Raw genomic sequence first — 56,615 nt, 5'->3', positions numbered from 1 at the left:
TCCCGCACGGTGAGGGTGCGGGCGTCCTTGTCGATGTCGATCCGGACGTGCAGATCCGACACGTCGGCGTCGAGCGAATCGTCCCGCAGCTTCTCGAGGCGCAGCTTGTCCAGTGCGTCGGATGCGTTGGAGACGAGCTCCCGCAAGAAGACATCCTTGTTCGAGTAGATCGAGTGGATCATCAGCTGCAACAGCTGACGGGCCTCTACCTGAAACTCAAACGTTGTGGCCGACATGTTCGCGAATACCTCACAGGTCCGGTCAGGGAGAACTGGTGGCAGCCACTGTAAAACACCACGTCAGGGCGGTGACGGGGGATGCGGGAGCGGTGGCTGGATCCGTACCGTGAGTCTGGGGGTGTCTGGGGGCAGGACAGCCCCGGCAGTCGTCTCTGTCGGGGCTCCTTGGAAAACCCCGGCCCCGCTCTTCGTCCCCACTTGGTTGTGGGCTTGGCCAGGGGGCGGGTCCGTCCGATAGCCGTCAGGTTCGAGAGGCGTCGCGGACTTTGTCCGGGGTGGCCGTAGGCCATCGCGGGGTGGCGCTCGAAGAGCCCCTTGACCGGCTGTGGCGCTCCCGCACCCTCCGGAGGCCGGCGGGCGGACCCGCTTCTGTGACCGAGCGCTCTGGTCGGCCCGACTGGTCAACCAGAGCGCCCAAAGGAAATGCTGGTCGGCGCGGTTCGCCGGAGGCGGGGCACCGCCCCCGGCGTCCGGTCAGCGGGTGGCGAGGAACTCGAGCGTGTCGATCACGCGGTTCGAGAAGCCCCACTCGTTGTCGTACCACGCGACGACCTTGACGTGGCGGCCGTCGACGCGGGTGAGGGCCGAGTCGAAGATCGACGAGGCGGGATTGCCCACGATGTCGGAAGAGACGAGCGGGTCGTCCGAGTACTCGAGGATGCCGGCGAGCGGCCCCTCCGCTGCGGCGCGGTACGCCGCCAGCACGTCGTCGCGCGTCACGTCGCGGGCGACGGTCGTGTTGAGTTCGACGATCGAGCCCACCGGCACCGGTACGCGGATCGAGTCGCCCGACAGCTTGCCGTCGAGGTCCGGCAGCACCAGGCCGATCGCCTTGGCGGCGCCGGTCGTGGTCGGCACGATGTTGACGCCGGCGGCCCGGGCGCGACGGGCGTCGCGGTGCGGACCGTCCTGCAGGTTCTGCTCCTGCGTGTAGGCGTGCACCGTCGTCATGAACCCGTGCTCGATACCGGCGAGTTCGTCGAGGACCGCGGCCAGCGGCGCGAGCGCGTTGGTGGTGCAGGAGGCGTTCGAGACGATCGTGTGCACGGCCGGGTCGTAGGCGTCGGTGTTGACCCCGAACGCGAGCGTGACGTCGGCGCCGTCCGACGGCGCGCTGACGAGTACCTTCCTCGCGCCCGCGTCGAGGTGGGCGCGGGTGGCCTTGGCCGAGGTGAAGCGGCCGGTGGCTTCCAGGACGATGTCGACGCCGAGTTCGGCCCACGGCAGCTGCGCCGGTTCGCGCTCGGCCAGCACCGTGATCCGACGGCCGTCGACGACGAGGGCGTCCCCGTCGACGGTCACCGGGCGCCCGAGCCGGCCGGCCGTGCTGTCGTAGGCGAGCAGCCGGGCGAGAGTGGCGGGCTCCGTCAGGTCGTTGACGGCGACGATCTCGAGGGCGCTGTCGCGCTCCAGCAGTGCGCGCAGCACATTGCGCCCGATGCGGCCGAATCCGTTGATGGCGATGCGAGTCATGAGTGAGGTCCCTTCCCTTCGCCACCAGGGTCGCCCGCGGCTCACGCCGCTGACAGTGGCGGGATCGCCATGGTTCAAAAGGATCCCGCCACGCGGTGCCGGGCGGGTTACTCGCCCCGGGTGAAGGTGCGCCGGTACTCGCTCGGCGTGGTGCCGAGGATGCGCTGGAAGTGCAGGCGCAGGTTCGCGCCGGTGCCGAGCCCGACGTCGGCGGCGACCTGTTCGACGCTGCGCTGCGAGCGCTCGAGCAGTTCGCGGGCCAGGTCGATGCGGGCGCGCATCACCCACTGCATCGGCGTGTAGCCGGTCTCCTCGACGAAGCGCCGGGAGAACGTGCGCGGCGAGACCTCGGCCTGCCGCGCCAGTGTGTCGAGGGTGAGGGGCTCGCCGAGCCGGTGCAGCGCCCACTCGCGGGTGGCGGCGAACCGCTCGCCGAGCGGCTCGGGGACGCCGCGCGGCACGTACTGGGCCTGGCCGCCGCTGCGGTAGGGGGCGGCGACCAGACGCCGGGCCGCGTGGTTGGACGCGGCCACTCCGAGGTCGCCGCGCAGGATGTGCAGGCACAGGTCGATGCCGGAGGCGGCGCCGGCCGAGGTGAGCACGCTGCCCTCGTCGACGAACAGCACGTTCTCGTCGACCTGGACGAGCGGATGTCTGGCTATGAGTGCCCGCGTGTAGTGCCAGTGCGTCGTGGCGCGCCTGCCGTCGAGCAGGCCCGTGGCGGCGAGCGCGAAGGCGCCCGTCGAGATGGCGGCGAGCCGTGCGCCCCGGTCGTGGGCGGCGATCAGTGCGTCGACGACGGCCTGCGGCGGGTCGTCGCGGTCCGGGAACCGGTAACCGGGGACGAAGACGATGTCGGCCCACGCAAGCGCGTCGAGGCCGTGGGCGACGTAGTACGCGAGGCCGTCGCCGCCGGTCACGAGACCGGGTGCCGCCCCGCACACCCGCACCTCGTACGGCATGCTCGCGCGGGTCGTGAAAACCTGCGCGGGAATTCCGACATCGAGCGGCTTCGCGCCCTCGAGCACAAGGACGGCGACGCGATGCAGGTGGGAGGCTGGCACAGGAAGAGGTTACGTGGGGCGTGACTTCGGTACGCCCGCTGCGCGGACCGGGCGGACGACACACCGGCCGGCCGGGCTGTCTTCCGCATTGCCGCAGATGCCGCAGATGCCGCCGAGATTTTCCGCGACCTGAAGAACCCCCGGGCCGCATGCGGCAGGGCCGTGACCCCGGGGCCGCCCGCAACCTCATTGCATGAGGCGAGGCAGGATCCTCAACCGGTGAGCGTCACGCACGGCAGGCCGACGCTGGTTCCTCCGCGAAAGCCTTCCGCACACAGTCGGGTACCTGCCGGGAAGTGGCGCTGGGGGTAGGCCTGGTCGCGGTACGTCCGGAACGCGGCGACGTTCTCGGCCTTGGCGCGGGCGCTCCAGCCATTGGTGGTCCATACCCGCGCCGTGATCTGGTGGGGCTGGTTGGTGTTGGTGACCGACACCTCCACCCTGCCCAGGTACGTCCCGTGGTCGTACGTCTCGATGCAGACGGAGTGGTTGCACCACTTGCCCGCGGCTGCGGCCGGCGGGCCGGCGACGAAGACACCGCCGAACGCGGCAGCGAGCGTGGCGATCCCTGTGACGATCTTTCGGAAGGTAGTCATACCCGCAACAACGATCACCCCGGGCCCTTGTCACTCGCAGCCGCCGGTGGTCCGCACCGGTGAACGCGCCTGCGGTGCCGGCGAGTCAGAGGAGTTGAGCGCCCGAGCGGCGTTCTCCCGCCGTTCGCCTTCGTCGACGTCGAGAAGCATTTCGACTCGTCGGTAGTCTGAGTCCTCATGACACGTGCTTGGATCCTGCCGGTGCTGCTTGTGCTCTGCGGCTCAGCCGTCGCGATGGGACTGATCTTCACGGGGAGCCCCGGCGCGGCTGTGGCACTCCTGGTGGCGTTTGTGGTGATCGCAGGCGTGAACTCGCCGCTGATTTTCCCGAGGTCGGTCGGGGCGCTCGAGGCGCAACGCCGCAGCGCGGTCGACGGCCGGCCGGTCGTTTTCTGGCGTTCGGGCTGCAAGTACTGTCTGCGACTGCGCATCCGGTTGGGGCGTAGCGCCCGTCGGTTGCATTGGGTCGACATCTGGCATGACCCGGCTGGAGCGGCAGCGGTGAGAGCGGTCAACGGCGGCAGCGAGACCGTGCCGACTGTCTTCGTGGCGGGCCGGCCGCACGTCAACCCCGACCCTGAATGGGTGCGCGAACAGCTCTCCCCTTCCGCTTGATCGGGAGCGATGCCATGTAGTGATGCCGTGAAGCGATGCCATGTCGGGCAGGGGCCCGCAGGCCCCGAAAGGCCGTCAGCCGGCGGCGTTTGCCGTGGTGGTGCCGTCCGGCCGAGTCCTGTCCGGCGGATCAGCCGGTGCCGTCAGCGGCCGCTCGGTCCGCCCCAGCCCCGTTCGAGCAGGGCGAAGATCTCGTCCATGGCGCGGTACGGGTCGGGGTGGCGGCGGGCGACGAGGGGGGCGTCCAGGGCGAAGCGGGCCAGGGCGGCGCAGGCGGGGTCGTCCTCGGGGGCGCCGGTCTCCTCGGCGATGGCCCGGGCCAGGGCCGTTTCGTGACGCATCCACATCCGGTGGGCGTACTCGCGCAGTGCCGGCGTCTCGTCCACCATGCGGCTGAACTCCGCCAGCCGCGGCCCTGCGGGCTGCTCGCCGGGTGGGTGGGGGATCGGGGTGTGCGGGCTCAGCATCAGGGTGTGCGGGCCCACCGTCGTGATCAGGTGCTCCCGCAGGGCCCGCGGGACGGAGACGCCGGGCGCGCGGTCGCGCACGGCGGCGACGAGGGCCGCCTCGATGTCCTGGTCCAGGTCGAAGAGCAGGGCCTCCTTGCACGGGAAGTGCTTGAACAACGTGGTCACCGACACGTCGGCGGCGTCCGCCACGTCCTTCACGCCGACCTGGTCGTAGCCGCGGTCGAGGATGAGCTCCAGGGCGGCGTCGGCCAGGGCCTTGCGGGTCTGGGCCTTCTTGCGCTCGCGGCGTCCGGTCGGTGCGTTCACCGGCACACCATATCCCGCGAACGGCCCCTCAGGTTGAGTCGGGCAAAAAGTTAAGTCGTTGCACTTTTGTAGTGGGCGTGCTTTCGTGAGAGTGCCGCATCCGGCACGTATCTCGTGTCCTCCTGCCGTCGAAAGGGTCTTTCGTGAACGCCACTTCCGCTCGCGTCGCCGTCGTCGGGGCCGGCCCCGGCGGGCTGATATGCGCCCGCATCCTGCAACTGCACGGCTGGTCCGTCACCGTCTTCGAGCGCGAGGCGTCCCCTGCCGCGCGCACGCAGGGCGGCACGCTCGACATCCACACCACCACCGGCCAACGGGCGCTGCGCGAGGCCGGGTTGCTCGACCGGTTCCACGAGCTGGCCCGGCCCGAGGGGGAGGTGTGGCGGCGGCTCGACCCCTTCACCGCCGAGGTCCTGGAGGTCGACCGGCCCGCCGACGGCCACGCGGGCCGGCCGGAGATCGACCGCGGGCAGTTGCGCGGGCTGCTGCTCGACTCCCTCGCGACCGGAACCGTCCGCTGGGGGCGTCCGGTCAGCCGCGTCGTCCCCCACGGCGACGGCACGCACCGGCTGCTGTTCGAGGACGGCACGGGGGAGGACTTCGACCTGGCCGTCGGCGCCGACGGCGCCTGGTCGCGCGTCCGTCCGGCGCTGTCCGACGCCATGCCGCGCTATACGGGCGTCACCCTGGTCGGGACCGGATTCCATGACTCCGACACCCGTCATCCGGCGTTCGCCCGGCTGGTCGGCGACGGCAGCATGTCCGCCCGGTCCGGCCACAGGGGGCTGACGGCCCAGCGCAACAGCGGCGGTCACCTCGACGCCGCCGCCATGTTCCGTGCCCCGGAGGACTGGTACGTCACCGCCGGCCTCGACTTCGACGACACCGCCGCCGTACGCGCCCACCTGCTGGGCATGTACGACGACTGGCACGACAGCCTGCTGTACCTGCTGCGGGCCGGTGACAGCGGATTCGTCAACCGGCCCCTGTACGCCCTGCCCGTACCCCATGCCTGGGACCACGTGCCCGGCCTGACACTGGTGGGCGACGCCGCCCACCTGATGCCGCCGCTCGGCGTCGGCGCCAACCTCGCCCTCCTCGACGGCGCCGAACTCGCCCTGGCCCTCGTCGCGCACCCGGACGCCGACGCCGCGGTACGGGCCTACGAGGAGGTCATGCTGCCGCGCGCGGCGGACCTGGCCGCACGCACAGCGCAGGGTCTCAGCCACTTGCTGCCGCCGGAGGGGGATCCCGAGCCCGTCCCGGGGGCAGGGCGCCCCGGTCAGCCGCGGGCCTGAACACGTTCGGTCATCGCGGGGGCCGGACGCCTGATCGCGGCCGATGTTCGATGAACCGAGCTCACTCCGTATTGCGGAAGTGCTTGCAGAGGGAGGGGGGTTGCGGATACCGAGCCGGTCGGCGAGGGCGCGCACCGTGAGTTCGCCGCGGCCGGGCTCCTCGGTCGGGCAGCCCCCGTGCAGCGCGGTGAGCGCCCGCCGCACACGCGCCGAGGCAAACCTCGGGTGCCATCGTGGCGTTCGATCCGTCACCTTCCGTCGCTGCCGGTGGTCTCCTGGGCCTGTCGCGTCGCGGGCCGGAGTGTCCGGTGCCGCTTGGGTGTTGGGGAGGAGCCAGGAAAGCCGCGGTCGGTGATCGGACGTGTACGGAGGCCCGTGGCCGCGGCTGCGGCGGGCATGCGCGCCTTCGTGGGCATGACCGCGCTCGCCCCGGCCTCCACGCAGCCCGGGCCGCCGCTCCGGCGGCCTGCCGGTGGCCCGTCGCACGGCGGAATCCACGCTCACGACGCTCCGGCCGGTTCTCCTCTCCGCGTCGGCGCGGACGGCCCGAAGGATCCGGTCCCCATGTGCCGCTCCCGCCGACACCCCGACGAGACTCCATGCCGGTCATAGTCGCGCCGGTCCCGATAGCCACCCGGAGCCGTCGGGCAGGCATCCGGCGCGTGAGGACGAATGTCGCGGTGCGCGTGGGTGCCGCTTTCGCCGGGGCCCTGCCCGCCGTCGTGTTGCGGATCATGGGGGTCGAGCCGGGAGCCGTGGGCGGGATCGCCGTGTTCGGGGTCGGGGTGCTGGCCGCCGCGTTGTTGCTGATGTGGGCGGCCGAGACCGCGCGGGCGGACATCGCCGGGCCGCTGGCGCTCGCGCTGCTGGCGTTCATCGCGGTGCTGCCGGAGTACGCCGTCGACCTGTACTTCGCGTACACCGCCGGGAGCCGGCCCGAGTACGCGGCCTATGCCGCGGCCAACATGACCGGCGCCAACCGGATGCTCGTCGGGGTCGGGTGGCCGCTTGTCGCGGTCGCGGCGTGGGCCGCCGCGCGGCGCAAGGGCGTCAGCCCCGGGATCGGGCTGCGGGAGCACCGGCGCATCGACGTCGCCTTCCTCGGCGTCGCCGCGCTCGTGGCCTTCGTCATGCCCGCGACGCGGGAGATCGCCTGGTGGCTCGCGGTCGTGCTCATCGGCTGGTACGCGTACTACCTCTTCCGCGTCGGGCGGTGCAGCGAGACCGACGAGGAGGAGCTGGTCGGCGTCCCGGCCCGGCTGGCGCGGCTTCCGGCCGGGCCGCGGAGGGCGACGACCGTGTTCGGCTTCGTCGCCGCGGCCGGAGTGGTGTTCGCCTGCGCCGAGCCGTTCGCCACGGCGCTGGTCGACGCCGGGGCGACCCTCGGCGTCGACCGCTTCCTGCTGGTGCAGTGGCTCGCGCCGCTCGCCTCCGAGGCGCCCGAACTGATCGTCGCGGTCGTGTTCGCCTGGCGGCTGCGCGGCGACGACGGGCTCGGCGCCCTGCTGTCGAGCAAGGTCAACCAGTGGACGCTGCTGATCGGCAGCCTTCCCCTGGCGTATCTCGCGGGCGGCGGGGACGCGTCGCTGCCGCTGGTGGAGCGGCAGGTGGACGAGGTGCTGCTGACGGCGGCCCAGACCGTACTGGCCGTCGTGCTCCTCCTCGACCTGCGGTTCCTGCTGTGGAAGGCGGGACTGCTCCTGGTGCTGTTCGCCGTGCAGTTCGTGCTGCCGGGGGTCGGCGCCCGGATCGTCCTCAGCTGGGTCTATCTCGGGCTGGCCCTGATCCTGTCGGTACCTCGCCTGCGTGAACTCCGGCCCTCCGCCCGGGCCCTCGCCGGGAGGATCGAGGGCGACCCGCATTGACGGGTCTCACCCCGCCCCCAGCCGGAACGCCGCGTGCAGCGCCCGTACCGCGTCGTGCAGCCGCCCGGCCCGGCAGAGCACCGAAATGCGGCTCTCCGCCGTCGAGATGGCGGTGATGTTCACGCCCGCGGCCGACAGCGCCTCGCAGCAGCGGGCGATGACCCCGGCCTGGACGCGCATGCCGGTGCCGACCAGGGACACCTTGCCGACGGCCGCGTCGTAGCGCAGCTCGCCGAAGCCGAGGTCCGCTCGGTGCGCGCGCAGCGCGGCCAGCGCGGCGGGCCCGTCGTCCTGCGGCAGGACGAGGGTGAGGTCGCCGCTCCGCCCGGGCCGGCGGACGGTCTGCTGGACGGCCGTGTCGACGTCCACCCCGGCGTCGGCCAGGACGCGGAAGAGCGCGGCGGCGGCGCCCGGGCCGTCGGGGACGCCGGAGACGGTGAGTTCGGCGCCGGACAGGTCGTGGGCGACGGCGGTGACCGCCGGCCGGCCCATGGCGGACGGCCGGTCGCCCGCGCCGTTGACCACCGTCCCCGGCCCGCTGCCGTGCGCCGGGCGGACATGCACGGTCACGCCGTAGCGGCGGGCGCACTCGACGCTGCGCGGCGCCAGCACCTTGGCACCGCCGGCCGCCATCTCCTCCATGGTCTCGTAGGAGAGCCGGCCGAGGAGGCGGGCGTCGGGGACGATCCGCGGGTCGGCGGTGAACACCCCGTCCACGTCGGTGTAGATCTCGCAGACGTCGGCCTTGAGCGCCGCCGCGAGCGCGATGGCGGTGGTGTCGGAACCGCCGCGGCCCAGCGTGGTGACGTCCTCGGTCTCGCGGTTGAGCCCCTGGAAACCGGCCACCAGCACCACCGACCCGCGGTCCAGGGCCCGGCGCACCCGGTGCGGCGACACCTCGGTGATCAGGGCCCGGCCGTGGGCGGCGGTGGTGAACACCCCCGCCTGGTCGCCGGAGAGGGAGTACGCCTCGGTGCCGAGCGCGTCGATCGCCATCGCGGTCAGGGCGTTGGAGATGCGCTCCCCGGCGGTGAGGAGCATGTCCACCTCGCGGCGCGGGGGGACGGGGCTCAGATGGCCGGCCAGTTCGAGCAGCTCGTCGGTGGTGTCGCCCATGGCGGAGACGACGACCACGATGTCGTGGCCGTCCCGGCGGGCGGCGACGACCCGTTCGGCGACGCGCCGGATCCGCTCGGTGTCCCGCACCGAGGAGCCGCCGTACTTCTGGACGATGAGAGCCATCGGGACACCCCGTACCCGCTACGGCCGGTGCGCCGTGACGGCCGCGACGGCGGCGAGGAGGATCGTGCAGGCCGTGTCGGCCACCTCCGCGGTCACGTTGAGCGGCGGCAGGAGGCGGACGACGCAGTCGTCCCGCCCGCCCCGTTCGAGCATCAGGCCGTGGCGCAGCGCCTCGGTCTGGACGGCGGCGGCGAGCGCGGAGGCGGGCCGGCCGGTGCCGGGGTCGGCCAGCTCGACGCCCCACATCAGGCCCCGGCCGCGGACCTCGCGCACCCACGGCTCGTCGGCCAGCCCGTCGAGGCGCGTGCGGATCTGCTCGCCGCGGCGGCGGACGTTGCCGAGGACGTCCTCCTCGCGCACGATCCGGACCGCCTCGGCGCCCGCGGCGAAGGCGAGTTGGTTGCCGCGGAAGGTACCGATGTGGGTGCCGGGGGCCCAGGTGTCGAGGGTGGCGTCGTAGAGGATGACGGCGACGGGGAGGCCCATGCCGCTCAGCGCCTTGGAGGCGACGATGACGTCGGGCTCGATGCCGTACTGCTCGAACGCGTACCAGGTGCCCGTGCGCCCGCAGCCGGTCTGCACCTCGTCGACGACCAGCGGGACGCCCAGCGAGCGCGTCAACTCGCGCACCCGGCGGGCGAAGCCGATATCGGCCGGGACGACGCCGCCCTCGCCCTGGACCAGTTCCATCAGCACGGCGGCGGGCAGCGGGACGCCGCCGTTGCTGTCGCGCAGGGAACGTTCGAGGTAGGCGGCGCAGTCGGTGTCGCAGCCGTCGGAGCAGAACGGGAAGAAGTGGACGCCGGGCATGATGTTGCGGACGGCCTGCTTGGGGGCGAGGAGACCGCTGAGGGCCATGGTGGCGTGGGTGCTGCCGTGGAACCCGCCCTGGAAGGAGACGACGTCGCCGCGGCCGGTGGCCACCTTGCAGAGCTTGACGGCGGCCTCCACGGCGTTCGCCCCGGTCGGACCGCAGAAGTGCAGCTTCATCCGGTCCCGCAGCCCCGGCGGCAGCATCGACAACTGGGCCTGGACGAACGCCTCCTTGGCCGGGGTGGGGAAGTCCAGGCCATGGGTGAGGTGCCCGAGCTGCTCGGTGACGACCCGGACCAGCGCGGGGTGGTTGTGGCCCAGGGACAGCACGCCGGCGCCGCCGAGGAAGTCGATGAACACGTTCCCGTCCACGTCCCGGACGAAGCTGCCGCACCCCTCGGCCAGGGCGATCGGCAGACTGCGCGGGTAGGTGCGGGCGTTGGACTCCCACCGGCCCTGCCGGGCGAGGTACTCGGCCGAGACGGGACCGGGCAGCGGTCCGGTGACGCGGGGACCGGACCAGGTCTCGGGGTGGACGAGCGATGTCATGGGCATCTCCGGGGCATCGACGGGCTTGTGGGTCAGCGGGGACGGGACGGGATGCCGCGCCAGCGGGTCCGGTCGGGCAGCCGCTCGCCCTTCATGACCAGCGAGAGGGCGTCGACCCCGGCCCCGGCGCCGACCCGGGCGTCGTAGAGGACGACCGAGCGCATGCCCACCGAGGCACCGGCCCCGACGCGGACCCGGGACATCTTCATCACCCGGTCCTCGAACAGATGCGTCTGCAGGGAGGTGAACTCCCCGACCGCCGCGTCGTCCCCGACATCCACGAGGTCGAACTCGGTGAGGTACGTGGTGTTCAGCCACACCCGGCGGCCGATCCGGGCGCCGAACAGCCGCAGGACGGGGGCCGCCCACGGCGAGCCGGTCAGCAGGTTGACGAAGGCCGGCACGACGAGGTTCTCGTACAGGCCGGTGATCAGTTCCGTGCGCCGCACCCACACGCTCCACAGCGGCTCCGTGCGCGGCCGGTAGCGGCCGACGACCAGCCACTTGAGCACGACCGCGGCCAGCGTCACGGCCAGCGCCGCGCCCAGCCCCAGGGCCGGGCCCAGCAGGAACAGCGCCACCGGCGGGCCGGCGGCGGCCAGTTGCGCCGCGGCCCACACGGCGCCCAGGACGCCGAGCGCGCCGAGCGTGGCGGGCAGGGTCACCCGGAAGTACTCGATCGCCAGCCGCGCGGCGATCAGACCGGGGGTGGGCTCGTAGGTGAGCCGCGCGGGGAACTTCCGGCTCTCCTCGCGCCGGGGCAGGAAGATCGCGGGCGAGCCCAGCCAGGTCGTCTCGGGATCGACGGGCCGCTCCGGGGCCACCGAGTGGACGCCCAGCAGGCTGTTGTCGGCCATCCGGCACGAACCGGGCACCAGCGCGCCGTTGCCGACGAAGCTCATCCGCCCGACCTCGGCCGGGGCGAGGGCGACGCGGCCGCGGTGGAAGACGGCCGGGCCGACGACACCGATGTCGGCGACGAAGCTGCGCTCGCCGATGATCAGCATGTCCGGGTCGACGAAGCTGACCGTGGCCACCTCGGACCAGCGGCCGGTGCGCGCCCCCAGCGCACGCAGGAACGGCACCAGGTAGAGCGTGGAGTACAGGGCGTGGGTGACCGTCAGGCTCATGGTCAGCACGCCGTCCGCGATCCACTTGCGCAGGCCGAAGGCACCGCGCTCGCGGTGGATGCCGGCCCGGGCGGACGGCAGGACGGCCTTCTTGACGGCGAGCACCAGCAGACAGGTGGCCAGCACCACCAACGGCCCGGTCGCCAGGGTCGCCAGGGCGGCCCAGCCGAAGCCGTGCCGGGACGCCGCCCAGACCACCGCGGCAAAACCGGCCCCGGCGACGGCCAGCGGCGCGAGGACGAACAGCAGGACCCCCGCGACGTACCCGGCGAGCACGGCGGGGGACCAGGTCCGGTCGTCGGCCCGGGCGGCCATGTCCCGCAGCAGCGGCGGCGCCGCGTCGCGGCGCGCGGCGGGGGACCCCGCCCAGTGCTCGCCCGCCGGGACCGCGCCGCCGGCCGGCAGCAGCGACTGGTCGCCCAGCGAGGCTCCGTCACCGAGGCGGGCACCGGGCAGGACGACGCTGTTGGTCCCGACGTGACAGCGCGCACCCAGGCGCACCGGCCCGAGGAGCAGCCGGCCGTCCTCGACCGCGTACGGCTGGAGACGGACGCCGTAGCCGATGCTCGTGTCGTCCCCGATCTCCACCAGGGACGGCGGGCCGGCCACCGAGGACAGGTGGCAGCGGCGGCCGACCCGGGCCCCGAGCAGCCGCAGGACGGGGGCCAGCAGCGGCGAACCGGCCAGCAGGGGCAGCAGGCTGAAGGCCAGGACCTTGCCGTGCAGCCAGAACCGCAGGTACGTCACGCCCCACAGCGGATAGTGGCCCGGGCGCACCCCGGCCATCAGCAGGCGGGCGCCGAGCAGGGGCAGGACCAGCGCGCCCACCAGCAGCAGCCAGACGGCGTTGAGCAGAAGGAACGGGCCGAGCGGCAGGGCGACGAGCCGGTCCAGGAGACCGCCGGGAGCGGGCCCGCGCACGTCGGCGCCGACGGCCCGGAAGAACCGGTACAGCAGGGCGACGGCGGGCAGGCCGATCAGCAGCAGCCAGACGTACAGGCCGACGGCCTGGGCCAGTCCGCAGGCCCACACCCGCGCGGCGGAGTGCCGCAGCGGCGGCGGGGCGGGGGAGCCGGCACCGGGCTTGGCCTCCGAGGCCGCCGCTTCCGAGGCACGGGCGGCGAGGGAACGGACGGTGGGGTGCGCGTACAGATCGCCCATCGCCAGACCGCGCAGCTCGGGGTGCTGCCGCAGCCGGGACATCAGCCGGGCCGCGGTCATCGAATGGCCGCCCAGGTCGCAGAAGAAGTCGTCCTCCACGGAGACCTCGTCAGCACCGGTGATCTCCCGCCAGGCCGCGGCGAGTTGCCGCTCCAGCGGGGTCGCCGGGGCGGCACGCGGCCGGTCGCGGCGGGCCAGCGGGGGCGAGACGGGCGCGGGCAGGGCGGCGCGGTCCACCTTGTCGGCGGCCAGCAGGGGGAAGGCGGGGAGCACCTCCACGTACGCCGGGATCATGTAGGCGGGCAGCCTCCGCCGGAGCACGGAGCGCAGCCGGACGCGCAACTCCTCCTCGCCGCCGTCCAGTTGCCCGGTGAGGGTGACGTATCCGATGAGGTCCTGGGCGACACCGTCGCGTTCCAGCGGGATGACGACCGCGTTCTCGACGGCCGGGTCCTCGCGGAGCACCGCCTCGATCTCGGCCGTCTCGATCCGGTAACCACGGATCTTGACCTGGGTGTCCACCCGGCCCAGGTACTCGATCTCCCCGGCGGGGGTGAACCGTCCGCGGTCGCCGGTGCGGTAGATCCGGGGCACCTCGGCGCGGTCGTGTTCGACGGGGTTGGGCAGGAACCGCTCGGCCGTCAGCTCGGGCCGGTTGACGTAACCGATCGCCACGCCCGGGCCGCCGACACAGATCTCGCCGCTCTCGCCGTCGGCCACCGGCCGCAGTTCGTCGTCCAGCAGGTAGACGGTGTACGTGGGCAGCGGGGTGCCGATGGTGACCGGCCGGTCCGGGTCGAGCTCGGCGCAGGTCGCGGTGACCGTGGCCTCCGTCGGCCCGTACGCGTTGAGGAGCCGCCGGCCGGGCCGGGACCAGCGGCGCACCAGGTCGGGCGGGCACGCCTCGCCGCTGACGAGCAGGATCCGCAGCAGCGGCACGTCGGTGTCGAGGGTCGCCAGGAGGGTGGGGACGCAGCACAGTACGGTGACGCGCTGCTCGACGAGGAACGCGGACAGCTCGTGGCCGGCCCGGCGTCCGTCGGTGGGTCCCGCCACCAGCGTGGCGCCGCTCGTCCAGGCCGGCCAGATCTCCTCGACCGCGAAGTCGAAGGCGATCGACAGGCCCTGGTAGACGCGGTCCTCGGCGCTCACACCGTAGACGGGGGTGACCACGCGGAGGAAGTTGACGATGCCGGCGTGGGACACCGCGACGCCCTTGGGGCGGCCGGTGGTCCCCGAGGTGTAGATGACGTAGCTGACGGACGACGGGTCCACGGCCGGACACGGCCGGGCGTCCGGCCGCCGGGCCGCCTCGTCGCCGGCCGTGTCCAGCTCCAGGACCGGGCAGGGCAGGCCGGGGGGACGCAGACCCGATGTCGTCACCAGGTCGCCCAGGCCGGCGTCCTCGGCGATGAACACCAGCCGGTCGGCGGGGAACGAGGGGTCCAGCGGGACGTACGCCGCACCGGACTTGATCACGCCCAGCAGGGCCACGTACAGGTCGAGGGACCGCTCCAGCAGGATGCCCACGGCGCGCCCGGGACCCGCGCCGCGCCCGGCGAGCAGGTGCGCCAGCCGGTTGGCGTGCCGGTCGAGCTCGCGGTACGTCAGCTCCTCGCCCTCGTGGACGACGGCCACGGCGTCCGGATGGCGGTCGCAGGAGCGCTCGAAGCACTGCGCGAGGACGCGGACGCCGCACGGGGGCCGGCCGGGGCCGGAGGGCGGAGGTCCGGCCCCGGACCCGGATTCCCCGGTCCTGGCGGGTGATCTCGTGTCGGCCATGGGCTTTTCCCCGGTCGGAAGTTCAGATGCGGCTTTGCCGGCGGGCGGTGGTACGGCCGTACACGGTCCGGAGGGAAAGGCCGCGGGACGGGGCCTTTCGGGCCGGGCCGGCGGACCGGGACGCCGGATGTGAACGTGGGAAGAGTCGTGAACGTGGGAAGAGTCCTTCTCGATTCCTTCCGGGCACGCCGCCTCGTACCGCTTGTTCGTCAACTGTGCAATTTCATACGGCAGTTACGTGCTATTTGGACGGCTTGTCGAGGGGCGTCAGTACGAGCCGCACCTCCAGCTCGTGCTCGCCCGGCACCGTGCCGTGCTCCTCGACCCCGAAGGCGGCGGCGAGTTCCTCCTTGACCTGGTGCACCGGGTCGGCGGCACCGAACAGGTCGGCCGTGACCGGGCCGCCGAGGGCCGCCGGCGACGGCCCCCTGGCCGCCCGCCGGGCCTTGGTGTCGACCTCCGTGCACCAGATGACCGGCTGGCCCCCGGCCCTCGACGGGCCCGGTGGCGCCGCCTCCCGGACCGGGGCGCCGGCACCGGCGGGGAAGGCGGCGTCCAGGGCGGCGATGACCGCGTCCGCGGCCCGCTCGTCGCAGCCGGTCAGATGGACGCTGACGTGATCCGCACTTTCGGTGGCGCTGGTCACCCGGGACTCCTTTGCCGTCGTCGGCCGCTGCTGCCGCGCCGCTGTTCGGCTCGACCGTAAAGGAGCGCCGGGCGGGCGGCACGCGGGGCGCGGCCGTCCGGGGGCGGGGTGCCGCACCGAGGGCGCGGGTACCCGGTGACCTGGGGCGCATGCCCCGACTGGCCTAGCGAAGCACCGTCCGGCCCTGCCGGGAGGGGCCCTGATCCCCGATCCTGGGGACAGGGCGCCGCGTCGCCCGTGAGAGGGAGCGCTCCCGTGATCACTCGCATTCGCCTGCCGCACCGGCACCTCGCCCCGCCGGGCCGCCCCGGCCCGCCGCCCGAGCCGCCCCGCCGCCAGACCCCGCCGCCCAAACCCTCCTGGGGGCGGTGGATCCTGGCGTTCGTCCTGGTGATGTTCGTGGTCGTCCTGCTGATCTCCCGCGGCTTCCCCGGGGAGAAACGCCAGGAGGTCTCGTACTCCGACTTCGTGGCCAAGGTCAACGCCGGGCAGGTGCAGAGCGTCGACGTCGGCTCCAACGGAAGTGTGAGCGGCAAGCTCAAGAACGGCACCGAGTTCACCAGCCAGCTCCCCACCGCCCTGGGAACCGGCCAGCTCCAGCAGCAACTCCAGTCCCACAACGTCCAGATCACCGCGACGACCAGCGGCGGCGGCAGCGCCTGGCTCTCCGTCCTGCTGGCCTTCCTGCCCCTGCTGCTCCTCGGCGCCTTCTTCCTGTGGGGCGCGCGCCGCGCCGCCGGCTCGCTGACCGGCGGCATCAGCGCCATCGGCCGCTCCCGGGCGAAGATCATCGAGGCCGAGCGGCCGACCACGGGCTTCGCCGACGTCGCCGGCTACGACGGCGTCAAACAGGAGATCGGCGAGGTCGTCGACTTCCTGCGCAGCCCCGAACGGTACGCGCGGGCCGGGGCCAAGGGGCCACGCGGCGTGATCATGGTGGGGCCGCCCGGCACCGGCAAGACCCTCCTCGCCCGCGCCGTCGCCGGGGAGGCGGACGTCCCGTTCCTCTCGGTGACCGGCTCCGGCTTCGTCGAGATGTTCGTCGGCGTCGGAGCCTCCCGGGTGCGCGACCTCTTCGACGAGGCCCGCAAACGCGCCCCCTCGATCATCTTCATCGACGAGATCGACGCCGTCGGCGGGCGGCGCGGCGGCGGCACCCGCCTCGGCGGCAACGACGAGCGCGAACAGACCCTCAACCAACTCCTCGCCGAAATGGACGGCTTCGACCCGCACAGCGGGATCGTCGTGCTCGCCGCCACCAACCGGCCCGACGCCCTCGACCCCGCCCTGCTGCGGCCCGGCCGCTTCGACCGGCAGGTCACCGTGCCCCTGCCCAACCAGGCCGAACGGGCCGCCATCCTGGCCGTCCACGCCCGCGGCAAGACCCTCGACCCCGGCGTCGACCTCAACACCGTCGCCCGCGGCACCCCCGGCTTCTCCGGCGCCGACCTCGCCAACCTCGTCAACGAGGCCGCCATCAACGCCGTCCGCGCCGACCGCGCCGTCATCACCGCCCAGGACCTGGACACCGCCCGCGACCGGGTCCTGCTCGGCCGCCGCGAGACCTCCAACGCGCTGCTGCCCGAGGAGCGCCGCTCCGTCGCCGTCCACGAATCCGGCCACGCGCTCGTCGCCGCCCTGTGCGAACACGCCGACCCCGTCGCCAAGGTCACCATCCTGCCGGCCGGCGTCTCCCTCGGCGTCACCGAGCAACTCCCCGAAGCCGAACGCCACTTGTACAGCGAGGGATATCTCACCGACCTGCTGGCCGTCCGCCTGGGCGGACGCGCCGCCGAACTCGTCGTCTTCGGCGAGGGCTCCACCGGAGCCGCCAACGACCTCGCCGGCGCGACGCTGATCGCCACCCGCATGGTCCGCGAGTTCGGCCTCTCGGGCGCCCTGGGCCCGGTCGGCTACGGGTCGTCCGGCACGCAGTTCCTCGGCGAGAGCATGGAGGACCTCCAGCGCCGCCCCTACAGCGAACAGACGCAGCGCGTCGTGGACGAGGAGGTGGCCCGGCTGCTCGCCCGCGCCGAGCAGCGGGCGCTGATGATGCTGCGGGAGCACCGCCAGGCGCTGGACCGGCTGGCGGACCTGCTGGTGGCGAAGGAGACCGTGGACGGGAAGGTGGTACTGGAGGTCCTGCGGGAGGCGTAGGGCGGGTCAGGCGGCCGTGGCGGTGGCGTACAGAACCGCGCCGGCGGGCGAGTGTTCCCCCGCGATGTGCGTGCGGATCGACATCAGGTAGTCGTGGCGGCCGACGCGCCCGTCCCCGTCGGTGTCGAGCGCGTCGAAGGCCGCCTCGGCGTTGCCGGCCGGATTGCCCAACGCCGTGCGCAGTACGACGAATTCGGAGCGGTCCACGGTGCCGTCCCCGTCGGTGTCGGCGAGGTCGAACAGCGCGCCGAGCGCGGGCGAGCAGATGGTGTCGAACGCCTCGACGCCGACCCACGCCAGGTACTCGTCCTCCGTCATCCGGCCGTCACCGTCCGCGTCCATCACCGCCCACGCCCGTTCACCGGCCGCGCGTGCGCGGACGACCATGGGATCCTCCTCGCCGCGTCGCGTCGCGACGGCCAGCCGGTCGATCCGCGTGAAGTAGTCGTGCCTGGAGATGACGCCGTCCCCGTCCGTGTCGAGCACGGCGAAGACCAGCTGCTTGGCAACGATTCCGTTCATCGAAATGCCCTTTCTCTGTACAGGTGTTGGTCCCTACCCGGTGCGCCGGTCCCCAAGGGGCTCGCGTGGTGCGCGCGGTGCGGGATCCGCGCACGGGGCGGGGCGTGCGCCGCGGGTGCACTGACGCGAGCCGGGCTGACGGGGAACGGCCGCGGGTAGGGCAGGGCCGATGGTGGATCAGGAGTGCCTTGGAGGGCGCGTGTTCGGTGGACGCAGAGCGGCGGTGGCATTGAGTTCCCTGGTGTTGGCGGGCTCTTCGTCGGCATGGGCTCCGGCCGGTGAGGCGGACGGGGGTGCGAGCAGAAGTGGTGTCGTGTGCACGGGCACCAGCCACGGCACGCACGAGCCGCCGCTGACCCTCGTGCCCCGCAGGACGCGTGTCCACGTCGACGCCACGTACTCCTGCACCGTCGCACCCGGCCGGACCGTACCGGCCCACGCCTCCCTGGACGGGGTCGCCCCGACGGCCTCCTGCCTCGCCCAACCCACCTCCCGTCCCACGGAGATCGTGCGGTACGCCGACGGGACCCGATCAGTGATCGTCTACGGCGAGGGGGCGACTCTCCGCGTCGCCGGAGTCCTCGTGACCAGGGTGACCGGCCGGGTCGTCGCGGGGCGCGGCGCGGGGCTGACCGCGCAGCGGACCACGCCCGCGCTGTCCGGCCAGCTGCCCACGGACTGCCTCGGCTCCGGCCTGCGCGGAGTCACCGGCTCCACGCAGCTGGAAATCGGGCCGTGAGAACTGAGACGGTGCCGTAAGCGAAACGATTGTCCGCCAAGAACTCCATACCTCTTTCCACCCCTGGGAGTGGAAATGCGCGCCGCGCGGCGTGGTGCGTTGACCGCCGGGCATTTCCTGTTTGCGGTAACCAATTCCCGAGCCGCCAGCGGCGAGGGTACGGAAAGAGGAACTCCCATGGAACGACAGGACATCTACGAGCCGCCCGCCCTCGCCGAGATCGGTGACTTCACCGAGCTGACCCGAGGCTTCATCAACGGGCAGCTGTTCGACTCGATGGGCTACTACTACTTCGGCACCCAGGGCTGACACCCCGTGTCCGGCGAGGCATGGTTCACCGTCCTCCCTGACGGCGATGCCGGTCTCGCCGCGGCGCGGGCCCTGCGTCCTCTCGCCACCCGGGTGGTCGACCACGACTCCGGCCGGCCGTGGCTGCTGGGCAGCTGGCCGGACGGATGGGTGAAGACCTCCCGGGCCGGGGCGGCGCGGCTGGCGGTGATCGGGCGCTGCCCGGTCACCGCCGGTGCCCTGGCGGTGGGCCTGAGACGGGTCCGGAAGGCCGAGGACGCCGAGTACGCCGTACGGGGCCTGGCCGGCAGCTTCCACGTGGTCGCGTCCGTCGGCCGGCGGGTCCGCGTCCGGGGCAGCGCCTCGGGGACGCGCCGCGTCTTCCACACCCGCGTGGGCGGCGCCACGCTCGCGGCCGACCGGTCCGCCGTACTCGCGCGGCTCACCGAAGCCGACGTCGACGAACGGCAGTTGGCGGTGCACCTGCTGTCCTCGCCGCCGCTCCACCCGCTGGACCGTACGTGCGTGTGGCAGGGCGTCCATGCGCTCCGGTCCCACGACTGCCTGCTGATCGAGGCCGACGGACGGGCCCGCGCGCAGCAGTGGTGGCGGGCTCCCGAGCCGGTCGTGCCGGCCGCCGAGGGGGCGCACGCCGTGCGGCGGGCGCTGGAGGCCGCGGTCCGCTCCTGCACCTCCGACGGCGGAACGATCAGCTCCGACCTCTCCGGCGGCCTGGACTCCACCAGCCTGTGCTTCCTCGCCGCCCGCGAACCGGCGCGCCTGGTCACGTTCCGCTGGGCGAGCCGGGACCCGGACAACGACGACCCCGCCTGGGCCGGCCGCGCGGCCTCCCGGCTGCCCGCCGCCGAACACGTCGTCGTCGGCAACGCCGACGCGCCGTCCTGGTACAGCGGCATCACCGACGCGATCGTCCCCACCGAGGAACCCGGCCCCTGGGTCCGCGACGCCGTACGCCTCGCGACCCTGGCCCGGTCGATGACCGGGCGCGGCTCCCGGCTGCACATGATGGGCGTCGGCGGGGACGAACTGTTCACCGCCTTCCCCTCCCACCTGCACGACTACATCCGCAGTGACCCGCTCGCCGCCGTCGGCCGCCTCCGCAGGCAGTGCGCCTTCCAGCGCACCCGGCTGTGGCCGGTCGTCCGCGGCCTCGCCGACCGCAGCACCTACGACCAGTGGCTGACCGCCTGGGCCGACGGCCTCACCGGTGCCCCGCCCCCCTCCCGGCAGCAACTCGCCGAATTCTCCGTGGACTGGGGCACGCGGCAGGACATGCCGTCCTGGGCGACGCCGGACGCGGTGCACGCCGTACGCCACCGCCTGTGCAGGGCCGCCTCCGCCGGCACCCCGCCGCTGGCCCGGCAGCGCGGCCAGCACGCGGCCGTCCTCTCCGTCCTGGCCGGCGGGTACGGCGTCCGCCAGCTCGGCCACGTCATGTCCCGCCACGGGCTGGAGTACGCCGCCCCCTTCCTCGACGACGGCGTCGTCGAGGCGGCCCTCGCCGTCCGCGTCGCCGAACGCCTCGCCCCCGACCGCTACAAGCCCGTCCTGGCCGGCGCGATGCGCGGCATCGTGCCCGAGGCCGTGCTGGCGCGCTCCACCAAAGGCGAGTACAGCGCCGAATTCCACACCGGCCTGCGCCGCAACCGCGCCGCCCTGCTGGAACTGTTCGACGACTCGCTGCTCGCCCGCGCCGGACTGATCGACACCGATGTCCTCCGGGCCCGGCTGCTCGGCGTGCATCCCGACCCCAACGCGCTGCGCGACCTGGACGCCACCGTCGGCTGCGAGGTCTGGCTCCGCTCGCGCCCCGGACGCACGGCCGTCACCACCGGAGGCCCGTCATGACCTTCGCCCTGCGCCCCGACGTCTCGGTGACCGACACCGACCACGGCATGGTGCTGCTCGACGAGTCCACCGGCCGCTACTGGCAGCTGAACAGCTCCGGCGCCCTCATCCTCCACGCCCTGCTGGACGGCGCCACGCCCCAGCAGACGGCCCGGCGGCTGGGGGAGCACTACCCCTCCCTCACCGCCGAACGCACCGCCGCCGACGTGGCGTTCTTCATCCGCTCACTGACCGAGGCCCGCCTGGTGGTGACCGCATGAGCACACCGATGGTCCCCGCCGCCCGGGACGCCCTCCGGCCGCGCGACCGGCTGCCGGCCCTGCTCGCGGTCGCCGCCGCGCGCCCGCTGGCCGGACTCGCGCCGCGCCGCATCCGCCGGGTGCTGTCGGCCGTCCGGCACGGGGCCCGGCCCGCCACGGCGGAGCAGGCCCTGGCCGCCCGCCGCGCGGTGGTCTCCGTGAGCGCCCGGTGCGCGGGGGAGGGCTGCCTGCAACGGTCCATCGCCACCGCCCTGTTGTGCCGCGTGCGCGGGGTCTGGCCGGAGTGGTGCACCGGCGTCCGCACCGAACCCTTCCGCGCCCACGCCTGGGTGCAGGCCGAGGGCCGCCCGGTCGGCGAGCCGCATTCGGACGGCTACTACCGGCTGTTGATGAGTGTCCCCGCGTCACGGGGCGTGGGGCGGAGGTAAGGAGAGTAAAACCATGGAACAGCACGAGACGTATGAGCCGCCCGCGATCGCCGAGGTCGGTGAATTCACCGTACTGACCTGCGGCATGAGTCCCGGCAGTTACTTCGACTACATGGGCGCCTACCCCTATTACCTGGCGGTAGGTGGCTGACCTATGAGCGGTGAGGCCCGGTACTCGGCGAACGCGGCCGGTCTTCCTGTCGGGCGGACCACCGCTGCCGGCCTCACCGCCCCATGTGCCGCGCAGGACGATCCGGCAGTCGCGGCCGCCACCATCCTCGCCCGGGACCTGCGCAAGACCTACCCCGGCGTCGAAGCCGTCCGCGGCGTGGACCTGACCGTGCGTGCCGGGGAGACCTTCGGGTTCCTCGGGCCCAACGGCGCCGGCAAGTCCACCACGATCGCGATGCTCTGCACGCTCGCCCGGCCCACCGCGGGCCGGGCGAGCGTCGCCGGCGCCGACGTGACCACCGACCCCGCCGCCGTACGCCGCCGCATCGGGCTGGTCTTCCAGGACCTCACCGTCGACGGCGACCTGACCGCCGCCGAGAACCTCCGCTTCCACGCCGACCTCTACGGCCTGCCCCGCCGCGCCGCGCGCCGCCGCGTCACCGAGATGCTCGCCCTCGTCGGCCTCCACGACCGCCGCGACAGTGCCGTCCGGACCTTCTCCGGCGGCATGAAACGCCGGCTGGAGATCGCGCGCGGACTGCTGCACGCGCCGCAGGTGCTCTTCCTGGACGAGCCCACCCTCGGCCTCGACCCGCACAGCCGCGCCCAGGTGTGGGAACACCTCCACCGCGTCCGCACCCGGCAGTCGGTGACCCTCTTCCTGACCACCCACTACCTGGAGGAGGCCGAACACTGCGACCGCATCGCCGTCATCGACGGGGGCCGCATCGTCGCCGAGGGAACTCCCGCCGCCCTCAAGGCCGTCGTCGGCGCCGACCGCGTCGCCGTCCGCACCGCCGACGACACCGCCGCGCTGCGCGCCCTGCGCGAACGCTTCGGCCTGCGGGTGCACGCGGACCGCGAAGGGCTGCTGGTCCACGTCCCGGACGGGGCGTCGTTCGTGCCCCGCCTGTGCGAGGGGCTCGGGGTGCCGGTGCTGTCGGTGGCCGTCACCCGGCCCAGCCTGGACGACGTGTTCCTCCGCTGCACCGGCCGCACCCTCCACAGTGCGGAGGACACGCGATGACGACCGCCGTGCGGGCGGTCCCCGGGGGCGTACGGCACGAGATGCGCGCCGTCCGGGTGGTCTGGCAGCGGGAGATGATGCACTTCCTGCGCAACCGCGGCCGGCTGGCCATCACGCTGGCGCAGCCCGTCCTCCTGCTGCTCGTCCTCGGCACGGGCCTGTCGGCCCTCGTCCCCGCCTCCGCGGGCGCCGGCGACTACCGCACGTACCTCTTCCCGGGCGTCCTCGTCATGACCGTGCAGATGCCCGCGATCGGCGCGGGCGCGTCCATCGTGTGGGACCGCGAGGCCGGCTTCCTGCGCGAGATGCTCGTCGCCCCCGTCCGGCGCGACGCCCTGCTGCTGGGCAAGTGCGCGGGAGGCGCGACCGTGGCGACCTGTCAGGGCGTGCTCGTCCTCGCCCTGGCAGGGACCGCGCACGTCCCCTACGACCCTGCCCTGTTCGCCACGCTGACCGGCGAACTCGCCCTGGCCGCCCTGGCCCTGACCGCCCTCGGAGCCGTCGCCGCCGTCTGCATCACCCGCATGCAGACCTTCCAGGCGGTGCTGGGCTTCGCCATGATGCCGATGCTGTTCCTCTCCGGGGCGATGTTCCCGCTCTCCGGCCTGCCGCGCTGGCTCACGGTGCTCTGCCTGGCCAACCCGCTGACGTACGCGGTCGATCCGCTGCGCCGGGCGGTGGCCGCGCACGCGCCCGGGGCCGCGTTCCCGTCCCCCGGCTGGCAGCCGCCCGTCGCGGCGGAGCTCGGCATCACCGCCGCGATCGCCGTGGCGGCGCTCGCGGTGGCCGCGCGCCGCTTCGCACGGCCGGGCTGAGCGCTCCGCCGGAAGTGCCGCGGCGGGTCGTCGGCCGGCTGCGGCGCCGTCGTGGCCGGTCGCGCCCACCGGCGGAGCCGCACGGCGAAAGGGCCCCGCGCCCCCTCGGGGCGCTGCCGAACCGCGCAGCGGAATTCGCCCGACCCGCTCAGGGCCCGGCTCCCTAAAGTTCCCATCCGTACATCGGCGACCTCCGCCCCTCCGGCCCGGACCCCCGCGCCGCCACGTCCCGCTGCGCCGTGCCGATCAGCTTGTCGCCCAGCTCCCGCAGTGCGCGGCCCGCCGCGAACTCGTCGCCGATCAGCCGGACGTCCGTGTCGTCGGGGGAGCGGTGGGCGACGCCCTGGCCGGTGAGGGACGTGGCGCCGGTGTCCAGGACCGCCCGGGCCTTGGTGGTCTCGCCGTCCTCGGTGAGGTTCACCTGGATCCGCCACTCCGTCGTGTGCTCCATGGCTGGCTCCTCGGTCGCGTCGAGTGTCTTCCCCGAGCCTGTCTTCCCCGAGCCCGACTCCATTGTGTCGCCGTCGAACAGATCCCGAACGTCCGGGACCGCCGTCCGCACGGAGGGTGATGAACGGTTGCGCACCGTGGCGCGACGGGCCTGGCGAATCCCCGGAACCGCTGCTGCGGACCGGCGCCCTGCCTAGTCTGGCCCCATGTCTCCCACAGCCTCGGACCGATCGCGCCCCGAGGAGATCAACGACGCCATCCGGGCGTTCCTCACCGACCGCGACGGCCATCCGCTGACCCCCGCGGAGCGCCGCCAGTACGAGGTGCTCCGGGCCCGGTGGCTGGAGGCCGTGCGCCGGCGGCACGGCCGCGCGGGACCGTGACCGCGCCGACGGCCGGACGCCCAACTCCACGGGGACCACAGGGCGAGCCGCGGTCCGGTTGTGCCATGCTCGGGAACGTGGCGAGCGAGTCTGTGCGGGACGACGAGTCCGGTGTTGCGCCCGATGTGGTCCAACTGGCCAAGGTCGTGGCCAAGTTACGGGCGGAGAACGAGCGGCTGGAGCATCTTGCCTCCACCGCCGCCGTGTTGGAGCGCGCCAAGGGCGTGCTGATGGCCCGGTCGGGCTGCTCGGCGCCGGCGGCGTACCAGGAGCTGACCCGGCGCGCGTCGTCCGGCGGCCGCACGCTGATGGAGGAGTGCTGGCGGGCCCTCGGCGGCATGGGCCGCGACCACGCCGTCACCGAGGCGGCCGGGGACGTCCCGGAAGAGGACCCGGCACGCGGCCACGGGTCCGTCTTCGACTCGGCCCGGTACGTCCGGCGGACGGTGCCGGGGCCCAGGGGCCCGGAGACGACGGGCGCCGCGGTCCTGCGCGAACTGGGCGAGGGGCTGGCCGGCGTCACCGACGCGCAGGAGCTGGCCGGCCGGCTGCTGGACCACCTGGCGGGGCCCCCGGCCGAGGCCGACGCCGTGATGCTCTTCGTGCGCAACGCCGACGGCACGCTGGAGCTGGGCGGGCACGCCGGCGTCGGGGCCACCCTCGCCGCCCAGTGGCGCCACGTCCCGCCCGTCGCCGGCATCGCCGCCCTCGACGTCATCCGTTCAGGTGAAGCGATCTGGCTGGAGGACCTCGAACAGGACGGGGGACGGCACCATCTGCCGGCCGACGCCCCGCATCGATGGCCCACCCGCGCCTGGCTCCCCGTGGTCACCGACGGCACCACCACCGCGGCCCTGGGCGTGCTGCGCACGGTGGACGCGCCCTTCGGCCCCGACGTCCGCGGGCTGCTGGAGGAGGCGGCCGGGCTGTGCGCCGGAAGCCTCCGGGCCTGCGGCGCGCCCCCGCGCCAGTCCGCCGACCGCACCGCACGGCTCGTCCAGCCGGTCCTCGACGCCCTCCCGGGGGCGGCCGTGCTGCTCACGCCGATGCGGTCCGCGACCGGCGAGGTGGAGGACTTCCGCATCGACGCCGCCGCCCCGCGGTCCGTCGACGTGGCCGGCCGGCGCGGCCACCAACTGGTGGGGCTGCGCGTCCTCGAGTGCTACCCCACCCTGGCCGGCACACCGGCGTGGCAGGGCTACCTGGACACGCTGCGGACCGGACGGCCGTACGCGTGCGCCCCCTGCCCCTACGAGGAGGTCGCCCCCGGCGTCCGGAGGATCTCCACCTTCTCGGTGCGCGCCACGAGACTGGGCGACGCGCTCGTCGTCACCTGGACCTGCCACGACGGCGCGAGGAGGCAGCGCGAACTGCTCGGCGACGTCCAGCGGCTGGGCAACCTCGGCTGGGCGGACTGGAACCTCGTCACGGACACCATCACCTGGTCGCAGCAGGTCTACGCCATCCTGGACCGCGATCCGGCCCGGGGCCCGATGACCCTGGAGGAGCTCCCGCGCCACCTGCTGCCCGAGGACCTCCCGGCCTTCGGACGGGCGATCCGCGGACTGCTCGGCGCCGGCACCCCCGTGGACCACCCGTTCCGGATCACCACGCGGTCGGGCGTCCGGCACCTGAGGGTCGTCGCCGAGGCGGTGCTGGACGCCCAGGACGAGCCCGTCGAGGTGCACGGCTTCGTCCAGGACATCACCGCCCAGCGGCTCGCCGAGCTGGCCCTGATGGAGACCCAGCAGGCCGTCCTGGCCCAGCGCACCGTGCTGCAGGCCGAACGGACCGTCGCCGCGCGCCTCCAGCAGGCGCTGCTGCCGCTGCCCGGCCAGTCGCTGAACCTCGCGGACCTGCGCGTGGACGTCGCCTACCTGCCCTCGCACGACGACCTCAACGTCGGCGGAGACTGGTACAGCGCCCTGGAACTGCCCGACGGCAGCGTGCTCTTCGCGATCGGCGACGTCGCCGGGCACGGCATCGGCGCCGTCGCGGCCATGGCGCAACTGCGCTTCACGGCCAAGGGGATGGTCTTCACCGGGTCGGAGCTCACCGACGCGCTGCGCCGGCTGAACGCCCTGCTCCTGCACGCCCCGGAGGGGAACCACACCACCGCCACCATGGTGCTCGGCCGCTACGACCCCACCGCCCGCCGCCTGGCCTGGGCGCAGGCCGGACACCTGCCGCCGCTGCTGGTGCGCCGGGGCACGGCGGAGTTCCTGACGCCGCCCGGGGGCGTGCTGCTCGGCGCGGTCGCGGAGCCCTCCTACGGCCGGGCCGAGTGCCGCCTCGAGCCCGGCGACCACCTGCTCCTCTACACCGACGGACTGGTCGAACGCCCCAGGGAGCTCCTCGACGAGGGCCTCGCCCGCCTCGCCGGGGCGGCCCGGAGCGAGCTCGGGGGACCGGGCCCCGGCTCCCTCGACGCCCTGCTGGCCCGGCTGCTGCCCAAGGAACAGCGCGACGACGTCTGCCTGCTGGACATGCACCTGCCCCGGCGGCCCGCCGCTCCGCCCCCGCCCGTGTGAGGCCCGACTCCCCCGGGAATCCGCCCGCTTGGCGGTACGGCCCCCGGGGCCGGCGTCAACTGGACAGGGGTGACGGGCCCGTTGTGCGGGCCCTGGGGCGTTGCCATGGTGAACGGGTCGGCCAGACGGTAGACCAGTGTCGTCATCGCAGGCAACGGCCACCGCCAGGAGGTCCGGTGAACCATCGACGTGTGCTGCTGCGCAGTGCTCTGGCTGCGGTCCTCTGCGCGGCCGTCCTGCCCGCCTGGGGGGCACCGGAGCGGGCCCGGCGGGGCGAGAACGCGGCGGAGGCGGCCACGGCCGCGTACATGGAGGAGGTGCGCGGCCGCCCGCGGGCGCTGCGGGCGTTCCTCCGGGCCCTGCCCAAGGGCGCCGACCTGCACAACCACCTGGGCGGCGCGGCCCCCACGGAGCTGATGCTGGAGCTGGCGGCCCGGGACGGCCTCTGCGTCGAGGAGGGCTCGCTGCGGGCGGTCGTGCCGCCCTGCCGCGCGGGCGGCGGCAGACCGGCCGCGGACGCCCGGCACGACGCGGCGTTCCACCGCAGGCTCGTACGGGCCTGGTCCATGCAGGACTTCGTGCCGGGCCGGGAGACCGGGCACGACCACTTCTTCGCCACCTTCGAGAAGTTCGAGGAAGTGGAGACCGGCCACATGGGCCGGCTGCTGAGCGAGATCGCCGACCGGGCCGCCGAACAGCACCAGTTCTACCTGGAGACGATGGTCAGCCACCCCGCGGAGGGGGTGGCCGCGCTCGCCGGCCGGACCGGGTACGACCGGGACCTGGACCGGCTGCGGCGCAGGCTGCTGGCCGGCGGCGGGCTGGACGGGCTCGTCGAGCGGGCCCGTGCCGCGACGGACCGGGCGGCGGCGGAGTTCCGCGCCGCCTCCCGCTGCGACACGCCCCGGCCGCACGCGGGCTGCGGGCTGCCGGTCCGCCTCATCACCCAGGTGGACCGCGCCGCCGCCCCGGAGCAGGTCTTCACCGAGCTGCTGCTCGGCTTCGAACTCGCCCGCCGGGACCCGAGGTTCGTCGCGGTGAACCTGGTGACCCCGGAGGACGGCGCGGTGGCCCTGAGGGACTACGGATTGCACATGCGCATGCTGGACCGGCTGCACGGCTGGTACCCGGAGGTCCACATCACCCTGCACGCGGGGGAGTTGGTGCCGGGCCTGGTCGGGCCCGAGTTCCTGCGCTCGCACATCCGGCAGGCCGTGCACACCGGGCACGCCGAACGGATCGGCCACGGCGTGGACGTGCTGTGGGAGGACGACCGCTCCGGGCTGCTGGCCACGATGGCCGCGCGGCACGTCCTGGTCGAGACGCCCCTGACGAGCAACTCCCAGATCCTGGGCGTCTCCGGCCGCCGCCACCCCTTCGGCCTCTACCGCCGCCACCGGGTCCCCGTCGCCCTGGCCACCGACGACGGCGGCGTCGAACGCTCGGACATCACCGCCGAGTACCAGCGGGCGGCCACCTCCCACCGCCTCGGCTACCGGGCCCTGAAGAACCTGGCGCGCACCTCCCTGGAGTACGGCTTCCTGCCCGGCCGCAGCCTGTGGCGCGGCCGCGACGACTTCACCGCCGTCCCCGAGTGCGCCCGCGACCGCCCGGGCGCCCCCCGGCCGGAGGCTCCGTGCGCGGCCGTCCTGGCCGCGAGCCCGAAGGCGGCGGTCGAGTGGCGACAGGAGGGCGCCTTCCGGGAGTTCGAGAAGCGCGTGGCCCGGCGCGAGGGGTCGTGACGCCGTTGCCGGGCACCCGTCCTCCAAGGCACCCTGGAGGACTCATGAGGACAGGTACGCTGACCGTTCCCGGCGCGGAGATCCATTACGAGGTGCGCGGCGCGGGCCCGCCCCTCCTGCTGCTCAACGGCGGGGAGGCCGACGCCGCCATGTTCGCGCCGCTGGCCGCCCTGATGGCCGAGGGCCACACCGTCATCACCTTCGACCCGCGCGGCCACTCCCGCAGCCGCCTCACCGCCTCGCCCGCCGAGCGGCGGATCGAGGAGCGCGGCCACGACGCCCACCTGCTGCTGGACGCGCTCGCCGGCGGCGAACCGGCGTACGTCTTCGGCACCAGCTACGGCGCCATGACCGGCATGGACCTCGTGGCCCGGCACCCCGGCCAGGTACGCGCCCTGGTCGCGCACGAACCGTTCGTCATCGACCTGCTGCCCGACGCGGACCAGTGGCACGCCCTGTTCCAGGAGGTGTGTGAACTCCACCGGCGCGAGGGCATCCGGCCCGCGCTGGACCGGCTCAGCCGGGCGATCGGCGTGGACGGGCCGCCGGAACCGGACGCGGAGGCGCTGCCCGCGCCGGTCCGGGAGATGCTGGCCCGGATCCACGCCAACGTGGAGACGGGCCTGACGTACGAACTGCGCTCCTTCTCCCGCTTCCGGCCGGACACCGACGCGCTGCGCGCGGCGCGCTTCACCCTGGCGCTCGGCGACGAGGGGCCGAAGACGCTCCTGCACCGCACGACGCGCACCCTGGCGGACCGGGTCGGCACCGAGGTCACCGGCTTTCCGGGCGGACATGTGGGCTACCTGACGCACACCGCGGACTTCGCGGTGGCGCTGCGCGGGGCCCTGACCGCCTGACGGTCAACTCCCGTTCAAGCGCGCTCGGTCGACAGTCCGTCGAGGAAGGAGTCGACCAGGGCGAGCTGGCGCCGCCCGGGGTAGCGGCCGGGGTCGAACAGGGCGTGGACGACGAGCCCGTGCGCGAAGGCCGCCGCCCCCGCGGCCGTCTCGTCCGGGTCCGTCCCCGGGGGCAGTTCGCCGCGCTCCCGGGCGGTGCGGACGTGCCCGGCGAGCTTGTCGCGCCAGCGCGCGAGCCGGGCCGCCTCGTCCATGCCCAGACCGTCGTCGGCGAGCGCGGCGTCCCAGGAGCTGACCCAGGCGCGGTTGATGGCGGTCATCTCCCCGGAGAGCGGCAGGACGTTCAGCAGGGCCGCGCGCAGCCCGGCCAGGCCCTCGGCCGGCGGGGTGTGCAGGGCGCGGTGCGCGGTGCGCTCCTCGGCGACGGCCAGGGCGTGGGCCACGAGCGCCCGCTTGCTGGGGAAGTAGTGGCTCACCAGGCCCGTGGAGGAGCCCAGTTCGGCGGCGACGGCGCGGATCGTCAGGCCGTCGAAACCGCGCTCCGCGAGCACCCGCCAGACCGCGTCGGACACGTCCCGTCGCTTCGCGTCGTGATCACCGCGTGCAGGCATGTGGGCTTCCCTTCTCCGTCGGGCGGGGCCTAAGGTGACGAGAGTACGTAACAAACGTTTGGAATGCATCCCGGTGTCTCAGGCACCGTGCGCATTTCGCGACCGATCGGAGGACTTCCGTGCTCAGCTCGTCCCTCGCCCCCGGAGCCGACCTGTGCCCCCTGGAGCCGTGGCAGGCCGAGGAGTTCGCGGCCTACGTCGCCGCCCACCAGGAGCACCTCGCGCCCTGGCTGCCGTGGGCGACCGACGTGACGAACACCGACGGGGCCCGCGCCTTCCTCCAGCGCTACGCCGACGCCCAACGTGACGACCGGGGGCGGCTCTTCGCGATACGGCTCGACGGAGCCCTGGTCGGCGGCACGCTGTTCCGGGTCTTCGACGTCCGCTCCGGCGTCTGCGAGCTGGGCGTGTGGATCAGCCCCGAGGCCCAGGGCCGGGGCCTGGTCACGGCCGCCGCGCGGAAGATGATCGACTGGGCCTTCGGGGCACGCGGCATGGCCCGCGTCGAATGGCGCGCGTCCGTGGACAACCACCGCAGCGCCGCCGTGGCCAAGCGCCTGGGCATGACCCACGAAGGCGTGCTCCGCCAGTCCTTCCCGGTCGACGGGGTCCGCCAGGACATGGCCGTGTGGTCCCTCCTGGCCACCGAGTGGGCGGCCTGACCGTCACCGGCCCCGCGCCCAGTCCACCGTCAGCCGTCCGTCGTCCCCGTCCGTGACGGTGGCGCCCAGCGCCGCGCTCGCGCGGACGAAGCGGTCGCGGATCCAGCGGCGCGCTCCCTCGCCCGCCTCGACCGTGTGGCAGTGGTCCAGGTACAGGGGGACGGCCTCCAGCCGGACCGGGACGGCGCCCTCGAAGGCGACGAGGAAGAGCAGGCCGAGGTCGTTGCGCAGGACCGGGTCCACCGCGTAGTCGTCGACGAAGTCGCCCATGTCGTAGAGCGTGCGGTGGCCGGCCCCGTGGAAGACGTGGGCCGAGTGGCCCGCGACCAGCGAGGCGCCGGCGGCATGCAGGACACCGGCGGCCTCGCGCACGTACGAGGGCGGCCGGGTGGTCATGTTGGGGCCCCAGTGCGGGGTCACGAGCACCGCGTCGGCCCCGCGCGCCGCCTCCTCGACGGTCCGGCTCAGCCAGGCGGGTACCCCCTGGCGCAGGTCGGCGAGGGCGACGCCCGGACGGCCGGGGCCGGCCGCGAAGTCCTCGGGGTGGTCGGTGGCGCCCACCACCGCCAGGCGCAGCCCACCGGCCTCCAGGACGGCCGGGGCACGGGCCCCGGCCTCGTCCCGTCCCGCGCCCACCACCGCGATCCCGGCCCCGGCCAGCAGCTCCAACGTGTCGCCGAGCGCGTCGTATCCGTAGTCGAGCGCGTGGTTGTTGGCGAGCGTCACGCAGTCCACGCCCAGCTCCGCCAGGACGCGGGCGGCCGCGGGCGGCGCCCGGAAGAAGAACGGCTTGTCGGGGTCGGGCCAGGGCTCACCGCGCTCCGAGACGCAGCACTCCAGGTTGAGGACGACCAGATCGGCAGCCGCGAGCGCCTCCCGCAGCCCCGGGCACAGCAGCGTCCCGGGCTCCGGCGCCGCCGCCAGCCGCTCGGCGACGCCGCGCCCCAGCATGGTGTCCCCGGCCAGGGCCACGGTCACGGTCACCGCCGCACCTCCCGCCTGTCTCCAGTCTCGGCGGGCCCGGGGTCACCGGCAAGGTCGGCGTCGCGGCACTTCGCGGAGTGGTGGTGCGGGGCCGGGGACGGCGCGAGCTTGCGGCCCGTCCGGCGATCGTATGGTCGAGAACGCACATCGGCCTGGCAACGAAAGGAATGGTCCGCGGTTCCGCAATGGAACGAAGGATTCCGTCGTGCGGCGGCAACACCCGACCGACAGAGGTACAACGGAGACAGCGATAACTCCCGGGACGGGAGGGACGTCCGATGACCTACGACAGCGGCCCGCGGCAGCGGGACTACCTGCCCATCGAGGACCACGGGATCATCGGCGACCTGCACACGGTCGCCCTCGTCGGCGCCGACGGCACCATCGACTGGTGCTGCCTTCCCCGCTTCGACTCACCCGCCGTCTTCGGCTCCCTGCTCGACGCCCGCCTCGGCGGCCATTTCGGCGTCACCGCCCGCGACGCCGAACGCACCCGGCAGATGTACATGCCCGACTCCAACGTGCTCCTGACCCGCTTCCTGGGCCGGAGCTCCGTCGCCGAGCTCTACGACTTCATGGTCCCCGACCACCCCTCCTTCCCCGAGCGGCGTGCCCGCCAGATCGTCCGCCAGGTGCGCGTACCGCGCGGCCGCGCCGTCCTGGAGGTGTGCTGCCGCCCGGCCTTCGACTACGCCCGCGCCCCGCACACCGTGACCGTCACCGACCACGGCGCCGTCTTCGCCGCCCCCGGCGGCGCCCTGGTGCTGCGCTCCTCCGTGCCCCTGGAACCCGCCGGCGACGGCCGCGAGGTCCGCGCGACCGTCGCCCTGGACCCCGGCAGCACCCTCGAACTCGCCGCCCAGTGGACCGAAGAGCCCGCGCCGCCCGCCCCCATCGACGGGCACGAGGCGGCCGTCCTGCTCGACAGCACCCTGGAGTACTGGGACCGCTGGGTGCGCCACTCCCAGTACCGCGGCCGCTACCGCGAAGCCGTCGAACGCTCCGCGCTCGCCCTCAAACTCCTCGTCCACCAGCCCACCGGTGCCCTCGTCGCCGCCCCCACCACCTCGCTCCCCGAACAGCCCGGCGGGGGCCGCAACTGGGACTACCGCTACACCTGGATCCGCGACGCCGCCTTCACCCTCTACGCCCTGATGCGCCTGGGCTTCACCGAGGAGGCCGCCGCCTTCATCGACTGGCTCCACCAGCGCTGCGTCGAGGCCCCGCCCGGCACCGGACTGCACGTCCTCTACGGCATCGACGGCCGCGCCGACCTCCCCGAGACCGTCCTCGACCACCTCTCGGGCTACTGCGGCTCCAAGCCCGTGCGCATCGGCAACGCCGCCGCCCGCCAGACCCAACTCGACATCCACGGCGAGCTGATGGACTCCGTCTACCTCTTCAACAAGCACGGCGAACCCATCTCCTACGAACTGTGGGAGGCGCTGGGCCGCCAGCTCGACTGGCTGGAGAAGCACTGGGAGGACCACGACGACGGCATCTGGGAGACCCGCGGCGGCCCCCAACGCTTCACCTACTCCGCCCTGATGACCTGGGTCGCCTTCGAACGCGCCCTGCGCATCGCCCGGCACCGCGGCATGCCCGCCCCCGTCGAGCGGTGGCGCGACAGCGCCGCCGAGGCGTACCGCTTCGTCCAGGAGCGCTGCTGGTCGCCGGAGCTCGGCGCCTACTGCCAGAGCGCCGACGGCCGGACCCTGGACGCCTCGCTGCTGGTCATGCCGCTGGTCAAGTTCGCCGGCCCGCGCGACCCGCGCTTCCTGTCCACCGTGCGCCGCATCGAGGACCAGCTGGTCAGCGACAGCCTCGTACGCCGCTACCGCACCGACGGCGCCGACGGCCTCAGCGGCGACGAGGGCACCTTCAACCTCTGCTCCTTCTGGTACGTGGAGGCCCTCGCCCGCGCCGGCCGCGTCGGCGAGGCCCGCTACATCTTCGAGAAGATGCTCACCCACGGAAGCCATCTCGGCCTGTACGCCGAGGAGATCGGCCCCGCCGGCGAGGCCCTCGGCAACTTCCCCCAGGCCTTCACCCACCTCGCGCTGATCAGCGCGGCCACCAACCTCGACCGGGCCATCACCGCGCACCGGGGCGCGGCCTCGGCACGCCGCTGCGGAGGCTGACGCCCCGGCCCCGGCCGAAAGCGCGAACGAGTGATTCACCCACCCCGGAGGCAGGCTGTGCGGCAACCCGGGAAGGGGGAACAGCGTGACCGCACTCGGCCTGCCCGCCCACGTCCGCGCCTGCCTGTTCGACCTCGACGGTGTCCTGACCAAGACGGCCGTCGTGCACGCCGCGGCCTGGAAGGAGATGTTCGACGCCTTCCTCGCCCGCCGCGACGGCCCCGCCTTCCGGCCCTTCGACCCCGTCGCCGACTACGACGAGTACGTCGACGGCAAACCCCGGGCCGACGGGGTGCGCTCCTTCCTCGCCTCCCGGCAGATCGTCCTGCCCGAGGGCACGGACGACGACCCGCCCGACGCCGACACCGTCCAAGGCCTCGGCAACCGCAAGAACCTCCTCGTCCTCGCCAGGATCCGCAAGGAGGGCGTGGAGGCGTACCCCGGCTCCGTCCGCTACGCCCGGGCGGCCCGGGACGCGGGACTGCGCCGCGCCGTCGTCTCCTCCAGCGCCAACTGCCGTGACGTGCTGATCGCGGCGGGCATCGAGGAGTTCTTCGAGGTCCGCATCGACGGCATCGTCGCCAAGGAACGCGGCCTGCCCGGCAAACCGCACCCCGACACCTTCCTCGCCGCCGCGAAGGAGCTCGGCGTCGCGCCCGGCGAGGCCGCCGTCTTCGAGGACGCCCTGGCCGGCATGGAGGCGGGGCGCGCCGGGGACTTCGGCTTCGTCGTCGGCGTCGACCGGGTGGGACAGGCCGAGGCCCTGCGCCGGCACGGCGCGGACACCGTCGTCGACGATCTCGCCGACCTGCTGGAGGACGCCACGTGATCACGCATCCGGCCTATCTCGTCGAGCCCTGGTGCCTGCGCGAGACCGAACTCAACCTCGACATCCTCTCCCAGAGCGAGTCGGTCTTCGCCCTCTCCAACGGGCACGTCGGCTGGCGCGGCAACCTCGACGAGGGCGAGCCGCACGGCCTGCCCGGCAGCTACCTCAACGGCGTCTTCGAGTTCCGCCAGCTGCCCTACGCCGAGGCCGGCTACGGCTACCCCGAGTCCGGCCAGACCGTCATCAACGTCACCAACGGCAAGGTGATCCGCCTCCTCGTCGACGACGAGCCCTTCGACCTGCGCTACGGCAAACTGCACCGGCACGAGCGGCTGCTGGACTTCCGCACCGGCCTGCTGCACCGCACCGCCGAGTGGACCTCGCCCAGCGGCCGCAGCGTCCGCGTCCGCTCCACCCGGCTGGTCTCCTTCAGCCAGCGCGCGGTGGCCGCCGTCGCCTACGAGGTCGAACCGCTCGACGGCGACGTCCGCATCGTCATCCAGTCCGAACTGGTCGCCAACGAGCCGATGCCCGCCAACGGTGCCGATCCGCGCACCGCGGCCCAGCTCACGGACCCGCTGGTGCCGGGGGAGACCCACGCCAACGGCACGCGTGTCCGGCTGCTGCACTGCACCGCCCGCAGCGGACTCAAGGTCTGCGCGTCCGCCGACCACGTGGTCGACGGGCCGGAGAAGACCGTGCTGGCGGCGGAGAGCAGCGAGAACCTGGCCCGGCTCACCGTGACCTCCCGGCTGGCGTCGGGGCAGCGGCTGCGGCTGGAGAAGTTCGTCGCCCACGGCTGGTCGGCGGCCCGCTCGGTGCCGGCCGTGCACGACCAGGTGGACGCCGCTCTCGCCGGTGCCGTCAGCACCAGCTGGGCCGGACTGGTGGACGAACAGCGCGAGTTCCTCGACGGGTTCTGGTCCCGCGCCGACGTCGAGGTGGACGGCGACGCCGAGATCCAGCAGGCCGTCCGCTTCGCGCTCTTCCACGTCCTGCAGACCGGCGCGCGCGGCGAGGCCCGCGCCCTGCCCGCCAAGGGCCTGACCGGGCCCGGCTACGACGGCCACTGCTTCTGGGACACCGAGATGTTCGTCCTGCCCGCCCTCACCTACACCGCCCCGCAGGCCGTCGAGCAGGCCCTGCGCTGGCGCCACAGCACCCTGCCCGCAGCCCAGGAACGCGCCCGCCAACTCGGCCTGCACGGGGCCGCGTTCCCCTGGCGGACCATCAACGGCGACGAATGCTCGGCCTACTGGCCCGCGGGCACGGCGGCCTTCCACGTCAACGCCGACATCGCCTACGCCGTGGTGCGCTACGTCTCGGCCACCGGCGACGACGCCTTCGACCAGGAAGTGGGCCTGCCGCTGCTGGTCGAGACGGCCCGGCTGTGGCGCTCGCTCGGCCACCACGACCACCACGGCGACTTCCACATCGACGGCGTCACCGGCCCCGACGAGTACAGCGCCGTCGCCGACGACAACCTCTACACCAACCTGATGGCCCAGCAGAACCTGCACGAGGCGGCCACCGCCGCCGAACGGCACCCGGACGCGGCCGCCGCGCTGGGCGTCGACGACGAGGAGACCGCGGCCTGGCGCGACGCCGCGATGCGGATGACCGTGCCGTACAACGAGGAACTGGCCGTCCACGAACAGTCGGCCGGCTTCACCGGCCACCAGGTCTGGGACTTCGCCGGGACCCGGCCCGACCAGTACCCGCTGATGCTGCACTTCCCCTACTTCGACCTCTACCGCAAGCAGGTCATCAAACAGGCCGACCTCGTCCTCGCCATGTCGGCGTGCGGCGACGCCTTCACCCCCGAGGAGAAGGCCCGCAACTTCGCCTACTACGAACCCCTGACCGTCCGCGACTCCTCGCTGTCCGCCTGCGCCCAGGCCGTGATGGCCGCGGAGGTGGGCCAGATGCGCCTCGCCTACGACTACATGGGCGAGGCGGCGATGATGGACCTGGAGGACCTGGAGGGGAACACCCGCGACGGCATCCACATCGCCTCCCTCGGCGGCACCTGGTACGCCCTGGTCGCCGGCTTCGGCGGGATGCGCCACCAGGGCGGGACACTCTTCTTCGCCCCCCGCCTGCCCGAACAGATCGGGCGCCTGGCCTTCACCCTCGTCTTCCGGCAGCGCCGGCTGCGGGTGGAGATCACCGGGACGACGGCCACGTACGCGCTGCTGGACGGCGAGGCCCTGGAGGTCGGCCACTGCGGCGACGCCTTCGAACTCACCCCCGAGGCCCCCGTGTCCCGCCGCATCCCGCCCCTGCCGCCCGGCCCGCCCCCCGAGCAGCCGCACGGGCGCTGCCCGGCCACCCGCAAGGCACCCCAGCGGCGCAAGGGGTAGCGGGAGGCTGTGACCCACGTCATCAACGGCGAGAGTGGAAGGGGCTGTTCCGATCCGGCCCGCGCGTGACATGATCCGGCCGGGTCTACCGGCATGTAGATCACGCCCCTCCGCCGTGTGTCCGGTCTCCGCGGTGTCGTGCTCCCGCGGATCCGACCCCCCTCACGTTCCGATGAGGACCCCCCATGCGCAAACTCGGCCAGAGAGTGCTCGTCCCGGCGCTGGCCGCCGTCTCCCTGACCCTCACGGCCTGCTCGTCGCCCGGCACGTCCCACGCCGGCGCCGTGGGGGACGTACCGAAGGAGCAGCCCCCGCTCATCGGTTCCCCGAAGTGGCACCTCGGTCCGGGGCCCACCGAGCCGGCACGGCGAGGAGCCGTGGCCGTGCCCACCGACGGCGCGGCGGCCGACCGGGACCCGAAGGCCGACCGGGACCTCAAGGTCTACTCGTTCGACCCCCGCACCGGACGCGCCGTCATCTCGTCCAAGGCATCGGCCGAGCCGGCTCCCGGGAGGCCGGTCCGGACCGGCGACGTCATCGCGAGCCCGCCCACGCGCGACGCCCCCCGGGGCATCCTGGCCGAGGTCACCGGGATCCTGGGCCGGACCGCGCACGGCACCGAGGTCCGCACCGCCCCGACCACGCTCGCCGCCGTGCTCGGTGACGCGAGGGTCGCGGGCACGGTCCCCGTCGATCCCTCCGAGGTCGAGGTCAGCCCGCTCGTCCCGGGTGTCAAGGTCTCCCGGTCCGGGCGCGGCGACGTACGCGACGGCCCCGAAAGCGCCCGCCTGCCGCCGGGCAGCCTGCGCGTCGACGTCGACACCACGATCCCCACCGGGACGGCCGCCACCGGCTTCGTCCGGCTCGCCCCGCAAGTCGAGTTCTCCTACGACGGCGGCGGCCCCGGCGGCGGGCCGAAGGCCGCCTCGCTCGCCCTGGCCGGGGACTGGGCAACGGGCTGGAAGCTCAAGGGGCGGGGTGCTTCGGCCACGCACGGCAAGCCCCTGCGAGTGCCGTTCGCCCGGCTCCGCGCCGATCCCGTCCTCCACGTCGGCGGAATACCCGTCGTCGTCAACCTCGACCTGACCTGCTACGTGCTGATCGACGCCGACGGCAAGGCCCGCTTCGCCATCGAACAGGGCGCCACGAAGGGCGACTTCAGGATCGGCGGCACCTACCGGGCGGATACGGGCTGGGCCCCCGAGGCCAAGGCCGGCTCCGGCACCTCGCGCGTCCGGGCCGCCGTCGACGGAGCGTCCGGCGTCAGGGCCGCCCTCGGCACCGAGGCGTCCGTCGGCCTCTACGGCAACCCCGGCCTCACCGGCGACCTCGCCGCCCCCTACGTACGCACCGAGGCGTCCGGCGGTGCGGCCTGGAAGCTGTCGGGGGGCGTGGAGCTCCAGGGAGCCCTGCTCCCGCAGTTGAAGGTCTTCGGCGCGCCGGCGCCCGGAACGCGACAGGCCCTGCCGCGCTTCCGGCGCGAGTGGAAGATCGACCGGGGAAAGGGGGCGATCCGCGTCCCCCGGCCGCCGCGGGACGCACAGAAGCCGCCGCCCGACGGCACGTTGGACCCGAAGGACAGGATCCCCGGCCTCCCCGGGACCGGTTGACGAACCCCTGCGTCACTCCCCGGAGTCCCGCTCCTCCAACGGCCGCACCGCGGGCCCCTGGAGGACCGAGCCGTCCGTGGCGAACCGCGAGCCGTGACAGGGACAGTCCCACGAGCGCTCCGCCGCGTTGAACGCCACCAGACACCCCAGGTGCGTACAGCGCGCGGCGAGCGCGTGCGCCGTCCCGTGCTCGTCCCGGTACACCGCGCAGTGCCGGCCGTCGATCCGCACCACCGCGCCCGTGCCCGGCGCGATGTCCGCCACGTGGTCCGCGCCGGGCGGGCGCAGCCGGTCGGCCACGAAGTGCCGTGCCACTCCTGCCTGGTGGCGCAGGAACGCCGGGGCCTCGCGCACCGCGCTCCGCAGCCGCCTCGGGTCGTAGAGGTCCGCCCACGGCGGCCGCCGGCCGCAGATCAGCTCCGCCAGCAGCGTCCCGGCCATCACGCCGCCGCTCATGCCCCAGCCACCGAAGCCCGTGGCCACCCAGGTGTGCCGCGCCCCCGGATGGAACGGGCCGACCAGCGGCACCGTGTCGGTGGAGTCGTTGTCCTGCGTCGCCCACCGGACCCCGGGCTCCAGCGCCGGGAAGCGCTCCCGCGCCCAGGCCGCCAGCCGGCCGAAGCGCGCGGCCACGTCGCCGGTGCCCGGCGTGAAGCTCTCCCCGGTGACGATCAGCAGCCGCCGCCCGCCGGACAGCGGGGCCGTGCGCACCGACCGCTTCCCGCCCTCCTCCGTCAGGAACATGCCGCCCGGGTCCTGCGCGGCCGGGATCGCGCCGGTGACCACCAGCTCGCGGCGCGGCGACAGCCGGGAGAACAGCAGCGCCCGGTCGAAGACCGGATGGTGCGTGGCCACGACCACGTCCCGGGCGGTGACCACCGCCCCGTTCTCCGCGCCCAGCCGGCACGGCGAGCCCTCGTGCAGCCGGGTCACCCGCGTGTGCTCGAACACCGCCCCGCCCCGCGCCACCACGTCCTCGGCCAGCGCCAGCAGGTACTTGCGCGGATGGAACTGCGCCTGGCCGGGGAGGCGGACGGCCGCCTCGACGCGGAACGGCAGCCCGGTCCGCTCCGTGAACGTGGCCTCCAGCCCCGCCTGCTCGGCCGCGTTGACCTCCTCGCGCACCGAGGACCGCCCCGCCGCCCGCGTCACGTACGTGTACGCGGTCCGCCGCTCCAGCTCGCAGTCGACGCCCAGCAGCGCCGCGACCTCGGCCACGTGCTCCACCGCCTCCTGCTGCGAGCGCGCGTACAGCCGCGCCCCCTCCGGCCCCCGGGTGCGCCGCAGCCGCGCGTACACCAGCCCGTGCAGCGCCGTCACCTTGGCGGTCGTCCGCCCGCTGACCCCCTCGGCGATCCGCCCGGCCTCCAGCACGGCCACCGACCGCCCGGCCCGCGCCAGTTCCCACGCGGTGCTCAGCCCGGCGATCCCACCGCCGATCACGGCCACGTCGACCTCGGTGCCCGACCCCGTGGCCAGCGGGGGATACGTCGTGGCGGGGGTCGTGGACATCCAGTACGACTCGTCGGAAGGCTGCGTCACCATGCGGGAACGGATTCCCGGCAGGCCCCGGGGTACCCGGAGCGGCGGCCGGGGTTCCTCCGTTCGGCGGCGCCCCGTCCACCGCCAGGGATGAACGGGCCGTCAGACGCCGCGCCGCAGCCGCCCGCTCCGCTCCTCCAGCCAGCCGACGATCCGCAGATCGTGCCGGGAGCCGGTGAGCTCGTCGAGCTGGGGGAGGCCGGCCATGCTGGTCACGTTGACCTCGGTGAGACGGCCGCCGATGACGTCGATACCGACGAGGTGCAGGCCGTCGGCCCGGAGGGCGGGGGCGATCCGCCGCACGATCCTGACGTCGTCGTCATCCAGCTCGCAGGCGTGCACGCTGCCGCCGACGGCCATGTTGGCGCGGAAGTCGCCGTTCGCCGGACGGCGGAGGAAACCGCCGAGGGGACGGCCGTCCAGGACGAGGACGCGCTTGTCGCCCTCGGCGACCTCGGGCAGGAACGCCTGGGCCATCGCCGGCCGGCTGCCGTTCGCCGTCGTGATCCCGGCGATCGAGCGGGCGTTGGGATCCCCCGGGGCCACGGTGAGGATGCCCCGGCCCTTGAAGTCGCCGAGCGGCTTGAACACGGCGCCGTGCGGCCGGCCGGCGGCGAAGGCGAGGAGCCGTTCGGGGTCGGCGGAGACGATGGTGGGCGGCATCAGGTCGGGGAACCGGCAGGCGTACAGCTTCTCGTTCGCCTCGCGCAGACCGCGAGGCGTGTTCATCAGCACGGTGTCACCGCTCAGGTGCTCCAGCAGCAGCGTGACCGTCAGGATGTCGTACGGCGGATCGACGCGGATCAGAACCGCGGTGGCCCGGTGCGGATCCACCTCGGCGCGCGGCCCGAGCTCCGGCAGACCGCCGTCGAAGGCCACCGGCCGGGCGACGGCGCGGACGCGCCCGTCGACGAGGGACAGGTCCGAGGTCAGGCAGTGCCAGACGGCGTGCCCGCGTTCGAGGGCGGCACGCATCAGGGTGACGGTGGCCCTGTGCTCCGATCCGTCACCGAGCGGGTCCATCACGAAGACGAACATGGGTCGGTCCTCCGATCCGGGGGGATGCGTCCGCAAGGCTATGGGCGGGGCGGCGGGCCCGCTGGCCGGCCGCCCCCGTTCGGATGCGCACCGGTCCGGATCAGGCCGCCCGGACGCCGGACTTCGCCGCGGTCGAGCCGGAGCCGGAGGGGAACCGGGTGCCGCGAGGGCGCGGTCACGGACAGGCCGGCGCCGAGCGCCACGGCGGCCGTGGCGATGCCGGGGCGCTGCCAGGTCCTGCGCATGGGTGTGCCTCCCGTGACGATGGACGGTGCACGGGAAACGCAGGGGAAGGCCTTGCCCAAAGCCATACGGCGGGTGCACGACCTCATAAGTGGACGTGGCGGGCGGCCCTTTGAGGGCGAGGGGCGCGCGAGGGGAACCGGCCCCCCGCGTCGGTCGCGCCGTTGTCAGTGCCGGCCGACAGAATGAGGGTCTTCCGGATCTCCAGGAGAGGAAAGGTGATCGTCATGGCGGGCACGGTTTCGGTCTGCCCGGTACTGCGGTACCGGGACGCGCACGCGGCCATCGGGCAGCTCACGGAAGCCTTCGGCTTCACCAGGAGCGCGGTGTACGAGAGCGAGGACGGCACGGTGCTGCACGCCGAACTCGCCCATGGGGGCGGTGTGGTGATGGTCGGCTCGAAGGGGCGGGGCGGCGTGTTCGAGGAAGCGATGGGCGACGCCGGTCCCGTCGCCGTCTACGTGGCCGTCGAGGACACCGACGCGCACGCCGAGCGGGCCCGGCGGGCAGGCGCCGAGATCCTCATGGAACCGACCGACCAGCCGTACGGCTCGCGCGACTACATGGCCCGCGACACCGAGGGCAACATCTGGACCTTCGGAACGTACGTCCCCGCCGGCTCGGGATGAACGGCACACCCCGCCTACGCCGGGGCCCGCGGGCTCACGAGCAGGCGGATGTCGTCGGCCGCCCAGAGGACGAACCGTTCGACCGGGATCACTTCGTGCCCCGGCACCGGCAGGAACCGGAAGCGCTTGAGCAGCACGGCCAGCACCAGCTCGGCCTCGACCATGGCCAGGGACGCCCCCTCGCAGCCACGGGGCCCGAGCCCGAAGGGGACGTAGGCCAGCCGCGGCCGCCTGGCGATCTCCTCCGGGGTGAACCGCTCGGGCACGAACCTCTCCGGCTCGGGCCAGTGGACGGGGTTCATGTGCACGGCCCGGAACGGATAGAAGACCGTCGCCCCGGCCGGGATCACGTAGTCGCCCACCACGAGGGCCTCGGCCGTCTCCCGCGCGCCGTACGGGCCGGGCGGGCAGAGCCGCATCGACTCCTTGAGGACCATCTCCAGATACGTGAGCCGGCGCAGGTCGGCATACCCGGGGGCCGCACGGTCGCCGAGGACGCGGTCCAGCTCGCCGGCGACACGTCCGGCCACCTCGGGGTGGTGTGCCAGCAGATGGAGGGTCCACGAGACGGCCACCCCGGTCGTGTGGTGGGCGGCCAGCATCGTCATCATGACGGTGTCGCGGATCCGCGCGGGACGCTCACCTGCCTCGACGAGCGCCCCGATCAGATCGCTCCGGTCCGTCCGGCCGCCGCCGGGGCGGTGCGCCGCGATCACCTCGTCGACCGTCGCGCGGAGGTGGGCGAGAGCGTTCCGGGCCCGCCCGGCCCGTTCCTCCCCGTCGCCGGGGAGCGGCAGTCGGTAGAGCCGTCCCAGATGCTCGGTGAGCACCTCCTCGAAGGCGGTGACGACGCCGTCCGGGTCCACGGTGTCGCCCCCGAGGGCGTACGCGCAGATCATCCGCAGCGAGAGCGCGGTGAGGTCCTTCTGCGACGCGACGGCGGTGGTCCCGCGCCCGGCCCAGCGGTCCGCGAGTTCCGTCGCCAGCGTGGTGAACCGCCCGAAGTGCCGCTCGTGGGACGGGCGTCCGGCCAGCACCGACAGCAGCAGGCGCCGCAGCGGCGCGTGCTCGGCGGCGGGCAGTACCTGCAGGTTGCCCGCCTCGAACAGCGGCTCCAGGAAAGCGAAGAGCCGCTCCGGCCGCTCGTCGAGATGCGCCGTCGCCTCCAGCAGCACGGGGTCGGAGACCGACACGACCGTGTCCGCGCCCGGCAGTTGGAACCGCACGACCGGCCCGTACTCCTCGTGCAACCGCAGCTGATAGGCGTGCAGCCCGCCCGCCGCCGCGACGGCGCCGGCACCGCTGTCCGGCCGGGGTGAGGGACCGGGGATGTCCATGACCGCTCCTCGGGAGGAAGTCCGGCAGAGGGTTCGGCAGGGAGTTCCTGACACGGACACTCTGGCGCGTTCCCGTCCGGCGGGAAAGGATGGGCGCTACATCATCGCCAGACGAACCAGACGAACCCGATGAACCCGACGAAAGAGAACGCCCGCATGGCCGTCATCCACCACACCACCGTCGTCCCGTCCAAGGACGAACTGCTCACCGCCTGGCTGCCCACCCGCCCCTGGTACCGCCCCGCCGTCGGCGCCCCGAAGCTGGAGAGGGCGGGCGGCTTCCGGCTGGACGACCCGGCGGGCGAGGTCGGGATCGAGTTCATGGCGGTGACCGACACGGCGGGCGCCGGGCCGGTCACCTACCTGGTGCCGGTCACCTACCGCGGCGCCCCGCTCAAGGGCGCCGAGGACGCGCTCGTCGGCACGATGGAGCACGGCGTGCTGGGCACGCGCTGGGCCTACGACGGCTGCCACGACCCGGTGCTCGTCGACGGGCTCCTCGCCCTGATCGAGGGCCGCGCCCAGGCACAGGACCAGAACACCAGCGATGCCCCCGACCCCGGGATCACACGCTCGTTCACCGGGAACGGCCCGGTCCCGGCGGACCTCTCCACCGTCACCGACGACCGCGAGTCGACCACCCTCACCGGGACCTCGCAGGACGTCACCCTGCGCCTGAACCGCGTCCTGCGCCCCGGCACCCTCCCGCAGGGGGCGACCGGCCAGGTCACGGGCTGGTGGCGGCAGCCGGACGGGACCCGGGCCCAGGGGCCGTTCGCCGTCCTGCACTGTCGCTGACCCGATCAGGACGGCGGCTTTCGCGCGGTGACGTAGGTGAACGGGGCGGAGACCCCGGCGCTGTGGTAGCCGGCGGCCGCCAGGGCCAGGGTCAGCCGCTTGCGCGGTTCGAGGCCCATGCCCGCGGTGGCGTGCAGGGCGCCGAGCGCGAACTCGTCCCCGCACCCCACCGCCGCGTATCCGTCGGCGGGTTCGGCTATCTGGTAGTCGCCGTAGACGGCGAACAGACGGCCGTACACACCGACGAGGAACGTCCCGCCCTCCTCCTGCTCGGAGTCCTTGCGCGCCCAGCCGCCGTCCTTGAGGCACGTGCGCAGCTTGTCGACGAAGACGGTGGTCATGAACCGGTCCAGGTCGCCCTTGGGCTTGGGCGCCTTGAACGCGTGGTGCAGCAACTGGCCCATGCGGAAGCTCGTCGTGAAGCCCATGGCGTAGGGGCCGTTGCGGAAGACCTTCGGATCCTGGCGGACGGTGAGTCTGTATCCGCCGACCCCCGCCGAGTCCCCGCCCAGGTGCACCCGCCCGTCGTGAACGAGCCCGACGATCACGGTCATGCTCTCCCCCTCCGTCGCGCCACCCTTCTCGATACTGCGCCGGTGGGGGCGGGCGGAAACCGGGGGACGGATCGTCACCTCACCGTGGTTCCGCGGGCGCCTCCACCGTCCCGTCCCCGGCCGTCGTCAGGCACGGGGCCGCCGCCTGCTTCGCCGCGTACAGCAGGCAAGCCCGGGTGCTGCGAGGCGACTTGGTCCGGGGGATTCCGGCAGGTGCGACGGCCCCCGGAAACCGGACCGTTCGGCGGTCAGGGCGCCTCGGCCGATACCGTCGGGCCGACGGAAAGTGTCGCGGGAGCACGCCGGTTCGCTCCCTCGCCGGCCCGGCAGGCCGTTACGCTGACCCGGGCCGCCGCCGCGGAACGGCGGTGAGCAACGGCCGCTCGGCGAAGCGACGGAGGAAACATGGCAGGAACCGCCCTCCTGGTGATGGACGTCCAACAGGCCGTCGTCGACATCGCCGACGACGGATCCGGATACCTGACCCGCCTGCGCCGGGCGACCGACGGCGCCCGGGCCGCCGGCATCCCGGTGATCTACGTGGTCATGGGGCTGCGCCCGGTGCGGCCGGACGCAGTCTCCCGCAACAGGGCGATGGACGCCGTCATCCGGGCGGGACTCTTCGCGGAGGACGACCCGGGGACCCGCATCCACCCGGACGTCCCGCCCCGGCAGGGCGACGTCGTGGTCACCAAGAGGCGGGCGAGCGCGTTCTCCGGCAGCGACCTCGACCTGGTCCTGAGGGCGGGCGGCATCGACAGCCTCGTCCTCGCCGGCATCGCCACGGGCAGTGTCGTGCTGTCCACCCTGTGCCAGGCCGCCGACCTGGACCTCGGTCTCACCGTCCTGGCGGACGCCTGCCTCGACACCGACCCCGAGGTGCACCGGGTCCTCACCGAGAAGGTGTTCCCGAGGCAGGCGGACGTCGTCACGGTCGGGCAATGGCTCAAGTCCATCGCGCCGTGACGGCCGTTCAGGCCAAGGGGATTCCGCCGGCGCACCGGATGCCGCCGCCACGCACGGCCGCTCCTCGGGACGTCACGCCACGTCCCCCTCGTAACGGGCCCGCGCCTGCCCCGCCGTCGCCTGCGCGATGAGGTCCGGGAGGCGGTCCTGCAGGTGGGCGGGGATCATCCGCAGGCCGGCCACCTTGTCGACGGGCACCCAGGTGATGTCGCTCTGGTACTCGTCGGGCACGATGCCGCCCAGCGTCTCCGGCTCGTCCACGACGGTGCAGGCGAACAGCACCTCGACCCGGTGGCCGTCCGCGTCCGTGACCGGCTCGCCGGGGTGGTTCGCCGGGACGTACTCGCGCACCCACAGCATCGGGCCCGCCACGACACGGACGCCGGTCTCCTCCAGGACCTCGCGCACGACACATGCGGTCAGGGTCTCGCCGGGCCACTGGCCGCCGCCGGGCAGCCACCAGGTGTCGGGGCGGGGCCAGTCGCCGTGCCCGAGGAGGACGTGACCGTCCCGGACGACGAGGGCTACGGCGGAGTTGCGGATGCGCGGGCCGGCGAGCGGCTGCTGATTCGTCATTGCCCGCACGGTAGTTGCAGCCGCCGTGCGGGGGGTGCGGTTCGGCGACGACGTACCGGAGCGGGTGACGGCGCCGACAGGGGATTGCCGGCGAGCGCCGTGGCGGGATAACGCCGGGCGGGGTTGCGGGTGATCGGGCTCCTCAGGAAGATCCTTCGGCAACGGCCCGGATTTCCGGGCCCCTTGGCGCTTTTCCCGCCGACGACTTCCTCAATACCCGCCGTTTGCCTGCTGGAGTGATTTCGTGCAGCACCCCAAGCTCCTTTTCCGTACCCGACGACACGGTGACCCCCTGCCCACGGTGATCGTGCTTCTCACCGTCACCGGAGGAATGCTGGACGCCATCAGTTTCCTGGGACTCGGGCAGGTTTTCGTCGGCATGATGACCGGCAATGTCATCACCTTCGGCTTTGCCCTCGGCGGCGCGCCGCACTTCACGGAAGCGGGCCCGCTGCTGGCCCTGCTCGGATTCGCGGCCGGGGTGGCGTCGACGGCACGGGTGGTGCGCAGACGACGTGTGATGGGCCATGGACGGTGGTTCACCGCGGTGCTGTCGCTGGAGACCATGCTGTTGCTGACCGCCGCCGTGATCGGCACGCTCCCGCAGGCCGCGGCCGGCCGCAACGCCGTGATCACCGTGCTGGCGGTGACCATGGGCATGCGGTGCGCCGCCCTGCGCAGCCTGGCCGTCCCGGAGCTCCAGGCGACCTTCGCCCTCACCGGTGCCCTGATCGCCCTCCTCCACGACCTCTGCGCCGGATCCGGGTCCCCCGTCCAGATGGTCCGCCGGCTGGGCATCATCGGCGCCACCGGGGCGGGCGCCGCGGCCGGAGCCATGGCGCTGACCCACCTGGGCCTCGGCGGGGCGCTGGGGGCCGTGGCGCTGGGCGTCGCCGCCCTCGCCGTCATCCTGCGGCGGCAGCCGGCCCCCGCGCCCGCCCGGACCCCGGCGGTGGTCAGATGAATTCCCCGGCCAGCAGCTCGGCGGCCTCGGCGATCAGCGCGTCGTTCTTCTCCATGTCCCGCTTCCCGGCGGTGGTGAGGACGGACATGACGACCGGCGGCCGTCCCGGGGGCCAGGCGATGCCCACGTCGTTGTTGGTGCCGTACTTGCCGGCCCCGGTCTTGTCCGCGATCGCCCAGTCCCCGGGCAGACCGGCACGGAACTGCTTCCCGCTGGTCGTGTTGGCGAGCAGCCACCGGGTCAGCCGCTCCCGGTGCCGCGACGGGAGGACGTCGCCCAGCACCAGCCGCGCGTACGTCCGGGCGATGGCCTGCGGCGTGGTGGTGTCCGTCCCGCGCCCGGGCTCGGCCGAGTTGAGCTCGGGCTCCCAGCGGTCGAGGCGGGTGTCCCCGTCCCCGACGGACCGGCAGAAACGGGTCACCGCGCCCGGGCCGCCCAGCCTGCGCAGCAGGAGGTTGGCGGCGCAGTTGTCGCTGTAGGAGATCGCGGCACCGCACAGATCGGCGCCGGTCATGCCCCTGCGCAGATTCTCGGCCTTGCCCGTGATCGGGGCGTACCCCGAGGACTCGGTGTCCCGTTCGGTGTAGTGCACGCGTTCGTGGAGGAAACCGTCGCCCTTGCGCAGCCCCTGGAGCACGGCCCCGACGGCGAGCGTCTTGAACGTCGAGCACATCGGGAACAGCTCCGTGGCGCGATGGCTCACGGGATCGCCGCCCGCCGTGCTGAAGGCGAAAACTCCCAGCCGCACCGGGACCCCGAGGCGCGCGGAGTGCTCGGCCTCCAGCTGCTGGAGCCGGTCGGAAATGCCGCTCCCGGAAGGGTTTTTCGTCTTCGGCGCGTCGGCCGCGAATGTCTCCTGCGCGGGGCCGAGAGCGGCCGTGAGCGCCGTTCCGGTGCCGATGGCGAGCAGGGAACGGCGAGTTGGCCGAATGCGGGGCGATTCCACTGGCGCGTACTCCTTCTTCGGGCTTCTTCGGGCGGATTCCGGGCTTCCGGTGCTTCTCCCGGTCTGGACCCCGCCGCAGGACGAGCGGTTGCGATCGGACCGCAAATGTGAGATCGACGACACAAAGCCCGTGGGTCCCCGGGCCGTACGACGGCGCCGGAGACCCACGGGCGGGAACGCCGCGCGTCAGTGGTTGCTGCGTCAGTGGTTGCTGGGGAAGCCCAGGTCCACGCCCCGGTCCGACGGGTCGGGCCAGCGGGTGGTGACGACCTTTCCGCGGGTGTAGAAGCGGACGCCGTCGTTGCCGTAGATGTGGTGGTCGCCGAAGAGGGAGTCCTTCCAGCCGCCGAAGGAGTGGTGGCCCACCGGCACCGGGATGGGCACGTTGACGCCCACCATTCCCGCCTGCACCTCCAGTTGGAAGCGGCGGGCCGCGCCGCCGTCGCGGGTGAAGACGGCCGTGCCGTTCCCCCAGGGGGAGGCGTTGATGAGGGCCACGCCCTCCTCGTACGTCTCCGCGCGGACCACGCACAGCACCGGGCCGAAGATCTCGTCGCGGTACGCGTCCATCCCGGGGGTCACCCGGTCGAGCAGCGAGATGCCGATCCAGTGGCCGTCCTCGTACCCCTCGACGGTGAAGCCGGTGCCGTCGAGGACGACTTCCGCGCCCTGGGCGGCGGCGCCGCGCACGTAGGAGGCGACCTTGTCGCGGTGGGCGCGGGTGATGAGGGGACCCATCTCGGACGCCGGGTCGTCGCCGGGGCCGATGCGCAGCGCGGCCGTGCGCTCCTTGATCTTCTCGATGAGGGGGCCGGCCGTGGGGCCGACGGCCACCAGCACGGAGACGGCCATGCAGCGCTCGCCGGCCGAGCCGTACGCGGCGTTGACGGCGGCGTCGGCGGCCAGGTCGAGGTCGGCGTCGGGCAGGACGAGCATGTGGTTCTTGGCGCCGCCGAGGGCCTGGACGCGCTTGCCGTTGGCGGTGCCGGTGGTGTGGATGTACCGGGCTATGGGGGTGGAGCCGACGAACGAGACGGCGGCGACGTCCGGGTGCTCCAACAGCCGGTCCACAGCGGTCCTGTCACCGTTGACGACGTTGAGCACACCGTCCGGCAGGCCCGCCTCGGCCGCGAGCTCGGCCAGGCGCAGCGCGGCGGAGGGCACCTTCTCGCTGGGCTTGAGGACGAACGTGTTGCCGCAGGCGATGGCGAGCGGGAACATCCACATCGGCACCATGGCCGGGAAGTTGAACGGCGTGATGCCGGCCACCACCCCCAGCGGCTGCCGGATCGCCGCGACGTCGACGCGCGTCGAGACCTGGGTGGACAGCTCGCCCTTGAGCTTCTCCGTGATGCCGCAGGCGAGTTCCAGGGGGCGAAGCCCCCGGTCAACGCGGCGCAGCCGCGTTACGGGCCCCGGGGCGGAGCCCCGGAAGAAACGGTGAAAGGGCGGGACCGGGGCAGGACTCCCCGCCCCGGGCTCCGGCTGAAACACGTGGGGCACGCCTCCTCACCACCGAAAAGATGCGGCGACCCGGCCGCAAACACCCCGGAATCCACGTCAGTTGACGTTGACCGCCGCCCAGGTCGCACCCACGACCCGGTACTCCTCGCTGTCCTGGCCGTACAGGTCCGCCGCCGCCTTGAGCGTCGCCCCGCAGGCCGCCGCGTAGTCCGTGTTCGACGTCATGTACGTCATGAGCGCCTTGTACCGGACGGCCAGGGCCTTGTCGCGCCCGATGCCGGGGACGGACGAGCCGTCGTAGGTCGGGCAGTCCGTCGTAGGTGCGGCCGTAGCGTGTGTGCACGGTGCCGTCGGCGTCCTTGCGTTCTTGACGGTTCATGATTGAAGCATGGGCGGGAGTTGACCGTTGATCGTCACCTCGCGTTCGCTATGCGGACACCAACCGGCCATCAGGCCACGGTCGTTGCCGTCCGTCCCGCTTCGACCGCGCCCCGCTCATTCGGCCCGGTCGAAGGTCGGGTCCGGGCGCTGGCCCAGGTACTCCACCCACGCCTTCTTCGCGCACGGGTAGCGGACGACCGCCTCGACGAGGTCCATGTAGCCGCGGACGTTCACCTCGAACTGCTCCTGGAGGGTCGCGTGCGTCAGGCGGCCGTCCTCGCCGAAGGCCGTGGCCGACTGGGCGAGGGAGAACATGTCGGGGTGCAGCCGGGCGCCGAGCGCCTCCAGCGGGACGCGCAGCGCCCACAGGCTCCGGTTGCCGCCGGTTCTGGAGGGCGAGGCCGACATCAGCAGGCCGAGGCGTTCGTTGAAGGGCTGCGGGCGGAAGCGGGACGTCCAGTCGATGAGGTTCTTGAGCACGCCCGGCAGGGACGCGTTGTACTCCGGCGAGGAGATGACGAACGCGTCGTGGTCCAGGAGCTTGCGCCGGAAGCGCTCGGCGCCGTCCGGGATGCCGTCGGAGACCTCGTGGTCCCCGTGGTAGCCGGGGACGTCGAAGTCTCCGATGGTGGCGACCTCGGCGGTGCCGCCGCGCTCCTCGATGACCGAGGCGGCCAGCCGTGCCAGCCGGGTGTTCCACGAATCGGAGCGCGCCGAGGCGCTCATGACGAAGTAGGTCAGGTGCGGGCCGGTGTGCGCGGGGGTGGTCATCGTGCCGTGCCTTCCGACGGTCTGTCAGGTCGATGTTCACTGGGGTCATGGTGCGGTGGTGGACCCCGGAAGGCGGGCGGTCGCGGCCCGGGCCGGGGCGATGGCACCCGGGCGGCCCAGAGGCACCCCCTCGCCCGGGTGTGACGTGCGCCATCGCCGGCATGCCTTGACGCGACCTCGATGTAATCGATTACCTGTCCGCACGAAATCGATTACACGAGAATCGATCGCACGAGAGCGGAGAGACCGTGATGGCGACCATCAAGGACGTGGCCGACCTGGCCGGCGTCTCCGTCGCCACCGTCTCGCGCGTCCTCAACGGCCGCTCCCCCGTCGCCGGGACCCGCGACCGCGTCCTGGCCGCCGTGGCCGAGCTCGGCTACCGGCCCAACGTGGTGGCCCGGGCGCTGCGCACGGCCCGCACCCGGACGCTGGGTCTGGTCATCAGCGATCTGCGCAACGCGTTCTTCACGGAGCTGGCCGACGCCGTCGAGCAGGAGGCCCGGCGGCTGGGCTACAGCCTGATCATCGGCAACGCCGGCGAGAGCCCGGAGCAGCAGGACGACTACATCCGCACGCTGCTGGACCGGCGGATCGACGGCCTGATGGTCAGTTCGGCCGGGACGGGTTCGGCGACGCTGTGCGAGGTCGTCGCCTCCGGCACGCCGCTGGTCCTGCTCGACCGGCCGGTGCCCGGGGTCGACGCCCCGTGCGTGCGGGCCGAGGGCGGCGCCGCGCTGACCGGTCTGGCCGCTCACCTCGCGTCCCTGGGCCGCCGTCGGCCGGCCGTGATCGTCGCTCCGGCCGGGACGCCGGTGGGCGACGAGCGCCTGGAGTGCTTCCGGACGGCGCTGGCCGGGCACGGCATCGCGCTGCCGCCGGAGCTGGCCGTCTCGTCGCCGGACATGACGCCCGCGGGTGGGCGGCGGATGATGCGGCGGCTGCTGGAGCTGCCGGAGCCGCCGGACGCGGTGCTGGCCGCGGACAACCTGATGGCGCTGGGCGCCCTGGACGAGCTCCGCGCGCGCGGTCTGCGCGTCCCGGGCGACATGGCGCTGGTGGCGTTCGACGACGTCCCCTGGTTCGCGCACACCGACCCGCCGCTGACCGCCGTGGCCCAGCCGACGCGGGAGCTGGGCCGGGCGGCGGTGCACACGCTGCTGGAACGGATCGAGGGCCGTCCGGCCGCGTCCGTGCTGTTGTCGGCCCGGCTGGTGGTGCGCCGCTCGTGCGGCGAACCGTCCGGCCGCAGGCCGCCGAAGTGAGGAGAGGCGAAATGACCGGCGTCAACGGCGACGTGCGGGACAGCCGTGAAGACCCGCCCCCGGGCCGGGAGTTGCTGCGCGTCGAGGGGGTGGCCAAGTCGTTCCCCGGGGTGCGGGCCCTGGACGGGGTGGATCTGACGCTGCGTGCGGGCGAGGTGCACGTGCTGCTCGGCGAGAACGGGGCGGGCAAGAGCACGCTGATCAAGATGCTCGCGGGGGTGCACCGTCCCGACGAGGGGCGGATCGTGGTGGACGGCGAGGAGGTGGCCATCCGGTCCGCGCAGGACGCGGAGCGGCTGGGGATCGCCACGATCCACCAGGAGTTCAACCTGGTGCCGGGGCTGTCGGTGGCCGAGAACCTCTTCCTGGGGCGGCAGCCGCGGACGAGGTTCGGGCTGGTGGACCGGCGGGCGATGCGCGAGCGGGCCGCGCGGCTGCTGGAGCGGGTGCGTCTGGACGTCTCCCCCGCGGCCCCGGTCGCGGGGCTGGGGATCGCGCAGCTGCAGATGGTGGAGATCGCCAAGGCGCTGGGGGTGGACGCCCGGGTGCTGGTCATGGACGAGCCGACGGCGGTGCTCACCTCCTCGGAGGTGGCGACGCTGTTCGGGATCGTGCGCGAGCTGCGCGCCGGCGGGGTGGCGGTCGTCTTCATCACCCACCATCTGGAGGAGATAGCCGAGCTCGGGGACCGGGTGACGGTGCTGCGCGACGGCCGGTCGGTGGCCGAGGTTCCCGCGTCGGTGCCCGAGGACGAGCTGATCCGGCTGATGGTGGGCCGGGAGATCACCGAGCAGTACCCGCGCCGCCGCCCGGAGTTGGGCGCTCCGCTGCTGCGGGTGCGGGGGCTGACCCGGCGGGGTGCGGACGGCGCGCCCGGTTTCGCGGACGTCGGCTTCGAAGTGCGCGCCGGGGAGGTCGTGGGGCTGGCCGGGCTGGTGGGGGCGGGCCGCACGGAGGTGGCGCGGGCCGTCTTCGGGGTGGACCGGTACGCGTCCGGGTCGGTCGAGGTGGACGGCCGGGCGCTGGCCCGGGGCGACGTGCGGGCCGCGATGCGGGCCGGGCTGGGGCTGGTGCCCGAGGACCGCAAGGCCCAGGGGCTGCTGCTGGACGCGCCGTTGGACGAGAACCTGACGCTGGCCCGGCTGGACCGCGACACCCGCGGCGGCTTCGTGGACCGGCGGGCGCAGCGCCGGGAGGCGGCCGCGATGGCGGGGCGGCTGAAGGTGCGGATGAGCGGGCTGGAGCAGTCGGCGCGGACGTTGTCGGGCGGCAATCAGCAGAAGGTGGTCATCGGGAAGTGGCTGCTGGCCGGTGTGCGGCTGCTGATCCTCGACGAGCCGACGCGCGGTGTGGACGTGGGCGCGAGGGTGGAGATCTACCGGCTCGTCAACGAGCTGACGGCGGCGGGCTGCGGGGTGCTGATGATCTCCAGTGACCTGCCGGAGGTGCTCGGCATGAGCGACCGGGTGCTGGTGATGGCGCAGGGCCGGATCGCCGGGGAGTTGTCGGCGGCGGACGGGACGGTCACCCAGGACGCGGTGATGGAGCTGGCCGTCCGCGCGCCCGGCGCGGTGGAACGAGGGAACGAGAGCGCGATGGAGGGCTCCGATGTCGGCTGAGGTGCTGAGGGCGCCGGGGGGCACTCCCGGGCAGTGGTTCACGAGGGCGGTGCTGCGCAACGGCCCGCTGGGCGGTCTGGCCGCGCTGGTCGTGGTGATGGCCGTGTTGTCGAAGGATTTCCTGGGCGGGCAGAACCTGCTGAACGTGGGGGTCCAGGCGTCGGTGACGGCGATCCTGGCCTTCGGTGTGACGTTCGTGATCGTGTCGGCGGGCATCGACCTGTCGGTGGGGTCGGTGGCCGCGCTGTCGGCGACGGTCGTCGCCTGGGCGGCCACCTCGCAGGGGCTGCCGGTGTGGGTGGCGGTGCTGCTGGGTCTGGCGGTGGGTGTCGTGGCGGGGCTGGTCTCGGGGGCGTTGGTGGCCTACGGGCGGCTGCCGGCGTTCATCGCCACGCTGGCGGTGCTCTCGGTGGGCCGGGGTCTGGCCCTGGTGGTCTCGGGCGGTTCGCCGATCGCGTTCCCGTCGTCGGTGAGCCGGCTCGGGGACACGCTCGGCGGCTGGCTTCCGGTGCCGGTGCTGGTGATGGCCGCGATGGGGCTGCTGGCGGCGCTGGTGCTGGCCCGTACGTACACGGGCCGGGCGATGTTCGCGATCGGCGGCAACGAGGAGGCGGCCCGGCTGTCGGGCATCGACGTCCGGCGGCGCAAGCTGGTGGTGTACGCGCTGTCGGGGCTGTTCGCGGCCGTCGCCGGCATCGTGCTGGCCTCCCGGCTGACCTCCGCGCAGCCGCAGGCCGCGGTCGGGTACGAGCTGGACGCGATCGCCGCGGTCGTCATCGGCGGGGCGAGTCTGTCGGGCGGCTCGGGCAAGGCGTCGGGGACGCTGATCGGCGCGCTGATCCTGGCGGTGCTGCGCAACGGCCTCAATCTGCTGAGCGTTTCGGCGTTCTGGCAGCAGGTGGCCACGGGTCTGGTCATCGCGGTGGCGGTGCTGCTGGACACGCTGCGCCGGCGGAGCGCGCGATGAGGCGGGTGCGGGCCGTGGGGCTGTTCATGGCGTGCGCGCTGGCGGTGCCGGCCGTGGCCGGCTGCGACCGGGGCGGGAACACCGATCTGGGGCTGGCGCTGTCCACCCTCAACAACCCGTTCTTCGTGGGCATCAAGAAGGGCGCGCAGGCCGAGGCGAAGGCCCGCGGCCTGAAGATCAACATCACGGACGCGCAGAACGACCCGATGCAGCAGGTCAATCAGATGGAGACCTTCACCAGCCAGGATGTCAGGGCCGCGGTGATCAACCCGGTGGACTCGGACGCGGCGGTGCCCGCCGTCGGGGTGGCCAACCGGGCGAAGGTGCCGGTGATTTCCATCGACCGCGGGGTCAACGGCGGGACGGTGGGCACGACCATCGCCTCCGACAACGTCGAGGGCGGGCGGATCGCGGCCCGGGCGCTGGCCGAGTCGATGGGCGGCCGGGGGAAGGTGGCCGTCCTGGAGGGACAGCCGGGTACCTCCGCCGCCCGCGAGCGCGGCAAGGGCTTCGACGAGGGCATCGGGGCGTACCCCGGGATCGAGGTGGTGGCCCGCCAGCCCGCCGACTTCGACCGGACCAAGGGCATGGACGTGATGTCCAACCTCCGGCAGGCGCACGGTGATCTGGCCGGGGTCTTCGCCGCCAACGACGAGATGGCGCTCGGCGCGGCGAAGGCGCTGGGCGCGGACGCGGGCCGGAAGGTGAGGATCGTCGCCTTCGACGGGACCCCCGACGGGATCGCGGCGGTGCGCGCGGGGGCGCTGACGGCGACGGTGGCCCAGCAGCCGGCGCTGCTGGGCCGGCAGGCGGTCGCCTGGGCGGTCCGGGCGGCCGGCGGTGAGCGGCTGCCGCGCACGGTGAAGGTGCCGGTGGTGCTGGTGACGCGCGAGAACGCGGCCCGGTTCACGGGCTGAGCACGAAGAGCAGGGACGGAAGAGGCTGTGATGACGGACGAGAGCGGCGGGATGCGGGCGTACGACGTCCTGGTGGTCGGTTCGGCCAACGCGGATCTGATGGTGCGGGTGGACCGGCGGCCGGGTGCGGGCGAGACGGTGCTCGGCACGGATCTGGTGGAGTCGGCGGGCGGCAAGGGCGCCAACCAGGCGGCGGCCGCGGCCCGGTTGGGGGCGCGGACGGTGCTGCTGGCGCGGGTCGGTGACGACGCGTACGGCGAGTTGCTGCTGGACGCCCAGCGGTCGGCCGGGACGGATGTGCGTCACGTGCGGGTCGAGGGCGGGGCGCGCACGGGTACGGCGATGATCGTGGTCGGCCCGGACGGCGACAACGCGATCGTCGTCTCGCCCGGGGCCAACGCCCGTCTCTCGCCGGACGACGTGGCGGCCGCGCGGCCGCTCTTCGCCGCCTCGGCGGTGGTCTGTCTGCAGCTGGAGATCCCGCCGGAGACGGTGCGGGCGGCGGTCGCGTCGGCCGGGGAGGCGGGCGCGCGCGTGGTGCTCAACCCCTCGCCCGTACCGGACGGGCTCGATCCGGAGCTGCTGGCGGCGGCCGATCCGCTCGTCGTCAACGAGCACGAGGCGCGGCTCCTGTCCGGTGACGCGGCCGGGGACGCGGCGGGTTGGGCCCGGGCGCTGCGGGACCGCGGGGCCCGTTCGGTCGTCGTCACCCTGGGCGGCGAGGGCGCCCTCGCCCTGGACGGCACGGCCCCGGAGCCGGTGGCCGTGCCCGGCGTCGTCGTGCGCGCCGTGGACACCACGGGCGCCGGGGACGCGTTCACCGGCGCGCTGGCCGCTCAACTGGCGGGCGGCGGGCCCCGGGGGGGGGGGGGGCGGGTGGGGGGGGGGGGGGGGGGCGCGGGCGGGGCCCCGCCCGGGGGGCCGGCGGGGTACCCCCCCGGGGGCGC

Annotated in this window: 48 protein-coding genes and 4 pseudogenes (1 of these 52 running past the window's edge); 29 read left to right on the top strand and 23 right to left on the bottom strand. The window is 73.7% G+C overall.

Going from position 1 to position 56,615, the window contains the following annotated elements:
• The 4 genes from htpG to I5Q34_RS24735 all read right to left on the bottom strand — a co-directional run.
• A protein-coding gene (htpG, locus tag I5Q34_RS24750) for a molecular chaperone HtpG (RefSeq protein ID WP_199894618.1) crosses the window boundary here: on the bottom strand, positions 1-236 show its 5' end (the start). 1,684 nt of this gene lie to the left of the window's left edge; only the first 236 of its 1,920 coding nucleotides appear in the window; it begins with the start codon at positions 234-236; its stop codon lies off the left edge, out of view.
• A gap of 477 nt (positions 237-713) precedes the next feature.
• Positions 714-1,712: a type I glyceraldehyde-3-phosphate dehydrogenase gene (gene gap / locus I5Q34_RS24745; protein WP_199894617.1), complete on the bottom strand. Its 999-nt coding sequence runs from the start codon at positions 1,710-1,712 to the stop codon at positions 714-716.
• A 107-nt stretch (positions 1,713-1,819) separates the two neighbouring features.
• On the bottom strand, positions 1,820-2,776 hold the full coding sequence (locus I5Q34_RS24740; RefSeq protein ID WP_199894616.1) for a GlxA family transcriptional regulator: 957 nt from the start codon (positions 2,774-2,776) through the stop codon (positions 1,820-1,822).
• Between the two features lie 212 nt (positions 2,777-2,988).
• Entirely contained in the window at positions 2,989-3,372 is a 384-nt protein-coding gene (locus I5Q34_RS24735; protein ID WP_199894615.1) for a hypothetical protein, read from the bottom strand.
• A 177-nt stretch (positions 3,373-3,549) separates the two neighbouring features.
• Here I5Q34_RS24735 and I5Q34_RS24730 point away from each other — a divergent pair, with 177 nt between their 5' ends.
• Positions 3,550-3,987, top strand: coding sequence for a glutaredoxin domain-containing protein (locus I5Q34_RS24730; RefSeq protein WP_199894614.1), 438 nt, complete (start codon positions 3,550-3,552; stop codon positions 3,985-3,987).
• Positions 3,988-4,130: 143 nt separating this feature from the next.
• On the opposite strand, the gene I5Q34_RS24725 is transcribed toward I5Q34_RS24730, so the two are convergent.
• Complete coding sequence (locus I5Q34_RS24725) at positions 4,131-4,763, bottom strand: TetR/AcrR family transcriptional regulator (RefSeq protein WP_199894613.1); 633 nt, start codon at positions 4,761-4,763, stop codon at positions 4,131-4,133.
• A 143-nt stretch (positions 4,764-4,906) separates the two neighbouring features.
• Between I5Q34_RS24725 and I5Q34_RS24720 the strand changes: the two genes are divergently transcribed.
• Positions 4,907-6,061, top strand: coding sequence for an NAD(P)/FAD-dependent oxidoreductase (locus I5Q34_RS24720; RefSeq protein ID WP_199894612.1), 1,155 nt, complete (start codon positions 4,907-4,909; stop codon positions 6,059-6,061).
• 662 nt (positions 6,062-6,723) lie between these two features.
• Complete coding sequence (locus I5Q34_RS24715; protein WP_199894611.1) at positions 6,724-7,926, top strand: hypothetical protein; 1,203 nt, start codon at positions 6,724-6,726, stop codon at positions 7,924-7,926.
• Positions 7,927-7,932: 6 nt separating this feature from the next.
• Here I5Q34_RS24715 and I5Q34_RS24710 read toward each other — a convergent pair whose 3' ends face one another.
• From I5Q34_RS24710 to I5Q34_RS24695, 4 genes are all read right to left on the bottom strand, one after another.
• Positions 7,933-9,168 (bottom strand): aspartate kinase, encoded by a 1,236-nt coding sequence (locus I5Q34_RS24710; RefSeq protein ID WP_199894610.1) that lies wholly within the window; start codon positions 9,166-9,168, stop codon positions 7,933-7,935.
• 18 nt (positions 9,169-9,186) lie between these two features.
• Positions 9,187-10,530, bottom strand: a complete 1,344-nt coding sequence (locus I5Q34_RS24705) for a diaminobutyrate--2-oxoglutarate transaminase family protein (protein WP_199894609.1) — start codon at positions 10,528-10,530, stop codon at positions 9,187-9,189.
• 32 nt (positions 10,531-10,562) lie between these two features.
• Positions 10,563-14,603, bottom strand: coding sequence for a Pls/PosA family non-ribosomal peptide synthetase (locus tag I5Q34_RS24700; protein WP_199894608.1), 4,041 nt, complete (start codon positions 14,601-14,603; stop codon positions 10,563-10,565).
• 241 nt (positions 14,604-14,844) lie between these two features.
• The gene (locus I5Q34_RS24695) at positions 14,845-15,249 is read right to left on the bottom strand and encodes a hypothetical protein (RefSeq protein WP_199894607.1); all 405 of its coding nucleotides are present in this window, start codon (positions 15,247-15,249) and stop codon (positions 14,845-14,847) included.
• A gap of 255 nt (positions 15,250-15,504) precedes the next feature.
• On the opposite strand from I5Q34_RS24695, the gene ftsH reads away from it, so the two are divergent.
• Positions 15,505-17,406, top strand: coding sequence for an ATP-dependent zinc metalloprotease FtsH (gene ftsH / locus I5Q34_RS24690; RefSeq protein WP_199894606.1), 1,902 nt, complete (start codon positions 15,505-15,507; stop codon positions 17,404-17,406).
• Positions 17,407-17,412: 6 nt separating this feature from the next.
• Here ftsH and I5Q34_RS24685 read toward each other — a convergent pair whose 3' ends face one another.
• Positions 17,413-17,928, bottom strand: coding sequence for an EF-hand domain-containing protein (locus I5Q34_RS24685; protein ID WP_199894605.1), 516 nt, complete (start codon positions 17,926-17,928; stop codon positions 17,413-17,415).
• A gap of 313 nt (positions 17,929-18,241) precedes the next feature.
• Here I5Q34_RS24685 and I5Q34_RS24680 point away from each other — a divergent pair, with 313 nt between their 5' ends.
• The 8 genes from I5Q34_RS24680 to I5Q34_RS24645 all read left to right on the top strand — a co-directional run bounded on the left by I5Q34_RS24680 (position 18,242) and on the right by I5Q34_RS24645 (position 23,525).
• Positions 18,242-18,667, top strand: coding sequence for a hypothetical protein (locus I5Q34_RS24680; RefSeq protein WP_199894604.1), 426 nt, complete (start codon positions 18,242-18,244; stop codon positions 18,665-18,667).
• A gap of 177 nt (positions 18,668-18,844) precedes the next feature.
• Positions 18,845-18,976: a lasso RiPP family leader peptide-containing protein gene (locus tag I5Q34_RS24675; RefSeq protein WP_199894603.1), complete on the top strand. Its 132-nt coding sequence runs from the start codon at positions 18,845-18,847 to the stop codon at positions 18,974-18,976.
• 6 nt (positions 18,977-18,982) lie between these two features.
• Positions 18,983-20,824 carry an asparagine synthase-related protein gene (locus I5Q34_RS24670; protein WP_199894602.1) on the top strand — a complete coding sequence of 614 codons (1,842 nt, stop codon included), beginning with the start codon at positions 18,983-18,985 and terminating at the stop codon, positions 20,822-20,824.
• Positions 20,821-21,084 carry a lasso peptide biosynthesis PqqD family chaperone gene (locus I5Q34_RS24665; protein ID WP_199894601.1) on the top strand — a complete coding sequence of 88 codons (264 nt, stop codon included), beginning with the start codon at positions 20,821-20,823 and terminating at the stop codon, positions 21,082-21,084. The genes I5Q34_RS24670 and I5Q34_RS24665 overlap by 4 nt, the downstream gene beginning before the upstream one ends.
• Positions 21,081-21,512 carry a lasso peptide biosynthesis B2 protein gene (locus tag I5Q34_RS24660; RefSeq protein WP_199894600.1) on the top strand — a complete coding sequence of 144 codons (432 nt, stop codon included), beginning with the start codon at positions 21,081-21,083 and terminating at the stop codon, positions 21,510-21,512. The genes I5Q34_RS24665 and I5Q34_RS24660 overlap by 4 nt, the downstream gene beginning before the upstream one ends.
• Positions 21,513-21,525: 13 nt before the next feature.
• Entirely contained in the window at positions 21,526-21,663 is a 138-nt protein-coding gene (locus I5Q34_RS24655; RefSeq protein ID WP_199894599.1) for a lasso RiPP family leader peptide-containing protein, read from the top strand.
• A 3-nt stretch (positions 21,664-21,666) separates the two neighbouring features.
• The gene (locus tag I5Q34_RS24650) at positions 21,667-22,710 is read left to right on the top strand and encodes an ATP-binding cassette domain-containing protein (protein ID WP_199894598.1); all 1,044 of its coding nucleotides are present in this window, start codon (positions 21,667-21,669) and stop codon (positions 22,708-22,710) included.
• Entirely contained in the window at positions 22,707-23,525 is an 819-nt protein-coding gene (locus I5Q34_RS24645; RefSeq protein ID WP_199894597.1) for an ABC transporter permease, read from the top strand. Before I5Q34_RS24650 ends, I5Q34_RS24645 begins: the two co-directional genes overlap by 4 nt.
• Positions 23,526-23,688: 163 nt before the next feature.
• Here the strand turns inward: I5Q34_RS24645 and I5Q34_RS24640 are convergent, their stop codons facing one another.
• A complete protein-coding gene (locus I5Q34_RS24640; RefSeq protein ID WP_199894596.1) occupies positions 23,689-23,976 on the bottom strand; it encodes a dsRBD fold-containing protein in 288 nt (95 codons plus the stop codon).
• A gap of 205 nt (positions 23,977-24,181) precedes the next feature.
• On the opposite strand from I5Q34_RS24640, the gene I5Q34_RS24635 reads away from it, so the two are divergent.
• The 4 genes from I5Q34_RS24635 to I5Q34_RS24620 all read left to right on the top strand — a co-directional run bounded on the left by I5Q34_RS24635 (position 24,182) and on the right by I5Q34_RS24620 (position 29,491).
• Positions 24,182-24,358, top strand: a complete 177-nt coding sequence (locus tag I5Q34_RS24635) for a hypothetical protein (RefSeq protein WP_199894595.1) — start codon at positions 24,182-24,184, stop codon at positions 24,356-24,358.
• A 77-nt stretch (positions 24,359-24,435) separates the two neighbouring features.
• Positions 24,436-26,889, top strand: a complete 2,454-nt coding sequence (locus tag I5Q34_RS24630; RefSeq protein ID WP_277965455.1) for a SpoIIE family protein phosphatase — start codon at positions 24,436-24,438, stop codon at positions 26,887-26,889.
• Between the two features lie 176 nt (positions 26,890-27,065).
• Positions 27,066-28,631 carry an adenosine deaminase gene (locus I5Q34_RS24625; protein ID WP_199894593.1) on the top strand — a complete coding sequence of 522 codons (1,566 nt, stop codon included), beginning with the start codon at positions 27,066-27,068 and terminating at the stop codon, positions 28,629-28,631.
• A gap of 44 nt (positions 28,632-28,675) precedes the next feature.
• Positions 28,676-29,491 carry an alpha/beta fold hydrolase gene (locus I5Q34_RS24620; protein ID WP_199894592.1) on the top strand — a complete coding sequence of 272 codons (816 nt, stop codon included), beginning with the start codon at positions 28,676-28,678 and terminating at the stop codon, positions 29,489-29,491.
• Positions 29,492-29,505: 14 nt separating this feature from the next.
• On the opposite strand, the gene I5Q34_RS24615 is transcribed toward I5Q34_RS24620, so the two are convergent.
• Complete coding sequence (locus tag I5Q34_RS24615) at positions 29,506-30,102, bottom strand: TetR/AcrR family transcriptional regulator (RefSeq protein WP_199894591.1); 597 nt, start codon at positions 30,100-30,102, stop codon at positions 29,506-29,508.
• 119 nt (positions 30,103-30,221) lie between these two features.
• Here I5Q34_RS24615 and I5Q34_RS24610 point away from each other — a divergent pair, with 119 nt between their 5' ends.
• The gene (locus I5Q34_RS24610) at positions 30,222-30,764 is read left to right on the top strand and encodes a GNAT family N-acetyltransferase (RefSeq protein WP_199894590.1); all 543 of its coding nucleotides are present in this window, start codon (positions 30,222-30,224) and stop codon (positions 30,762-30,764) included.
• Between the two features lie 3 nt (positions 30,765-30,767).
• On the opposite strand, the gene I5Q34_RS24605 is transcribed toward I5Q34_RS24610, so the two are convergent.
• Positions 30,768-31,748, bottom strand: a complete 981-nt coding sequence (locus tag I5Q34_RS24605) for a CapA family protein (RefSeq protein ID WP_199894589.1) — start codon at positions 31,746-31,748, stop codon at positions 30,768-30,770.
• Between the two features lie 278 nt (positions 31,749-32,026).
• On the opposite strand from I5Q34_RS24605, the gene I5Q34_RS24600 reads away from it, so the two are divergent.
• From I5Q34_RS24600 to I5Q34_RS24585, 4 genes are all read left to right on the top strand, one after another.
• Positions 32,027-33,889 (top strand): glycoside hydrolase family 15 protein, encoded by a 1,863-nt coding sequence (locus tag I5Q34_RS24600; RefSeq protein ID WP_199894588.1) that lies wholly within the window; start codon positions 32,027-32,029, stop codon positions 33,887-33,889.
• 85 nt (positions 33,890-33,974) lie between these two features.
• Complete coding sequence (locus I5Q34_RS24595; protein WP_199894587.1) at positions 33,975-34,718, top strand: HAD family phosphatase; 744 nt, start codon at positions 33,975-33,977, stop codon at positions 34,716-34,718.
• The gene (locus I5Q34_RS24590) at positions 34,715-37,081 is read left to right on the top strand and encodes a glycoside hydrolase family 65 protein (RefSeq protein WP_199894586.1); all 2,367 of its coding nucleotides are present in this window, start codon (positions 34,715-34,717) and stop codon (positions 37,079-37,081) included. The genes I5Q34_RS24595 and I5Q34_RS24590 overlap by 4 nt, the downstream gene beginning before the upstream one ends.
• 185 nt (positions 37,082-37,266) lie before the next feature.
• Entirely contained in the window at positions 37,267-38,691 is a 1,425-nt protein-coding gene (locus I5Q34_RS24585) for a hypothetical protein (RefSeq protein WP_199894585.1), read from the top strand.
• Between the two features lie 12 nt (positions 38,692-38,703).
• Here the strand turns inward: I5Q34_RS24585 and I5Q34_RS24580 are convergent, their stop codons facing one another.
• Together I5Q34_RS24580 and I5Q34_RS24575 are read right to left on the bottom strand one after the other, a co-directional pair.
• Positions 38,704-40,236, bottom strand: a complete 1,533-nt coding sequence (locus I5Q34_RS24580) for an FAD-dependent oxidoreductase (RefSeq protein ID WP_199894584.1) — start codon at positions 40,234-40,236, stop codon at positions 38,704-38,706.
• A gap of 99 nt (positions 40,237-40,335) precedes the next feature.
• The gene (locus tag I5Q34_RS24575; protein ID WP_199894583.1) at positions 40,336-41,271 is read right to left on the bottom strand and encodes a hypothetical protein; all 936 of its coding nucleotides are present in this window, start codon (positions 41,269-41,271) and stop codon (positions 40,336-40,338) included.
• A gap of 470 nt (positions 41,272-41,741) precedes the next feature.
• Between I5Q34_RS24575 and I5Q34_RS24570 the strand changes: the two genes are divergently transcribed.
• Positions 41,742-42,143, top strand: coding sequence for a VOC family protein (locus tag I5Q34_RS24570; RefSeq protein ID WP_199894582.1), 402 nt, complete (start codon positions 41,742-41,744; stop codon positions 42,141-42,143).
• A 14-nt stretch (positions 42,144-42,157) separates the two neighbouring features.
• On the opposite strand, the gene I5Q34_RS24565 is transcribed toward I5Q34_RS24570, so the two are convergent.
• Positions 42,158-43,480 (bottom strand): cytochrome P450, encoded by a 1,323-nt coding sequence (locus tag I5Q34_RS24565; protein ID WP_199894581.1) that lies wholly within the window; start codon positions 43,478-43,480, stop codon positions 42,158-42,160.
• Positions 43,481-43,636: 156 nt separating this feature from the next.
• Here I5Q34_RS24565 and I5Q34_RS24560 point away from each other — a divergent pair, with 156 nt between their 5' ends.
• Entirely contained in the window at positions 43,637-44,278 is a 642-nt protein-coding gene (locus I5Q34_RS24560) for a 1,4-alpha-glucan branching protein (protein ID WP_199894707.1), read from the top strand.
• 5 nt (positions 44,279-44,283) lie between these two features.
• On the opposite strand, the gene I5Q34_RS24555 is transcribed toward I5Q34_RS24560, so the two are convergent.
• The gene (locus I5Q34_RS24555) at positions 44,284-44,832 is read right to left on the bottom strand and encodes a hypothetical protein (RefSeq protein WP_199894580.1); all 549 of its coding nucleotides are present in this window, start codon (positions 44,830-44,832) and stop codon (positions 44,284-44,286) included.
• Positions 44,833-45,237: 405 nt separating this feature from the next.
• Here I5Q34_RS24555 and I5Q34_RS24550 point away from each other — a divergent pair, with 405 nt between their 5' ends.
• Positions 45,238-45,798, top strand: a complete 561-nt coding sequence (locus I5Q34_RS24550) for a cysteine hydrolase family protein (RefSeq protein ID WP_199894579.1) — start codon at positions 45,238-45,240, stop codon at positions 45,796-45,798.
• A 72-nt stretch (positions 45,799-45,870) separates the two neighbouring features.
• On the opposite strand, the gene I5Q34_RS24545 is transcribed toward I5Q34_RS24550, so the two are convergent.
• Entirely contained in the window at positions 45,871-46,374 is a 504-nt protein-coding gene (locus I5Q34_RS24545) for an NUDIX domain-containing protein (RefSeq protein ID WP_199894578.1), read from the bottom strand.
• 301 nt (positions 46,375-46,675) lie between these two features.
• Here I5Q34_RS24545 and I5Q34_RS24540 point away from each other — a divergent pair, with 301 nt between their 5' ends.
• Complete coding sequence (locus I5Q34_RS24540) at positions 46,676-47,338, top strand: YoaK family protein (RefSeq protein ID WP_199894577.1); 663 nt, start codon at positions 46,676-46,678, stop codon at positions 47,336-47,338.
• Here the strand turns inward: I5Q34_RS24540 and bla are convergent.
• The 5 genes and pseudogenes from bla to I5Q34_RS24520 form a co-directional block, all read right to left on the bottom strand.
• Positions 47,331-48,284, bottom strand: coding sequence for a class A beta-lactamase (gene bla, locus I5Q34_RS24535; RefSeq protein ID WP_277965456.1), 954 nt, complete (start codon positions 48,282-48,284; stop codon positions 47,331-47,333). The two genes, I5Q34_RS24540 and bla, sit on opposite strands and share 8 nt — an antisense overlap.
• A 201-nt stretch (positions 48,285-48,485) precedes the next feature.
• A pseudogene (gene mmsA / locus I5Q34_RS24530) lies at positions 48,486-49,685 on the bottom strand (CoA-acylating methylmalonate-semialdehyde dehydrogenase); the annotation flags it as partial.
• Positions 49,686-49,844: 159 nt separating this feature from the next.
• Positions 49,845-50,060, bottom strand: a pseudogene (locus tag I5Q34_RS24525) (M4 family metallopeptidase); the annotation flags it as partial.
• Between the two features lie 22 nt (positions 50,061-50,082).
• A pseudogene (locus I5Q34_RS36145) lies at positions 50,083-50,127 on the bottom strand (hypothetical protein); the annotation flags it as partial.
• Between the two features lie 116 nt (positions 50,128-50,243).
• A complete protein-coding gene (locus I5Q34_RS24520; RefSeq protein ID WP_199894576.1) occupies positions 50,244-50,900 on the bottom strand; it encodes an NADPH-dependent FMN reductase in 657 nt (218 codons plus the stop codon).
• 251 nt (positions 50,901-51,151) lie between these two features.
• Between I5Q34_RS24520 and I5Q34_RS24515 the strand changes: the two genes are divergently transcribed.
• The 4 genes and pseudogenes from I5Q34_RS24515 to I5Q34_RS24495 all read left to right on the top strand — a co-directional run.
• The gene (locus tag I5Q34_RS24515) at positions 51,152-52,165 is read left to right on the top strand and encodes a LacI family DNA-binding transcriptional regulator (RefSeq protein ID WP_199894575.1); all 1,014 of its coding nucleotides are present in this window, start codon (positions 51,152-51,154) and stop codon (positions 52,163-52,165) included.
• Positions 52,166-52,176: 11 nt separating this feature from the next.
• Positions 52,177-53,784 (top strand): sugar ABC transporter ATP-binding protein, encoded by a 1,608-nt coding sequence (locus I5Q34_RS24510; protein ID WP_199894574.1) that lies wholly within the window; start codon positions 52,177-52,179, stop codon positions 53,782-53,784.
• Positions 53,774-55,668, top strand: a pseudogene (locus tag I5Q34_RS34990) (substrate-binding domain-containing protein). Before I5Q34_RS24510 ends, I5Q34_RS34990 begins: the two are co-directional and overlap by 11 nt.
• Positions 55,669-55,698: 30 nt before the next feature.
• Positions 55,699-56,615, top strand: a 917-nt coding sequence (locus I5Q34_RS24495) for a ribokinase (protein ID WP_199894571.1), incomplete at its 3' end; no start/stop codon positions are given.

The sequence above is a fragment of the Streptomyces sp. AV19 genome (genome assembly GCF_015999245.1).
Taxonomy (GTDB): Bacteria; Actinomycetota; Actinomycetes; order Streptomycetales; family Streptomycetaceae; genus Streptomyces.
The sequence above is the reverse complement of the archived record's forward strand: the minus strand, read 5'-3'. Positions and strand labels throughout refer to the sequence as shown.

Coding starts and splice junctions, on each gene's coding strand:
- I5Q34_RS24545 (WP_199894578.1), bottom strand. CDS start 46,374: ATGACGAATCAGCAGCCGCTCGCCGGCCCGCGCATCCGCAACTCCGCC.
- I5Q34_RS24645 (WP_199894597.1), top strand. CDS start 22,707: ATGACGACCGCCGTGCGGGCGGTCCCCGGGGGCGTACGGCACGAGATG.
- I5Q34_RS24585 (WP_199894585.1), top strand. CDS start 37,267: ATGCGCAAACTCGGCCAGAGAGTGCTCGTCCCGGCGCTGGCCGCCGTC.
- I5Q34_RS24640 (WP_199894596.1), bottom strand. CDS start 23,976: ATGGAGCACACGACGGAGTGGCGGATCCAGGTGAACCTCACCGAGGAC.
- I5Q34_RS24560 (WP_199894707.1), top strand. CDS start 43,637: ATGGCCGTCATCCACCACACCACCGTCGTCCCGTCCAAGGACGAACTG.
- I5Q34_RS24710 (WP_199894610.1), bottom strand. CDS start 9,168: ATGGCTCTCATCGTCCAGAAGTACGGCGGCTCCTCGGTGCGGGACACC.
- I5Q34_RS24660 (WP_199894600.1), top strand. CDS start 21,081: ATGAGCACACCGATGGTCCCCGCCGCCCGGGACGCCCTCCGGCCGCGC.
- I5Q34_RS24555 (WP_199894580.1), bottom strand. CDS start 44,832: ATGACCGTGATCGTCGGGCTCGTTCACGACGGGCGGGTGCACCTGGGC.
- I5Q34_RS24730 (WP_199894614.1), top strand. CDS start 3,550: ATGACACGTGCTTGGATCCTGCCGGTGCTGCTTGTGCTCTGCGGCTCA.
- I5Q34_RS24520 (WP_199894576.1), bottom strand. CDS start 50,900: ATGACCACCCCCGCGCACACCGGCCCGCACCTGACCTACTTCGTCATG.
- gap (WP_199894617.1), bottom strand. CDS start 1,712: ATGACTCGCATCGCCATCAACGGATTCGGCCGCATCGGGCGCAATGTG.
- I5Q34_RS24675 (WP_199894603.1), top strand. CDS start 18,845: ATGGAACGACAGGACATCTACGAGCCGCCCGCCCTCGCCGAGATCGGT.
- I5Q34_RS24510 (WP_199894574.1), top strand. CDS start 52,177: ATGACCGGCGTCAACGGCGACGTGCGGGACAGCCGTGAAGACCCGCCC.
- I5Q34_RS24575 (WP_199894583.1), bottom strand. CDS start 41,271: ATGTTCGTCTTCGTGATGGACCCGCTCGGTGACGGATCGGAGCACAGG.
- I5Q34_RS24665 (WP_199894601.1), top strand. CDS start 20,821: ATGACCTTCGCCCTGCGCCCCGACGTCTCGGTGACCGACACCGACCAC.
- I5Q34_RS24635 (WP_199894595.1), top strand. CDS start 24,182: ATGTCTCCCACAGCCTCGGACCGATCGCGCCCCGAGGAGATCAACGAC.
- I5Q34_RS24580 (WP_199894584.1), bottom strand. CDS start 40,236: ATGGTGACGCAGCCTTCCGACGAGTCGTACTGGATGTCCACGACCCCC.
- I5Q34_RS24655 (WP_199894599.1), top strand. CDS start 21,526: ATGGAACAGCACGAGACGTATGAGCCGCCCGCGATCGCCGAGGTCGGT.
- I5Q34_RS24620 (WP_199894592.1), top strand. CDS start 28,676: ATGAGGACAGGTACGCTGACCGTTCCCGGCGCGGAGATCCATTACGAG.
- I5Q34_RS24705 (WP_199894609.1), bottom strand. CDS start 10,530: ATGACATCGCTCGTCCACCCCGAGACCTGGTCCGGTCCCCGCGTCACC.
- I5Q34_RS24565 (WP_199894581.1), bottom strand. CDS start 43,480: ATGGACATCCCCGGTCCCTCACCCCGGCCGGACAGCGGTGCCGGCGCC.
- I5Q34_RS24570 (WP_199894582.1), top strand. CDS start 41,742: ATGGCGGGCACGGTTTCGGTCTGCCCGGTACTGCGGTACCGGGACGCG.
- I5Q34_RS24550 (WP_199894579.1), top strand. CDS start 45,238: ATGGCAGGAACCGCCCTCCTGGTGATGGACGTCCAACAGGCCGTCGTC.
- I5Q34_RS24735 (WP_199894615.1), bottom strand. CDS start 3,372: ATGACTACCTTCCGAAAGATCGTCACAGGGATCGCCACGCTCGCTGCC.
- I5Q34_RS24650 (WP_199894598.1), top strand. CDS start 21,667: ATGAGCGGTGAGGCCCGGTACTCGGCGAACGCGGCCGGTCTTCCTGTC.
- I5Q34_RS24700 (WP_199894608.1), bottom strand. CDS start 14,603: ATGGCCGACACGAGATCACCCGCCAGGACCGGGGAATCCGGGTCCGGG.
- I5Q34_RS24615 (WP_199894591.1), bottom strand. CDS start 30,102: ATGCCTGCACGCGGTGATCACGACGCGAAGCGACGGGACGTGTCCGAC.
- I5Q34_RS24600 (WP_199894588.1), top strand. CDS start 32,027: ATGACCTACGACAGCGGCCCGCGGCAGCGGGACTACCTGCCCATCGAG.
- I5Q34_RS24685 (WP_199894605.1), bottom strand. CDS start 17,928: ATGAACGGAATCGTTGCCAAGCAGCTGGTCTTCGCCGTGCTCGACACG.
- I5Q34_RS24515 (WP_199894575.1), top strand. CDS start 51,152: ATGGCGACCATCAAGGACGTGGCCGACCTGGCCGGCGTCTCCGTCGCC.